Here is a 57,671-nt window from a genome sequence, read left to right as displayed (position 1 = left end):
TGCATCCGGCCGGGCATATGATAGGATCTGCCCAGGTGCGGGTAGAACAAGATGGTGAGATATGGGTAGCCAGTGGCGACTATAAATTGGAAAACGATGGTTTGTCGGCCCCGTTTGAACCACTGCGCTGCCATACATTTATCACCGAATCTACCTTTGGCTTGCCGATCTATTACTGGGAGCCGCAACAAAAAATCTTTAGCAATATCTCCCAGTGGATATACGAAAACCAGCAAGCCGGTAAGGCCAGCGTGCTACTGGCTTACAGCCTGGGCAAAGCCCAAAGGTTACTGTACCATCTCCAGCATAGCGTAAACCGTTTCTTGGTGCATGGCGCTGTATCCATTGCCCATGAAGCACTTTTAAAAGAAGGATGGCCTTTACCCCCTGTAGAACGGATTACGCCCGAAACGCCCAAGGCCGACTTTAAGAATGCAGTGATCATCGCCCCACCCTCGGCTGAAGACGCCGCCTGGATGCGGCGTTTCCACCCTTTTGCACTAGGCATATGCAGCGGATGGATGCAAGTACGTGGCAATATGCGCCGCCGTAATGCTGATGCAGGCTTTGCCCTCTCAGACCATGCCGATTGGACCGGGCTCCTCAACGCTGTTGCTGCTACCGGTGCCTCCCAGGTCTACGTTACCCATGGTTTCAGCAGCGTGTTTGCACGATACCTCACAGAAAAAGGCATCGACGCCAAAGAAGTGACTACTGCTTACGGAGAAGATGAAATAATTACTAACGCAGCCTCTTAAATCATGCAACAATTTGCGCAACTGGTAAAGCTATTAGGTAACAGCACCAAAACCAATGAAAAACTGGAGGCGTTGAGCGATTACTTTGCCACTGCTCCCGACAAGGATAAAACCTGGGTGCTGGCACTATTCTCCGGCAGACGTCCCAAGCGCACGGTTAACGGCACCCAGCTGAAAAACTGGTGTCTGCAAGCTACTGGTTTATCAGATTGGCTATTTGAAGAATGCTACCATACTGTAGGCGACCTGGCAGAAGCCATTGCCCTGTTGCTGCCACCGCATACCGCTCCTGAAGCTGCCCCACTGCACTACTGGCTGGAACAACTACAACAATTGGAAAAGGCAGAAGAAAATGTAAAACAAGCTTTCATCCTTCATGCCTGGAATGCCCTCGACAGTGGGGAAAGGTTTGTATTCAACAAACTAATTACCGGCGGTTTCCGTATAGGCGTGTCTCAAAAAATGATGGTTAACGCCCTGGCCAAAACTTACCACATCGATCCAGCTACCCTCTCCCACATGATTAGCGGCAACTGGAACCCACATAATATTACTATAGAAGAACTGTTGCACCAGCATACCACCGGCGCCGATGCGTCACGCCCTTATCCTTTTTACCTGGCCTATGCCCTGGAAGGACCTCCCGCCTCGCTAGGAGCGGAAAAAGAATGGCAAGCCGAATGGAAGTGGGATGGCATCCGCGGACAGGTGATCAAACGCAACGGAAAACTATTCGTATGGTCTAGGGGAGAAGAACTGATCACAGAAAAATTTCCGGAGTTCCAACCTCTCCAAGCCGCATTGCCAAACGGCACCGTAATAGATGGCGAAATATTAACCTTTGCCAATGGCATGCCCCTGCCTTTCCAAACCCTGCAAACAAGGATAGGACGCAAAAACGTGACCCGCAAACAATTACAGGAAGCGCCAGTGATCTTCCTCTGCTACGACCTGCTGGAGTGGGAAGGCACAGATATCCGGGAAAAACCGCTGGCAGAACGCCGCTCCCTCCTGGAACAATTAGTGCAACACACCGCATTAACCGTATTACAGCTTTCACCCGAAATTATCTTCGATACCTGGAACCAGCTAACTCCCCTGCGAGCGCAATCGCGCGATAAGGGCAGCGAAGGCCTGATGCTGAAAAAAAGAAACGCCGCCTATCAGGTAGGCCGCAAACGGGGGGATTGGTGGAAATGGAAAATAGATCCTTTTACAATAGATGCCGTGATGATATACGCCCAAAAGGGGCATGGACGCCGGTCGAACCTCTATACAGATTATACCTTTGCAGTAAAGGATGGCGATAAACTGGTACCTTTTACCAAAGCCTATTCCGGTCTTACTGATAAAGAAATAGCTGAAGTGGATAACTGGGTAAAACGGCACTCACTGGAAAAATTTGGCCCCGTAAGAACCGTAGAACCGGTATTGGTATTTGAAATTGCTTTTGAAGGCATTGCCGCATCCAACCGGCATAAGTCCGGTGTAGCCCTGCGTTTTCCCCGTATTAACCGCTGGCGGAAAGACAAGCCCCCAGCAGAAATAAATACCCTCGAAGACCTCAGGGAATTGCTCCGGTTAAATGGAAGCAATACGGCAGATTAAAGCATCGTTACTATGGTAAGAGATACTATAACATATTATCAAAATATTTAGAACAAACCACTGATTTATTACAATAAGATAGATATTTGTTCCAAATAAATGATTAATGACCAGCAAAAAAGAACCTGCTACCACAGCTCCGCTTATATTGGATGAAAAAGATATGGGCATCCTGAAACTTTTACAGAAAGATGCTAAAATGACTATACGCGATATTGCCAGTCAACTGAATCTCAGTACCACACCGGTATATGAACGCATCCGCAAAATGGAGCAGGCAGGCGTCATCAAGCAATATGCAGCTATTGTAGATCCTGGCAAAATTAATAAAGGGCTTACAGTGTTATGTTATATTACCCTGAAAGAACATAACAAAAAATGCGGTAAAAAATTTATCCAGGAAATTATCAGCTTTACAGAAGTAACGGAATGCCTCAATATTTCGGGTGAATTTGATTTTATGATAAAAGTACAGGTAAAAGACATGGATGAATACCGGGAATTTTATGTGAATAAGCTGGGCGAGTTAGATAACCTGAGCCATACACAAAGTATATTTGTGATTTCAGTGATTAAAGCTACACACCAGGTAGTATTTTAGCCGCGCAGCACAGGGTCTACCAGGTCAAATCCTACATGGAAATCCAGATAGCCTGCCACCGCGATTCATAATCTATATACGGGCAATAAAACAAGGATCATTTTGTCAAATTATGCTTATTTTAACCCTATGAACCGCAAACATTTCTTGTCTGCTTTAGTGACCGCCGGCATGGGGTTACCTTCACTTAAAACCCTTGCCGGTACCGGATTACATAAGATCGCCCACAACCCTGGCCAGCTGGTTCCTCCCTATCTTCAACCCGGAGATGTAATCGGCATCACTTGCCCCGCCGGATATATAAAACGTGAAGATATACAACCAGCCATCCGGATCATGGAAAGCTGGGGATTTAAAGTCCGTATAGGTAAAACGGTTGGCGACCGTGATTATAGTTTTGGTGGTACTGATGCCGCACGATTGGCAGACCTCCAGGCCATGCTCAACAACGATGATATCCGGGCCATTATGTGCGGGCGCGGTGGATATGGCACAGCGCGCATCATAGATCAGCTGGATTTTTCACACTTCTCCCAAAAGCCTAAATGGATCATAGGGTTCAGCGATGCTACTGTATTGCATTGCCATATCAGCCGCCACTTTGGCATTGCTTCCCTTCATAGCAAAATGTGCAACAGCTTCCCCGACGATTTTAGCAAAGCAGAACCTATTGTACAAGACACCATCATATCTATTTACCAGGCGCTCACCGGCAAAAAAATGCAGTACAGTGCCGCACCGGATATCCATAACCGGAAAGGCAAAGCCAGCGGCGTGCTCACCGGCGGCAACCTCTCTATCATCCAAAGCATAGCTGCCACCGATTCGGAAATAGCCACAAATGGAAAGATCTTATTCCTCGAAGAAGTAGGGGAATACCTATACAGCCTAGACCGCATGTTAGACGCCCTGCAACGCTCACATAAACTAGATAACCTCGCCGGCCTTATCATTGGCGGCTTCAACAAAATAAAACCCGATGATCCCGGCGAAGAATTTGGCAGAACCATCTATGATATGGTGCTGGAGAAAGTAAAGCACTTCAAATACCCGGTATGCTTTAACTTCCCCGTAGGTCATCAAAAAAATAATTATGCCCTCAAATGTGGTATGATGCACACCTTGAACGTGGCAGACGATGCCGTAACCCTGCGGGAGTAACTCCAACCATCCTTTCCGGCATTCTATTACCTTATGATAAGGTATCATAACCATCTACAGGCAATCGTTACTGTACGGGCAGTGGGGAAATTTTTTACCTGCATGCTACAATTTGTCATTTTATCCTAATTTCACTTGTATGCAACAACGTTCGGGTGGATGGAAAGTGATTAATCAGTGGTTGGGCAGTAAAGCATTAAAGCCCTTCAAATTCCAGGAAGATGCCTGGAAAGCCTACCTGCAGGGAAAATCGGGCATTGTTAATGCGCCTACGGGTTTCGGGAAAACCTTCTCCCTTTTTCTGGGAGCAGTAATAGCCTGGATAGATGCCCATCCAGATGACTATACCCAAAAAACTAAAAACGGATTACAACTGCTATGGGTCACCCCGCTGAGGGCACTAGCCAAAGACCTTGGCAGGGCAATGGAAAGCGCACTTGCAGAGCTGAACATACCGTGGCAGGTAGCCATACGCAGTGGCGATACCTCCACCGCTGCACGTGCTGCACAGAAAAAGCAGATGCCGGAAGTGCTCATCATCACGCCGGAAAGCCTCCATATTTTGCTGGCGCAAAAAGAATATCCTAAAATATTTACCCATCTCCATACAGTGGTGGTAGATGAATGGCACGAGTTGATAGGCAGCAAACGCGGCGTGCTCGTAGAACTGGGCCTTAGCCGGCTCAGAGGCCTACGCCAAAATGCATTAAAAGTATGGGGTATTTCCGCTACTATCGGTAATCTCGACGAGGCCCTGGAAGTATTGCTGGGTCCCTATCACCAGAATGGTATCATCATCCGCGCCAGGCTGAAAAAAAATATCGCCCTTAAAAGCGTGATTCCCCATGAAATAGAAACCTATCCATGGGCAGGGCACCTGGGCATCCGGATGTTACCACAGGCATTGCCCATCATTGAAGAAAGCCAAACCACCCTGATCTTTACCAATACCCGCTCACAATCAGAAATATGGTATCAAAACCTGTTAAATGCAGACCCTATGCTAGCGGGCGCCCTGGCTTTACACCATGGCTCCATCGATATGGAACTGCGTATCTGGGTGGAAGAAGCCCTGCATAATGGCATTTTAAAAGCTGTAGTATGTACAGCTAGCCTCGACCTGGGCGTCGACTTCCGGCCGGTAGACAATGTAATCCAGGTAGGAAGTCCTAAAGGAGTGGCGCGCTTTCTGCAAAGGGCCGGCCGTAGCGGACACCAGCCCGGCGCTGTAAGCAAGATATTTTTCCTGCCTACGCATGCCCTGGAACTGGTAGAAGCCGCCGCCTTAAAAGCAGCCATGGAACAAAATCTCATTGAAAGCCGGATGCCTGTGCTCCTGGCTTACGACGTGTTGTTGCAATACCTCATGACGCTGGCAGTATCTGATGGGTTTTACGCTGCTGAAATATGGGAAGAAGTACGGCATACCTTCTGCTATCAGCATATTACAACGGAAGAATGGCAATGGCTGCTCGCCTTCCTCACTACCGGTGGCGATGCCCTGGCCAGCTATGATGAGTTCAAAAAAGTAGAGCGGGAAGGCGATTTCTATATTTGCCGCAGCCGCATGATGGCGATGCGCCACCGCCTGCACATCGGCACCATTGTAAGCGATGCTATGCTGAACGTTAAATTCATGGGTGGCGGCTATGTAGGCGTTATTGAAGAAGGCTTTATCTCCCGCCTCCAGCCTGGCGACACTTTTACATTAGCCGGCCATATCCTGGAATATGTGATGATCAAAGATATGACAGCACTGGTGCGTAAATCCAAGTCCAAAAAAGCGATTGTACCCAGCTACCAGGGAGGCCGTATCCCACTATCCTCCAACCTTGGACGCATGCTGCGTGAAAAATTCAATGAGGCGCTCTCCCGTAAAACCAAAGATCCAGAGCTAATCGCCCTGCAACCATTATTTAACCTCCAAGAAGAACTGTCGCACATCCCTAAAGATAATGAGCTGCTCATCGAAAAAATACAAACAGAAGATGGTTACCATCTCTTCGTATATCCCTTCGAAGGAAGGCTGGTACATGAAGTAATGGCAGCCCTTCTCGCCTATCGCATCAGCTGTATACAACCTATCACCTTCTCCATTGCTATGAACGACTACGGCTTCGAACTGCTGTCGGACCAACCGATTCCGCTGACACAGGAAAACGCCCAATCGTTGTTTACCACCAATAACCTGCTCACAGAACTGCAAACCAGTGTAAACGCTACCGAAATGGCCCGGCGCAAATTCCGGGACATCGCTGTTATTTCCGGCTTAATTTTCCAGGGCTACCCAGGCAAACATAAGGCTAACCGGCACTTGCAATCATCCGCCTCTCTGTTGTTCAACGTATTTAAAGATTATGATCAGGATAATCTGCTGCTGAAACAAGCTTTCAACGAAGCCTTCTTTTACCAGATGGAAGAAGCCCGTTTGCGTGAAACACTGGAACGTATTGCCGTAAGCCACATCGTCATTACTACACCCCAGAAATTAACGCCTTTCTGCTTTCCGATTAAAGTAGACAGCTTACGGGATACCATGACCAGTGAAAAGCTGGAAGACCGCATCAAAAAATTGATCACGGTAAACGACTAAGAAATCGATAATTTGCATCCCATTAAAAACTGTTGATTCAGTGGGCGGGGAAATATTTCACTTTCAGGGCCAACATTGGCATTTACTGCCCGAACGGGCTATTTATTGGGAAGAAGAAAAAGCATTGATCCTTTCAGACCTCCATCTGGGAAAAGCAGCCCATTTCCGCAAGGCAGGCATTGCCGTACCAGCCGGTATTATCCAGGATGATCTTTTCCGGCTACAACAACTGATCACCTTTTACTTGCCAGAAAGAATCATTGTTGTAGGTGATATGTTCCATAGCCGGGAAAATAATGAAGTACAATACTTCCAGCTATGGAGGCAGCAGTTTTCCAACATCACCATTGATCTCGTAAAAGGCAACCACGACATACTGGCCGACGCCATATATGAGCAACTACAGATCAATGTACACCCCTCCCTTACCCTGCGCAGCATTCATTTCATCCATGAGCCCTGTGAAGACAGCAATGGTTATCAATATACCTTTTCCGGGCACCTGCATCCTGCCTTTGTGATGGCTGGCGCAGGCAAACAACGATTGCGCTTACCCTGCTTTTACTTTGGCCGCTATTGTGGCATTCTGCCTGCATTCGGGCACTTTACCGGCCATGCTAATCTGGACCCAAGTATTTCAGATACTGTTTTTGTAATAGCCGGAAAATCCATTATCAGGGCACAATGATAAAACTATAGCATGAAGATAGCCTGGCACAACATATACATCCATCCGCTTCCCGAAACGCACCGCTTCCCGATGCTCAAATACGAGCTGATACCCGACCAGCTATTGCGGGAAGGCGTTATTACCCCCGCCCAACTGTTTACGCCGGCACCGGCCAACGAAGCCGCCATCCTGCTTACCCATACCGCAGCTTATTGGCATCAGCTAAAAGCACAGGAGCTGCATCCCCGTGAGCAGCGGAAAATCGGCTTCCCACAATCGCCTGAACTTACCCTACGGGAAATAGTGATTGCACAAGGCACCATCGACATTGCCTTACATGCACTGGAACAAGGACTGGGATTTAATGTAGCCGGTGGTACCCACCATGCTTTTGCCGGTCACGGGGAAGGGTTTTGCCTGTTAAACGACTTTGCCATCGCTGCCAACTACCTATTGCAGCAACAACGTATCCGGCAAGCGCTTATCATAGACCTGGATGTGCACCAGGGCAACGGCACGGCTGCCATCTTTGCTGATAACCCAGAAGTATATACGTTTAGTATGCATGGCGCACACAATTATCCTTTCCATAAAGAGATATCCGACTGGGACGTGCCACTACCCGATGGCCTGGACACCAGCGGCTATCTCCAACTGCTGGAAGCTGCACTGCCAGTATTAATTAACCGGGTAAAGCCCGATATTGTCTTTTACCTGTCTGGAGTAGACATCTTGTCTACCGACAAATTCGGGAAACTACAGGTAACCCAACAAGGCTGCCGGGAGCGGGACGAAATGGTGTTCCATTCCCTGAAAAAGCATCATATCCCTTGTGCGGTGGCTATGGGCGGCGGTTATTCCCCGCATATCCGCGACATTGTAAATGCCCATTGCAACACCTTTAAAGCAGGCATCGACATCTACGGATATTAACACAAAAAGGCAGGCATTATCATTATGCCCGCCGCTGCTGCGATCTATTTGCTATGAAGCGCCTTACCTTAGCCCTGGATAATTTTCCCGTCTCTCATAAGTAGTTGCCGGTCGCTCATAGGCGCCAGTTCTTCGTTGTGGGTAACGATGATAAAGGTTTGCTTTAATTGGTCCCTCAGCTCCAGGAAGAGATGATGTAATTCGCGCGCATTCCGGGAATCAAGGTTACCGGTAGGTTCATCGGCCATTACTACATCCGGATCATTGATGAGTGCGCGTGCTACCGCTACCCTTTGTTGCTCTCCGCCTGAGAGGGCATTGGGTTTATGGTCCAGGCGCTCTTTCAGGCCCAGCGTTTCCAGCAGGAACTGTGCTTTTTGTTGTACTTGGCTTTTGCGGACCCCTGCAATATAACCAGGTATGCATACATTTTCAAGGGCAGTGAATTCAGGCAATAGGTGATGGAACTGGAAAATAAAGCCAATATGTCGGTTTCTGAAATCGGCCAGGGTGTTTCCTTTTAAACCGGTCAGATTGACATCATTGAGCCAGATCTCTCCGGTAGTGGGCGTATCCAACGTTCCCAGGATATGAAGTAACGTGCTTTTACCAGCACCGGAAGATCCTACTATTGTAACAATCTCTCCTTTACTGACAGTAATATCCACGCCCTTCAAAATGGGTAAATTGGAATAATTTTTGGTAACATTGCGAGCGGTTAGCATAACTCAAAGAAAAGTAATTAACCGATAAAATAGTAAAAGTTGTTTATTTCAAATTAAATAATACTTTTGCGAAAAATTAAAAAGTAAAAATTTTAATAAGATGTACTGGACATTAGAATTAGCTTCATACCTGGAGGATGCTCCATGGCCAGCTACTAAAGACGAACTTATCGACTACGCCATTCGTTCCGGTGCACCGATCGAAGTAATCGAGAACCTTCAGGAGCTGGAGGATGAGGGAGAAATTTATGAGGGGATTGAAGATATCTGGTCTGATTATCCGTCGCAGGATGACTTCTTCTTTAATGAGGATGAATATTAACCAGTGTTGCTGACAGCACTCCCGTTCACACTATGACAAATAATTTATAAGCCGCTTCTGATGAGGAAGCGGCTTTTTATTTTGTTGAAGAGGTAGTTTGATGTTATTTTTCCATCGCTTCGATCACCGGTTTGGATACGCCGGTAAAAGAGAAACCGCCATCATGGTAGAGGTTCTGCATGGTAACCATTTTGGTAAGGTCTGAGAACAGCGCCACTGCATAATTAGCACATTCATCTGACGTAGCATTACCTAATGGGCTCATATTCTCTGCGTAAGAGACAAAGCCGTCGAAACCTTTCACACCGCCACCAGCAGTTGTTTTCACTGGAGACTGGGAGATCGTGTTGATACGTACTTTCTTATGCACGCCATAGTGATAACCAAAACTGCGGGCAATAGACTCCAACAGGGCTTTGGCATCAGCCATTTCGCCATAGTCTGGGAATACCCTTTGTGCAGCGATATAGGACAAGGCAATAACAGATGCCCATTCGTTTAACGCATCCAGTTTATAAGCTGTTTGCAGTACGCGGTGCAAAGACATTGCAGAGATATCGAATGTTTTGTGATTGAAATCGTAGTCCAGGTCAGTGTAGGTTCTGCCTTTACGGATGTTCATGCCCATTGCTACGGAGTGAAGAACAAAGTCGATTTTTCCGCCAAAGTGCTCCATAGATTTGTTGAACAGGTTGGCCAAATCATCCATATTGGTAACATCAGCCGGAATTACGGGTGCCTTACAGGTTTCTGCCAGTTTGTTGATCTCACCCATACGCAGGGCAATAGGAGCATTGGTAAGCACAATTTCAGCGCCTTCTTCCACGCAACGCAGTGCTGTTCTCCATGCAATAGATCTTTCGTCTAATGCGCCGAAGATGATACCTTTTTTCCCTTTTAATAAGTTATGAGCCATTTGGTCAAAAATTAATTTCGGCAAAAATAGTCGTTATAGTTGAAAAAAAAAGATATTAACATTGAGCTTCCAGCATTTACAAAAAAGGCTGTAGATAAAAACGGGTTATCTGCAGCCAAAAATGTTTAATAAGTGCCCTGTTGAATCTGTTTATTTTACAAGCATTGCCAGCTTACGCTTCGCTTACTGCCAGCATTTCCCTCGCATTTTCCAAGGCAGCCGCGGTAGGCTTTTCTCCGCTCAGCATCTGGGCAATCTTATTCACCCTTTCCTCTTCCAAAAGTAAACGTACATTGGTTGTTACTTTATCCGCCTTTGCATCTTTATATACAAAGTAATGTGCATCCGCTTTACCTGCAATCTGCGGCTGGTGTGTGATACAGATGATCTGATGGGATTTGGCGAGATCTTTCAAAATAACTCCTACCTGGCGGGCAGCCTCTCCGGAAATACCGGTATCTATCTCATCAAAAATGAGCGTGGGCAAGGCTACTGACTGCGCCACCAATGATTTAATGCACAGCATCAGCCGGCTTAGCTCTCCTCCGGAGGCCACCTTGCCTACCGGAGCAAACTGATTGCTCTTATTGGCATCAAATAAAAATTCAATGGTATCCTGACCATAAGGATTTAACTCTCCTATGGTGATCTCTACTTTTAAACGGGCGTTAGGCATACCCACCTGTGCCAGCAAAGCATTTACATGCTTTTCGAAAGGCGTTGCCTGCTCCTGGCGCTGAACAGTTATCACCGCTGCCGCTTGCTCTAATTCACCTTTTAAGCGGGCTTGCTCTTGTTCCAATGACAACAGCTGATCATCCAGGTTCAATACATCTTCCACTTTAAGCGCCAGCGCCGCTTTAATGGCCAGTAATTCGTCGGTGGTATGCACGCCATGCTTCTTAAACAAACGGTAGCCCAGGGCCATCCTTTCGTTCACCAGCTCTATACGTTGTGCATCGTACTGCACATGGTCGTTGATCTGTTCCACTTCGCCGGCAATATCCTGTAATTCGAGATAAGCTGATAACATACGTTCTGCTACAGCAGGCATGTCTTTATGAAATGAAGATAACCCCTGCAAAGACAACTGTAGATGTTTCAATTGTTGCAATATAGGCTGCTCATCTTCTTTTAACTGGAAATAAACCTTGTTTAAAGCGTTCTTGATCTCTTCTGCATGACTCAATGTTTGCAGCTCTATTTCCAGGTCTTCTATTTCATTGGGATTAAACCCTGCTTCAGTTAGCTCTTCCAGCAGAAAACGGTTATAATCCAATTCTTTGTTAGCACTGTCGCGGTTGTCGAATAGCTGTTTGTATTGCTTTTGTACCTGAACGTATTGAGCAAATCCTTGTTGATATTGCTGCAACATAGCTAGTTTATTAACCAGCGCATCCACCACTTCCCGTTGAAAATCCGCATTGCCCAGGGCCAACGTATCAAATTGCTGGTGCAAGTCTACCAGGTAACCGCTTAATTCAGATAACTGGGAAATATTTACCGGTGTATCATTCACGAAAGCGCGGGATTTTCCGGAGGCACTTACTTCCCGGCGGATGATCAACTGATCTTCAAAGTCCAGCTCATGCGCCTCAAAGAAAGCGGCTACCTGGGATTTCTTTATTTTAAAGAATCCCTCTATCACACACTTTCCTGTTTTATCGAACAATACCCCGGGATCGGATCTTTCTCCCAGTATCAGGGAAAGCGCACCTAACAATATAGACTTACCTGCACCGGTTTCCCCGGTGATTACATTCAGGTTCCCGGAGAAGTCTACCTCCAGGTGATCGATAATTGCGTAATTTTTGATCGTTAATCGCTGTAGCATATAACAAGGAAAATTGGGGATTTTTTAATTTCACGGAATTAAAAAATGCCAAAATAACTCAGGTTCCGTTTACCCGCTGAATGCCTGCTTTGGCCCGCTGGTCAAGGGAATTTTTATAATCATGGCCTTTCATGTTCAGACAGTTCTGATAACATTCTATGGCCTTCGCTTTCTCTTTTCTTTTTTCGTAAATATAGCCCATTTGTAGGGAAGCCCTGGCAGCATAATATTCCGGCCGGTTGCTTCCTACTTTCACAGTTACCTCGTACATAGAAATGGCCTGGTCGTCTTGCCCGTTTTCATCATAAATACGGCCCAGCCGGTAGGCATATTCCAGCTTATCTTCCATCGCCGGAAAATCGGCTGCTTTTTTGGTTAGCAACATGGCCAACGCTTTATTAAAGTAGCCACCATCACTAAGCAGGCGTACTTTCAACAAAAAGGGATTAGGCCATTTACCAGTTTTGGCTTCTTTTAGTGCCTGTTTATCTGCATCTGTTTCCAATCCTCCCTTGGTAAAGATCATAGCCCGGTATTTATCTGCCGCCGCCTGGTTGCCTTCCAGGTAATACGACCAGCTTAACCGCTGCAAACACTCTTTTACATAAAATCTACCCCTGAAATTATTGATAAACCGTTCCAGGTAAATATGCGCGTCTGTATCCAGCCTGGTTAGCTTCAACAGCCCGAGCACATAATCGGCATACTCAATATCTGCATATTCCGACGTCTCCATACGATCCTCCAGTACTTTTAGCCCGGTAGACGCCTTTTGATTGTTTAAAGACAGGTTAGCCACCATCAAAGCGAAGAGATAGTTGTTCTTCGTATCCAGCTTCTTGCGTTGCAGGAACTCCCAGGTTTCTTCCGGCTTATTCACTATAAAGAGCATGAGATAGCAATAATAGTAATAAGATTCTTCCCTGAACATTTTTGCTTCCGGTGCATCACTCTCAATAAACTTGTTCACATTGGCCATCCCCTGCTTCATACTGCCTTTCAGACCCAGGATATTAGTAATCCACTTATAACCTTCCGGAATGGTACCGAATACCGTTTGCATGGCTCCTAACAAAAGGTTGTTAGGTACAAAATCGGGAAAGCGTTGCTGGTTCTCCTTCAACATCATATAAGCTTTCCGTACCTCCCAGGTAGCATCCCACTTTTCATCAAACTTCACCTTGATCATCGCCCACTGAAACTTAATAGCAGCTTGGGTATACAAAAAATAGGGAGAATCTTCCGGACCTTCCGCCATTTTATTCAAACGAAAATTCCTCAGACTCCTTTTACGGGAATATTCTGCCGGGTCTTCATTAAAAAAGAGCGGAAAGAAATCCGCGTAGTTGTCCAGGAAATAAGGCGCTAGGTTATCCGGGTGTTCTTTCTTTTCTGCTTCCAGCAATGCCTTTCCGGTACTCAACCGCAACTGCATAATGGCATCATATGCCTGCTCACACCGGGCGTTAAAATCAAATACTTTTTGCCTGGCACTCACAGTCCCACCAACACATAGCAACAACAACAATGAAAAAATAATACGCATACGGGAAAATATTCCAGGATTAAAAATCAAATCTCACATATCATCCTATAAATCCCAAATAAACAAATCATATTTTTTAAAGTTGCATGGTGCATCCAACTCCCTGCCACAAAATAAAAGAACTACTACGCAAGGTAACTGCGTAGCAATACAAAGCTAATATAATTAGTAAAACAAAACTAAATTAATTAGTATATTTTTTAATAATGTAAAGGAGAACTGCACGAATCCTACGCTATCTTTTCATTTTCAAATAGTTACACAAATTACCTCCATTCCTTTGAGGGATTCCTAGTTATCCACACAAAAAAGAGCACTCTTGCACACATGTAAGGAATCACTAAAAGCAGTTTTATCTCCATCTGCTTCGAGAGAGATATCGCCTTTAACAGCCAATAAAAAAGGGGACATCTCAATTATTTTTGAGATGCCCCCCTTCCTTTTTCTCCTAAACAATACTAGTAATAGGAAATAACTTTTTCACCCCAGGTACTCAAACAGCCTTTCAGATTCGTATATCTCATACGTACCCTGTAGGTATTATGTATAGGCATTTCATAATTGGGAAATATAAAACCATCTTCCGGTATAGGTCCATTATAGTTGTAGGTATAATTTACCGAGATACCTGTGATCTGTACTTCTATATTTGACAAGGCATACTTTTCAATGTTCCGCTCATAAAAGGCAGGATAGGCAAACCGGTGAACATTATTCAATTCACCATTGTCAGTATGCGAATAAAGATTCACATACCCCTGCAGATTACAGGTGCTAAGCGGATATAGATTGCTGATGGCGGTTATGTCTCCTGCCGAAAAATCCATCACATCTACGTAAGGACTGTTAGGATTGTAAAAACCATTGAATACAGATGCAGGATCCTGTGTGGGGGTACCAGGGATATAATTGGCTCCCCATATCGATTGCCCTTCTCCGATGGCATCCCAGTCGGTATGCCTTAATCCTACCATGTGTCCCATTTCATGCATCAGCATACGTACTAATCTGGGCCATCTCACCACAGTATTATACAATGTTGATATATACGCCTCATCAACAATGATGTTATAACCTGGCACACCGTTAGCATCCGGATAACCAGGAAAATCAGCAACAGCAAGGTTACCAGATCCTATAGGCTGGTTGATAATTTTCCAGTCGTATGGTTCTTCCCCGTTATAGGTAATGTAAAAGTTAAGATTACTGCCCGGAATCAGGTTCCATTTGCCCAGGGCATAGGTTACCTCATTATAAAGAAATGTAGGTGTTCCTTTTGGCAAATATATTACAATGTTATTCTTTGTCAACAGGGTATTGGTACTAGCATGTCTGCCGGTGGCATCTTTTGACACTTCAGGAGCAACTATATTCTCCAGCTTCAAAGTGTCTAGGAACGATTTGGCAAAAGTGTAATCACCCTGCGTAACAATATAGGCACCAGTACTTTTTACCCGGGTAGTATCAAATCCTAGTTTATACAGACGGATAAGATAACGGGATTCAATTTTTTCATCCGGTGTGGCTGATGGTTTAACTTCCGATTTTTTGCAGGAGCTAAAAATGGCTGCTGCGCACAGCGCCAGCAATAAAAAGCATTTGGTTGTTTTCATGGGTGTTTATGATATAGGGTTATAAATGCTACAGATATAATAGGACCAGGGCAACTCAATTACAAAATACCAGCTGTGAAATCATTAATGGAATAATACAGGTTAACAAATTATTACCAATTAAAATTAAAAGAGGATGCCTCAAAAGTATTTTGAGACATCCTCTTTTAATTTCTTATATTATTTTGTCCTTCGTTACTTAGATAGTAATGCTGGCCTCGAGGTCGTTATCCACCAGGATACGGCCGCAATGTTCGCAAACGATAATCTTTTTGTGCTGACGGATCTCTGCCTGACGTTGAGGAGGAATGGCATTGAAGCAACCACCGCAAGAATCGCGCTCTACGGTTACTACCGCCAAACCATTGCGATAGTTCTTACGGATTTTCTCGTAAGCTTGCAGTAAGCGGGGATCTACCTTGGTTTTTGCGTCTTCACTTTCCTTACGGTAAGATTTTTCTTCTTTATCAGTTTCTGCTATAATCTTCTCCAGTTCACCTTTCTTATGCTTCAGGTTCGCTTCTTTATCAGCAATGGCTCTTTTAGCAGTTTCCAGTACGCGACCTTTTTCTTTGATCTCTTCGTTCGCGTCTTTAATATGTTTTTCAGCCAATTTGATTTCCAACGCCTGCATCTCCATTTCCTTGGTGATCGCCTCAAACTCGCGGTTATTCTTCACATTGTCTTGCTGCTTCTCATACTTCTTGATCAGCGCTTCTGCTTCTTTGATGGCGTTCTTCTTACTGGCAACGAAATCCTGGATACCTTTCATCTCATTTTCGATATGAGACTGACGGGTGTTCAAACCTTCAATTTCATCCTCCAGGTCTTTTACCTCCATCGGCAACTCCCCTTTCAGCACCTGGATCTCATCCAGCTTGGAATCAATCTTCTGTAATCTCAATACAGACGCTAATTTTTCTTCAACGGAATATTCTTTTACGGTTGCCATGTATTATAAATAATTTACCGGGTTTGTTTTAATCGTAGATTTAAGAGGCGCAAAATTACGGAATTTTTCAGTCAATATATGATAAAATAACTCCACTGTAAACTGCTCGCTCTCAAAATGTCCTATATCTGCTATAACCAATTGATTATCAGCATCAAAAAATTCATGGTATTTGAAATCTGATGATATATACACATCTGCCCCAGCCCCTATAGCCTGTTTTAACAGGAAGCTGCCAGCCCCGCCACATAAAGCGACTTGCTTTACCAAACGGCCCCTTAATGGCGTATATTTCACACAACCTGTCTGAAACTGTGTTTTTACATATTGTAAAAACTGCATCTCGTCCATAGCCTCCGGCAATATGCCTATCAATCCCGAACCTACTTGCTGGTAGGCATTGTCCAGGCTCACTATGTCGTAAGCCACCTCTTCGTAAGGATGGTGACCTAACAAGGTCTGCACTATTTTGCCTTCCAAATATACCGGAAAAATTACTTCCAACTTTATTTCTGCCTCAAAATGTCTTTTTCCCGGTGTTCCTACATACGGATCAGTTCCCTTATCGCCCTTAAAAGTGCCTTCGCCTGCGCCATTGAAGCTGCATTCGCTATAATTGCCAATATGTCCGGCGCCCGCAGCAAACAAGGCTGCCCTCACTTTCTCTACATCTGCTTCCGGCACAAATGTGAATAACTTTTTCAATAATCCCCGTTTAGGCTGTAACACCCGGCACTGCTCCAGCCCCAGCCGGTTGGCCATAACGGCGCATACCCCGTTATGCACATTGTCTAAATTAGTATGGGCGGCATATACGGCAATATCATGCTTTATCGCTTTAATGGCTACCCGCTCTACATAGTTATTCCCATTGATCTTTTTTAACCCGCCAAACACGATAGGATGATGGGCAATCACCAGGTTACATCCCCGGGAAATAGCCTCATCAATCACTGCCTCTGTGGCGTCTAGCGTAAGCAAAACATTGGTTACCTCCTGCTCTGCCCTGCCAAAAATAAGCCCCGCATTATCATAGCTTTCCTGGTACTGTAAAGGGGCAAACTGCTCAATGGCCTGTATAATCTCTTTTATTTTCATAGCTGCAAAAATTAATGGTTCATTGCCGGCATCAACTACATTTGCAAAAAACTAATTTTTTATGTCCGGAAGCAAATCTACAGCAGAACAATATGCCGATTACAAAATAAAAATGCAAAAAATTGCAGATGTAAGAAATGCCATGGCTGTACTCGGCTGGGACCAGGAAACCTACCTACCGGAAAAAGGCGCGGAGTTCCGCGGACAGCAACTTACCACGCTCAGCACCATTGCCCATGAAATGTTTACCGCTCCGGCATTGGAAACAGTGCTGCAAACGCTAAAAGATAATACGGAACTATCACCTGTAGAAAGAAAAAACATTCTTCTCTCTGCTGAAGATGTGGAAAAAAACAAGAAATATCCCATCGCTTTTGTCGCTGAAATGTCGAAAGTAACCAATGAAAGCTACCATGCATGGATAAAAGCCCGCAAAGCCAACGACTTCCAACTTTTTGCGCCAGCCCTCTCCAAAATGGTTGAGCTCAAAAAGCAGGAAGCCGACCTCCTCGGATATGAAGACCACCCATATAACGCACTGCTCAATGAATACGAAAAAGGCGCCCACACCGGTATGCTGGATACTATTTTCGATGAAGTAAAAGTCAACCTCCCCCCCCTGTTGGCGCAGATAGCACAACAACCACCCGTTGATAAAGATTTCCTGCACCTGCACTACGATCGGGATACCCAATGGCAATTTGGACTTTCTATATTGGAAAATATGGGCTACGACCTCAAAGCCGGACGACAGGATATTTCTGAACACCCTTTTACTACCAGTTTTAATCCATTGGATGTAAGGGTAACCACCCGCATAGATGAAAATGATTTTGGCAACATGACCTGGAGTTGCATCCATGAAGGTGGTCATGCCCTCTATGAACAAGGGCTGCCTACTGCCGAATATGGCCTGCCTTGCGGAGAAGCCGCCAGCCTGGGCATCCACGAATCCCAATCCAGATTGTGGGAAAACAATGTAGGCCGCAGCCTCATTTTCTGGCAACATCATTATCCACGCCTGCAACAACTCTTTCCACAAAACCTGGGCGCCATTTCGCTGGAAAGTTTCTATAAAGCGATCAACAAAGTACACACTTCCCTTATCCGCACGGAAGCAGACGAGCTTACCTATCATTTCCATATCATGATCCGCTATGAAATTGAAAAAGGATTGATAGATGGCAGTATCTCTGTAAAAGACCTGAAACACATCTGGAACGAATACTACCGGCAATACCTATACGTAAATGTACCAGATGATGTACAGGGTGTGCTACAGGATATCCATTGGTCGCATGGCAGCTTCGGCTACTTCCCCACCTATTCCCTGGGTAGCTTCTACGCCGCGCAATTCTATGCAGCCGCCCAGCAACAGATACCGGCACTTGATGGGCAAATTGCTACAGGTAACTACCAACCTTTACTGCAATGGTTGCGTACCCATATTCATAGCTATGGCAGATATTATACATCAAATGAATTATGCGAGAAAGTAACCGGAAAGCCACTGGAATTCGGGAAATTCCTGGATTATGCCCGTGCTAAATATATCGGGTGATTTACTGTAAAATAAAACATCGGCAGAAACATAAACTAAAATGCTTAGCAGCAACCAGGCATCACCTGTCTCTGCTAAGCATTTATCTATTTATACCATCAGGCTTAAAACCACCTGATTATTTCAAGCCCATTTCTAACTCAGCCAACGCTATTACCCCTTGCTTTCTTGCTACTTCTTTTCCGTCTTTATACAAAATAAAAGTAGGTAAAACATTGGCGCTGATAGCCTTCATTACTTCCTGGTCTTTACCGCCATCTACCTGTACCTTTTTTACCTGTTTATGATCCTGGAAGAATTTTTCCAGCACAGGCTCCATTTGTTTACACGGAGGACACCAGGATGCGCCTACATCCGTCAGCACCCAACCTTTTACATTAACCGCCCTGGTGTAATCTTCCATACTTAACTGCGGTTGATTATCGGCCACACCTTCCAGAGGCTTCCCTGCCTGTTTCCAAGCATTAATACCACCTGTGAGCTCTACTACTTTGTTAAAGCCATTTTCCCTCATCCATTTGGCAGCAGCAGTACTACGGCCACCACTGAGACAATAAATATACACCGGCTTATTTTTGTCCAGGTACTGCACACGGTCTTTGAATTCGTCTCTTTTCGTAAAGTCGGCCTGTAAGGCATGAGGTAAATGCCCGGTATTGAATTCATCTGCTGTACGCACGTCAAACACCTGTATACCAGGTTGTTGGATATCCTTCTCGAAAGCTGCGGCATCTTCTGCCTGCCTGTTCTGTGCCATCAGTGAACTCCCTATCAGCATCACCCATGCTGCTAATAAAAATCTTCGCATAAAGTTTTAAGTTTCGGCATAAAGTTAATAAACAACTCATATCCTTGTCTGGCCGGATGTGAATTATAACAGCCCTGTAAGGTTTTTATATCAAAATAAGGAGTGAACAACTTCCGGTATTCTTCTTCCGTTCCGCCAAATGGTGGGCCGGCTTTGGGAAACGGACGATTGAACAATACACCTGCCAGGTGACCGCCGGGTTTTATCAACTCATACATATGCTTTACATAATCTGGCCGGCGGGAAGGATCTATAGCACAAAAAAAAGTTTGCTCCAATACCAAGTCGTAGCTACCTTGATGATTGAAAAAATCTTCCTCCAGCACTTTCACCCGGGTACGGGCAAATTTTTCCTTCAACCGCGATACCAGTATAGGGGCAATATCCAGCACTGTAACGTCACTGAACGCCTGCCCTGCCAGATAGGCCGCTTCATAACTATTGCCACCACCGGGAATGAGTATACGAAGATCCCGGTCCGTAATTTGATCTATATATGCTTTCAGGGGAGGAGACACTTCGCCCATATCCCAACCGGTTTCTCCACTGATATATCGTTCGTTCCAGAACTGACTATCCATCTTCCTTTTCTTTTATGCTAAGTTACAGCCATTCAACCACATACATAAATACATCGGTTTTCCAAACATTATTATTATTTTTATACTTTGAAAGTACACCTATGAACCGGCCTTACGGCCAACCCTTTGCCATGAAAAGCCTACGATATTATCTACAGATTGTCATAAGACAAATTTCTTATTACCTGATTCCCATTATTGCCATGGCTGCTTCAGCCAATGGGCAATCGGTTAGTATTAAAGCCGATAAAACGGCAGGATGCCCACCTTTCCTCGTTAATTTTACGGCTACGCTGGATGGCGGCTATCAAAAAATAGAATGGGATTTCGGGCTGGGAGCCAATGTTACCAACGACCTCACGCCTTCCAAAACTTTCCAGACACCAGGCATTTATCACGTAAAGCTTACAGCTACCTACAGCGCCACCAATGTAATTGTAAAACTATTGGATGTGCAGGTGTATGATAAGCCCACCGTAAAATTTACTACGCCTAACACCACGGGCTGCGCTCCTTACATGGCGGTTTTCACAGACCAATCCGTTCCTGGCGATGGCAGCATTGACAATATCACCTGGGATTTTGGCGACGGCGGCGGCGCTACCGGCGCTTACGTTACCCATACTTTCACTCAACCCGGCACCTATAATGTGATCAGCGTGGTCACCAATTCCATGAAATGTTCCAGCTCCGGCGACCCGGTACCTATTAAAGTACAAATGGCGCCTACGCCTTCATTTATAGCCGATAAAACACAAAGCTGCACGGCGCCGCTCACGGTAAATTTTTATAACACTACCGTAAATAATTCTCCAGACCCGGTTACCTATACCTGGGATTATGGCGATGGCACCACCGGGCAGGATAACCAGCATACCTACACGAAAGAAGGAAGATATACGGTAAAACTCACCGCTACAACTACTGGTAACTGCTCTGCCCCACTCACCAAAACTGATTATATCGTCATTGAAAAAGTAAAGCCGGGTTTCACTTTTTCCAGCGCTTGTGCAGGACAGAACATCATTTTCACCAATACCACGCAACCTACGCCAGAACAGGTAATATGGGCATTTCCGGATGGCAGTACGCAAAATACGCTTAATGCTGTCAAAGCATTTACAACACCAGGCGATTATATCGTTAAGATGCAGGCTGGCCTGGGCGATTGTATGGAAGAAATACAGCAAACCATACACGTAGATCCTTCCCCAGAGATTGATCCGGTAGCCGCTCCGCAAAAGAGCTGCAGCCTGCCGTTTACCACACAATTCAATGCACAATCTGTTGGCGCTGTTTCCTGGCTGTGGGATTTTGGAGATGGTACCACGTCTACACTCGAAAACCCTTCCCATACCTATACACGGGAAGGCACCTATTCCATCCGGCTTACAGCAACCAATACAGCAGGCTGTAACACCACAGTTGATAAACGGAATTATATCAACATCGCAAAACCAAATGTTACTATTTACCGCAGCATAGCGGAAGGGTGTATTCCCTTGCCAGTCGACTTTTACACCGAGCTGGATATTGCCGATCCTATTGCCAGTTATAGCTGGGACTTTGGTGACGGCAGTATTTCCACCGATGCCCGGCCTACTCATATTTTCACCCAGGAAGGCACCTTTTACGTAACAGTAACCATTACCACCACCACTGGATGTACAGCTACCGCTACCACTATTATCCGTACCGGTATACGACCCGTAGTGGACTTCATCGCCACACCGCTGAAATCATGTGCTAAAGATCCGATACAATTCACCAACTTATCTTCTCCCCGCGGTACCTCCTGGAACTGGACCTTTGTACAAGACAACAGCACCAGCCAGGAAGAAAATCCCAATCACCAGTTCAATGAAATCGGAAGTCACGATATTATTTTGGAAGTAAACAACAATGGTTGTCGTGAGCAATTGATCAAAAAGGATTACATCGAGATCATACCACCCATTGCCAGGTTTACTACCGTGCCGGATTGCGTGAACCCATACCACCGGACGTTCACTGATAATTCCACCTTTGGCCCTATCCCCACACCCGTGCAAACCTGGTTTTGGGAATTCGGTGAAAGCGGCGCTACTTCTACCGATCAAAGCCCGGATTTCACCTATACCACGTCCGGTATTAAACAAGTAAGGCTAACCATTGATAACGGTATCTGTACGTCCACTTTTACCCAATCTATTAATATTATCGATGAACTGCCGGTGATCACACCCGACAAGAAACTGTTGTGTAAAGGCGACCAGCTGCAGGTAACTCCCGGAGCAGTGAACAATGGTAACATTAACGAATATGACTGGGATTGGGGTGAAGGTGGCCCTGTACAAACAATACCCGCCTACAATTATGATCCGGCCAACGGCATCTTCCACCAATACAACCAGGCCAGTACCTATACCATCAAACTAACTATTGTAGATAAAAACGGTTGTACCCGGGAAGCGGCTCCTATCGTTATTGAGGTGAACGGACCTGATCCTGATTTTAACTATATTGGTAAAAGCTGTAAGAATGAAACATTCACATTCACTGATAGATCCACTGCCAACAGCGGTAACCAGATTTTGAACTGGGAATGGGATTTCGGGGATCAAACCAGTAAAGAAAACTATACTTCCCAACCACTGAACATCAAACATCAGTATACTAACAATAACGACTATACGGTTATACTCACCGTTACAGACAAATTTAATTGCGTAGCCAGCGCGCAAAAAACCATTCACTTCGATAAAGTAAAGGCCGACTTTATGGTGCCTTCCAATATTGCCTGTCTGGACAAAACATTTACGTTCGTAGACCAGTCAGACGGGGATGTCCAAAGCTATATCTGGGATTTTGGCGATGGAACAACCGGTAGTGGAAATAGACCAAATAAAATATACAATGCACCCGGCAAATATGATATAACGCTCAACATTGTGACCACCGCAGGCTGTACAGACCAGATCAGCAAAACAAGCATAGTAACTGTACCGGATCCTAAAGCATCTTTTACCATTCCAGACAACCTTGACCTTTGTCCGCCGGTAAAAGTACTGTTTACCAATACCTCCACAGACTATGTAAACGCTAACTGGGATTTCGGAGACAATGGCACGTCCAACAAAAACGACCCCGACGAACATATCTATGCACGCGCCAAAACCTATAACGTAGTACTCACCATATATTCGGAAGGTGGCTGTACCAGCACTTCCACATTACCTATTACTATCAATGGCCCGGATGGTACCATGACAACTACGCCTACGCAAGGTTGCGTGCCGTTAGACGTTAACCTCAGCGCCACCGCGCTTAAAACCAGCAATTACATGTGGGATTTCGACGATGGCACCGTTATCGTTACCAATACGCCTGTTTCTCCGACACATACTTATACCAAAGCCGGTATTTATTACCCCAGGGTATCCCTACAAGACGACGAGGGCTGCAGCGTAAAAGCAGAGGGAAATGATAAGATCATTGTGGATAAAGCCACTGCAGATTTTTCTTCAGATGATATAAAAGCTTGTGGCGGCGGACTGGTAAGCTTTGAAAATAAAAGTCAAACACTAACCAAAGACTCACTGGAGCTGGATTTCACCAACGCATGGGATTTTGGCGTACCTGGCAGCCCGGATAATACCGCCAACACGGCGAATGGCTCATTTAATTATCCGCAACCAGGAACAACTAATGTAAAGCTCACCGTTACCAGCGCTTATGGCTGTATAGATGAAAAAACACTGCCAGTAGTGATCCCTCCACAACCAGAACCAGTGATAGCGCCGGTATTGCCATTGTGTGCATCCGGTAAGATCCAGCTTTCAGGCAGCGATAACAATCAAGTACCATCCCCTAAATGGCTTTGGCAGGTAGATACCGACAAAACGTACGACCAGCAAACGCCGCCTGAAATTACACTCAACAAACCTGGTACTATTCCCGTTACCTTAACACTCACTAACCCCGATGGCTCCTGTCCCGCTACAGCAACAGCCAGTGTGGTGGTAAATCCAATACCGGCATTAAGTCCGTCCCCTACTAAAGCAGCTATTTGCCTTGGTGCGTCCTTGCAATTGCAAGCCAATACCACCAACAATGTAAGTGTGCAGTGGACCGACTATAATATTTCAGATGCCAGTAGCATATCGCCAGTAGTAAAGCCGGATATGGATACAGTATATAGCGTAATAGCTACTAACGAATTCGGCTGTACGAACGAAGCTGCAGTACCGGTAACGGTGGCACAACCATTTAAAATATATGCCCTCGACCAGGAGATTTGTGCCGGCGAAAGCGTACAAATGCAGGCGGGCGGAGCTTTACGTTATCAATGGATTCCTTCCCGGGGACTGAACCGCAGCGATATCTCCAACCCAATAGCTACTCCGAATGACAATATCACCTATCAGGTAGTGGGCTATAACAACAGCACCTGTTTCACTGACACAGCATTGGCTAAAATATACGTACGTGCGGCGCCGGTAGTAAATGCCGGCCCGGATATGGTTGTATCTATAGGATCGGTTATACCATTACCTGTTACCGGCAGTGAAGATATCATCGACATTACCTGGACGCCGATAACCGGTCTTAGCTGCTACGACTGTCTAACGCCAACGGCTAACCCAGCAGACGACATTACTTATCATGTGAAAGTGACCAACCGGTTTGGTTGTGAAGCGAAAGATGACATTACCATTAAACTGGTATGCGATAACGGAAATATCTTTATTCCCAATACTTTCTCCCCTAACGGAGATGGGCAGAACGATGTGTTTTATGTACGGGGGAACGGTATGCAAGCCATCCGCATGTTCCGCATCTTTAACCGTTGGGGCCAATTGGTATTTGAGCGGGCAGGCGGCAGCACTAACGACCCCGCCTCCGGTTGGGATGGGCGGTTCAAAGGCGTACCGGTGAATCCGGATGTATTTGTATACTATGTAGAAGTAATTTGTGATAAAGGCGGAGCAAACTTGCTGAAAGGAAACGTTACGCTGATCCGGTAATTGCAGATGGGTGAGTGGTCTGCTAAACAGCTGACGATAGCAAGCCCACTAACCCATCTTACAGCAGCGCACGCTATAACATAAAAACAGCCGTAAGCACTGGCAATATTCACGCAAAACCGGTCATCTTCAATCACATATATTAAATTCAAAAAATCAAAAAATTATATATGTTATTTTTGGTAATTTGCGAAATTATTTAGATAATGGAAAACCTGTGTACCTATGAAATACCTAGAAGCAAAATGCTTAAAACCATGGCTGCTCCTAATATTCCTGCTGCAAGCGAATAGTTTATTGGCGCAAAAAGCAGACTTCACCTATACAGCCAATCCGGGTAGTTTGTGTACACCTGTTACCATTATTTTAAAAAACACCAGCACAGGCAATCCTATTTCGTACAGCTGGGATTTGGGCGATGGCAGAACCTCCCATGAATCCGACCCACAGGTAACCTATACAGGCGGTGGCCCTGTTAAAATCACTTTAACTGCGCAATACCGGGTAAGCGGCGGCGTAACCACCAGCACTTACTGGCGTGATTTGGTAATAGGCGCCACACCGCAGATTGCCTTTTCCGCAGATGTCACCAAAAGCTGTAAAGTGTTCACAGCCAACTTTACAGACGCCACGCCCGGGGCGGCCACCCGTACCTGGGATTTCGGCGATGGTACAGTGGTAACTACCAGCAACGCCTATATATCACACAGCTACACCAAAGCAGGCAAATACGATGTTACCCTTACCGTTACCAACGTAAATGGCTGTACGGCTACCTTAAAAAAAGCGGCTTATATAGATCTTTCCTTACCGGAAATCACACTACCGGAAGCCTTATCCGGTTGCGTACCCTTTAATGCAGCTTTGTCTGCCACCGCTACCAACGATGTTAATGATCCAGTAGTATCCTGGGCCTGGGATTTCGGCGATGGCAATACCCAAACCACCAGCAATGGCAATGTAAACCATACCTATCCGCAAACAGGTACTTACAATGTAGGTGTTACTATTACCACACGCAGCCAATGTGTGATCACCCAATCGTTCGATAAATATATTCATACCGGTAATCCACCCTCCAGTGTAAGTTTTACCGTAACACCCGACAATACCTGTGTAGGCGATCCCGTTAGATTACTGGCCAACGCCAACCACGCAGATACCTATAGCTGGGACTTTGGAGACGGAACTACGCAAACAGGCAGTAGCAACGATATCAGACATGGATTTAACGCCAACGGCACCCTCACCATACAGATGAAAGCCGGTAGCAATGGCTGTTTCACCCAAGCGCCTCCGGCCACAATATTGGTAACCGGGCCTGTTTCCCGCTTCAGCGTATTAAGGGATTGCACGGATAAAAGTAAATTCACCTTCACCAACAATTCCATTGGTATTACCTCCAACACTACTTTTGAATGGGATTTCGGAGATAACTCACCACTAGTATACACACAGGATGCTGTACATAATTACACCACGCCAGGTAACTATACCGTACGCCTTACTATTGGAGAAAACGGCAACAATTGCCACCATAGCAGCTTCCAGACAATATATTATTTCAAGGCAGATTTCACTACCGGCGTTAGCTCCATCTGCCGCGGTACTACAGCTACCTATCAGGTACTGAATGTGCCACTAAACCTGGTAAGCAGTTATACCTGGCTACTGGGCGATGGCACTCAATACACCACCACCAACCAGAGCTTTGTAAAAACCTGGGCTACCGCCGGCAGTTTCGATGACCAGTTGACCATTCATTATAATGATCCGGCCTACTGTGATGATATTGTATTTAAAAGCGCTAATATCAACATCCTGGCTCCCAAAGCCGATTTCAGCGTAGGGCCGCTCACTTGCGCCGGCCAGTCGGTAAGCCTGATCAATAATACCATTACATCACCGAATATCCCGATCACCAACTGGAACTGGAACTTTGGCAATGGCCAAGTTTCCACTGCCCAAACTCCGCCAGGTATCGAGTATACCACTTCCGGCAACCAATCCGTAAAACTGGTAATAAAAGATGCACGCAATTGCATGGACTCTGTAGTACATACCATCAACATACATCCTACCCCTTATGTGAAAGCTTCGGCACAACAACCGAAAATATGTGAGGGCAATAGTGTAACACTCAATGCCCTATCAGACGGCACAGTGCAATGGCTATCCGCTCCCGGCCTTAGCTGTATATTCTGTAATGATCCCGTGGCTACTCCGCAAATCAATACACGCTATCTGGTACAGGCAACTAACGTTTATGGTTGTACGGTATTAGATTCTACCGACGTTACCGTAGTCCCTAAAGTAAATCTTACTGTCAGTAAAGACACTATTGCCTGTTACGGCAGCTCTATCCAGTTAAGGGCCTCTGGCGCCACCCTTTACAACTGGACACCAGTAACCGGTTTAACAAACAACACGATTGCAGATCCGCTAACTACGCCTATCGAAGACATTACCTACCAGGTAACCGGCACCAACGATGCCATGTGCCCTATGAGTGCACCATTATCCGTAAAAGTGTCTGTAAAACAAGCGCCACAAGTATATGCAGGTAAAGATCAAACCGTTACCGTAGGCGATGTGGTAAGGCTAATGGCAAGTGGTAGTGCAGACATCATCAGATGGCAATGGAAACCATCCGATTACCTGGACAATCCTGCTTCTCCCTATGTAACCGCAACAGTACGTAAACCTATTACCTATAGCATTACCGGTACTAACGAATACGGCTGCTCAAAAACAGATATTGTAAACGTTGATCTGATCTGTAACACCAACGTGGTTTTTGTACCTAACACCTTTACGCCCAATGGCGACGGACAAAATGATATTTTTTATCCACGGGGTAAAGGCGTAAGTATGATCAAGTCGTTCCGCGTATTTAACCGTTGGGGACAGGAAGTACACCACCGGGAACGCATCAACATAGATGATATTAACACTGGCTGGAACGGCAATTTCAACGGCAAACCACAGCCGGCAGACGTATACATCTACTTTATCGAAGCATATTGCGATACCAACGAATTTTTCCAGCTGAAAGGCAACGTAACATTACTCAGATAAATATTTAACCTGGCTAACATGAAAACCATATACCGCATATTACTGACAACGGTTCTCTGCATGACGGCTGCAGTACAGCTGTACGCACAGGATATACACCTCTCTCAGTTCTATGAAACGCCCATTCTGCGCAACCCCGCTCTGATCGGCATCTTTAATGGGGATGTACGCGTACAGGCTGTTTACCGTAACCAGTGGAACAGCGTTACCATTCCCTATCAAACCGGTACCTTAAGCGGAGAGATCAAGTTTCCGGTAGGACGCAGCAATGACTACGTTACCACCGGCCTGCAACTTACTTACGACCGGGCAGGTACTTCTAAACTGCAATCCACGCAGATATTCCCCGCTATCAACTACCATAAATCACTCAGTGAATATAAAACCAGCTTTTTATCGCTGGGATTTACAGGCGGATTAACACAAAGACAGTTTGATCTTGCCAACATGACATTCAATAACCAGTATACCAGCGGCCGCTTCGACCCTACAGCACCCACCGGTGAAGAAGGCAAACTGGCGTATAAAGGGTACAGTTACCTGGATGCTGGTGTAGGCCTCAGCTACAATAGCGTAATCGGAGAAGATGTGAACTATTATTTTGGCGTAGGCTATTATCATTTCAACCGGGCAAAAATTTCGTTCTATAACAACCAGAACATCGAAATGGACCCTAAATTAACTATTAACGCAGGGATCACCATACCGGTAGAAGAACGGGTAAAAGTAATTGCCCAGTACAACCAATTACACCAGGGCACTTATTCCGAATACATTGGCGGCGCCATGATCGGATACGGGCTGATGGACCAGGGGCTGGAATCTACCCGGGCTATTTATGGCGGTCTTTTTCTCAGATGGAACGATGCGGTGATTCCGACCATCAAAATTGATATGGACAAGTACGAAATAGGCATGAGCTATGATACCAATATTTCCCAGTTGAGAACTGCCAGTAAGAGCTTTGGCGGCTTCGAAATCTCATTGGTATTCAAAGGGTTCCTGAACAGTAGGAACTCTACATTGGAAAGCGTTAATTGCCCTAGGTTCTAAAAATCTATAAATCAAGGCTTTATACGTAAGCTTTTCAAGCGTTAAAATTTACATAAAAAAAAGGAGACTGCTAACAAAATGGCCTATGGTTTGTTATTTTTATATAGGCATTGTGGCTTAGATGCACTGAATTTATCAAACAATAATTAGGAAATATTTGAAAAAAATTTTATTTTTATAATACTATGTGGAAAACCTCTACCCTTATTCTTATAACAGCTTTTAGCCTTTTGTCCTTAATTGGCAAGGCACAGAGCGAGAAAACCCAACCCAATCCTGACGGGGGTAGCAAAATTGTGAAATTATATCCCAATCCTGCTACTACCATTATCAATTTTGTGATAGATCAGCATAATAACGACCACTTATACGATCTTATTGTATATAATTTCCTGGGAAAGAAAATTGATCAATTAAAAGGAGTGGGTAACCGTACCAGTGTAAACCTGGATAATTATTACAACGGTTTATATATTTTTCAATTACGGGATCAGCGGGGAAACTTAATAGAATCGGGGAAATTTAACGTAGTCAAGTAACAGATCATATCTGGCATCAAATAAAAAAGGAAAAAGTCACGATTTACATCGTGACTTTTTCCTTTTTTATACCTTAAACTACTTCTACGATCAAAAATTTCAGGTAGGTAGTATTTTCTATATTTCTGAGGATAGGATGGTCTTGGGCTTGGGTTTGGAAGGTTACCTGCCGTAACCGCTTTTTAGCATCCTTTGCCGCCGCATCCACCGTTTGCAGGAAGAGGTCGGGCGCCACCAGGTTAGTGCAGGAAGCAGTTACCAGGAAACCACCTGGCTTTAATAACTTCATGCCCCGCAGGTTGATCTCTTTATAACCGGTAACAGCTTTCTGGATATTTTCCCGGCTTTTGGTAAAAGCAGGAGGGTCCAGTATTACCACGTCAAATTTCTTTTCTTCCCGGGTCCATTGTTTCAGCTGGTCGAAAGCATTTACTGCCTGGAAGCTACAAACGTCCTGCAGGTTGTTTAGCTCCGCATTTCTACGGGCAGTGTTTACAGCGGTTTCGGAAATATCCAGTCCTAATACACTTTTGGCGCCGTAAAAACCAGCATGGCAAGAGAAAGTACCCGTATAGCAGAAAGCTTCCAGTACGTCGGCGCCTTTCACTATGTGCCTGATTTCCCGGCGGTTATCCTGTTGATCCAGGAAATAGCCCGTTTTCTGGCCATTCACAATATCTACGTGGAAACGAAGGCCATTTTCATTAATAATGATATTAGTATCGAAAGGGGCGCTCAGGAATCCCTTTTGCTGGGCCATTCCTTCCAGTTCACGTACCGGTACATCGTTCCTTTCGTAAATGCCTTTAGGAGAAAAGATACGGTTTAAGGCATCCACAATAGCGCCTTTCCACTTTTCCATACCCAGGGCCAACGTTTGCAATACAAAGTAATCATTGAACTTATCAATAACCAGGGCAGGCAAATCGTCTGCTTCTCCGAAAACCAGGCGGCAATTTTCTACATAGCCGATCTTTTGCCGGTATTCCCAGCATTTGAGCAGCCGTTGATAAAAGAATTCTGCATTGATTTCCTCATTTTTATCACGGGTAAGCAGGCGTACCAGGATCTGCGACTGCGGATTGATGTATCCGCGTCCCAGAAAGAACCCTTTATGTGTATAAACATCTACAATATCGCCGGGATTTACGTCGCCTTTTATTTCTCCCACTTCATTTCCAAAAATCCATGGATGACCTTGTAAAACCCGGTTCTGTATCTGCTTCTTTAAAAAAACTTTTGTCATTTATTATATTTCGAGGGGCAAAGGTAAGATTTAGCGGCTAGCTTTCAGCCTTTCCCTTTCAACGGAGGATTTTCCTGCCTTTTTGACGCAAAACCGCTATTGGCAAAGAAATTGACTGCTTACCCGAGCAGACAATTATTACTTATTATGACAGAAAACGAAAAAGACATGCAGACAAACGGACAGGCTAATCCTGGTAACGAAAACGAACAAAGCATGCCAGCCGAAAATATAAGCGATAGTGTGAATACAGAGAGTGAGGCAAGCGAAACATCAGAATTGGAGAAGAAAGACAGGGAAATTAGCGAAATACGTGATAAGTACCTCCGGTTACAGGCCGAATTTGACAACTACCGTAAACGTACCGCCAAAGAACGCATTGAACTTATGCAAACGGCTAATAAAGAAGTTATCATATCTTTGCTGGACGTACTGGACGATACAGAAAGGGCAATTAAACAATTGGAGAGCACCACAGATATTGATGCTGTTAAAGATGGCGTAATGCTGGTGTTCAATAAATTGAGAAGTACCCTGCAAGCCAAAGGGCTGAAGCCAATGGAGAGTATACACACCTCATTTGATCCGGACCTGCATGATGCTATTACTGAGATACCCGCTCCTTCGCCGGAACTGGTAGGAAAAGTAGTAGATGTGCTGCAACCTGGCTACTACTTGAATGACAAATTGATACGTCATGCAAAGGTAATAGTAGGCAAGTAAGATGACGATGTGGCATAATCTCTAATAATTGCCTATGCTGATTGCTGAATAAATATTATTTACCGAAACAAAATCCAGTGCCTTGCACTGGTGATAAGTGATTTTTATAATGTCTACCAAGAGAGATTATTACGAAATACTGGTTGTTGCCAAAACTTCCTCCCAGGATGAAATAAAGAAAGCTTACCGCAAGGTGGCGATGCAATATCACCCTGACCGCAACCCAAATAATAAAGAGGCGGAAGAAAAATTCAAAGAAGCAGCTGAAGCTTATGAAGTACTGAGCGATCCTGATAAGAGAGCGCAATACGACCGCTTTGGCCATGCTGGCATGAATGGCAATCGTGGTGGTGGTGGATATGGTGGCGGTGGTATGAACATGGACGACATCTTCTCCAACTTCGGTGACATTTTCGGTAACGATGATATTTTCGGCAGCTTCTTTGGCGGCGGCGGTGCGCGCAGCGGCGGTGGAAACCGTCGTGGACGCGGTACCCGGGGCTCTAACCTGCGGGTAAAGATCCGTCTCACCTATGAAGAAATAGCAAAGGGCGCCAACAAAAAGATCAAAGTAAAGAAATACGTTCCCTGCCAGCATTGCGGCGGATTGGGTGCAAAAGATAAAAATGCGTTCCAATCCTGTAATACTTGCGGCGGTTCCGGCCAGGTAAGAAAAGTTACCCAAACTTTTCTCGGACAAATGCAAACCGTTACTACTTGCCCTACCTGTCATGGTGAAGGCCAGATCATCACCAGCAAATGCGGCCACTGTAAAGGTGAAGGCCGTATGTATGGCGAAGAAATGGTAAGTATCGACATCCCGGCAGGTGTACAGGAAGGCATGCAACTGAGCATGAGCGGTAAAGGAAATGCCGGCGAAAGAGGCGGCGCTCCCGGCGATCTGCTCATCCTGATCGAAGAAGAACCACATCCAGAACTGCAACGCGATGGACTCAATGTAGCTTATGACCTGCATATTTCCTTCCCAGACGCTGTATATGGCACCTCCCTGGAAGTACCTACCATCGACGGTAAAGCCAAAATTAAAATCCCTGCCGGTACGCAAAGCGGTAAAATATTCCGACTCAAAGGCAAAGGATTCCCTTCTGTGAACTCCTATGAAAAAGGAGATCAGCTGATACATGTAAATGTATGGACACCGCAAACAGTGACCTCAGAAGAAAAAGCCATGCTCGATAAATTACAGGCTTCCGATAACTTTAAACCCAATCCCGAAAAATCAGAAAAAGGATTTTTTGAAAAAGTAAGGGATATTTTTAGTTGATCAGATAACACTTGAAAGTATCATACAAAAGCTATTGTAGCGGATTATCGCAACCCTGCTACAATAGCTTTTTAATTGCTACCCTGTAAAAGATTGTACCATGGAGGATAAACTGCAGATGTTCGAAAACCGGCTCACCAAAGTATTCCGGCATATTTCCAAACTCGCCCGGCGGCAACACATCACCTGCTACCGGATATATGATGACGATATTCCTGAATTTCCCTTCAGTATAGAAATGTATGAAGACCATGTATACATTGCGGAATATAACCGCAAACATGGCATGGACGAGGAAACCCACGAAACCTGGCTGGATACCTGCCTGGAGCTAATCAGCAAAGTACTGGAAGTACCCCCCGAAAAAGTATGGGTAAAACAACGGCAACGTAAAGAAAACAGGAAAAGCCAATATGAAAAACTGAGTGGAGAAAGTCATGTGATGACCGCCCACGAAGCCGGCCTACAATTTAAAGTAAACCTCTCCGACTATCTGGATACAGGCCTGTTCCTCGACCACCGCATTACCCGCAGCATGGTAAGGGAAGAAGCGAAAAACAAAAAAGTATTAAATCTTTTCTGCTATACCGGCTCCTTCTCAGTATATGCTGCCGCAGGCGGCGCCGCGGCTATTACGTCTGTAGACCTTTCCAAAACTTATTTATCCTGGGCGGAAGAGAATATGCAACTCAATGGCTTCCATAATCCCAACTATACTTTTGTACATGCAGATGTACTCCAATACCTGGATACCCTGAAACTGAACACCTACGACCTGGTGATCATAGACCCTCCCACTTTCTCCAACAGCAAGCGGATGAAGGATTTCCTGGATATACAACGCGACCATGTGGCATTGCTGAATAAAGTACTGCTGACCACCAAAAAAGATGGTGTAGTATACTTTAGTAACAATTACCGGAGGTTTGCCCTGGATGCCGATCAAATTGAGGCATCGAGCATCAAGGATATCACCAACCAAACTTTGCCTTTTGATTTTCAACAGAAGATGATCCGGAAATGTTACCGGCTGATTAAATAATAAACACTAACGTTTATTTTTCTTCACCATTTTCACCAACTTCAACAACTCCTGGCGGTAGCTGTCTTTTTCCGGGCCTATCGCTTTACCAGCAATATGCAATACCATATCTGTATTGCCATCGCCACAATATGCCGATTTACGCAGCACCATGCCAAACAGGGCTACTGCAGCAGCAAAGCGGTAATCATTTGAGGCATCGTTAAAAGGAATAACAGTGCCTGGCACTGTACCCGTAATATATTGCACCACCGTATCCTGGGGAGCGCGATAAGTGACCCTCACAGTAGCCAATAATGTATCTGATACCGATTCCGCTACGGGAGTTATTTCATAGATGGCCACCGCACAATGCCCACTGCCAATAATCCCTCCGCCATATTCATTTTTAATGGTGGTGTCTACCGGCAGCACCTTGTTCTCATAACCTATTAGCCTATACGATTTTACCAGCGCCGGGTTAAACCATACTTCTGATTGTACGTCGCGGGCCAGGGTAAACAAGGTACTACCAAATTCCCGGGCAAATATTTTATTGGCTTCTTCCAGGTTATCTATATAGGCAAAATTGCCATTACCCTTACTAGACAAGGATTGTAGCTTAGAATCTTTATAATTCTTCATTCCTACTCCCAAACAGGTAAGCAGTATACCACTTTTTTTCTGTTGCAGGATTAGTTGCTCCATTTCTTCATCACTGCTAAGGCCTACATTAAAGTCACCGTCTGTAGCCAGTATCACGCGGTTATTTCCCCGGGGGATAAATTGTGCAGCTGCAATCTGGTAAGCCATTTTAATGGCGGCTTCTCCGGCAGTGGTACCACCTGCATTAAGGTGGTCGATGGCATTAAGGATCTTCGCTTTCTGATCGCCGGAAGTGGCCGGCAATATGATGCCAGGCTCTCCTGCATAAGCCACTATGGCTACTTTATCTACCGGGCGAAGATTATCTACCAGGATATGGAAAGCGGCTTGCAATAAAGGCAATTTGTTAGGCGCCCCCATAGAACCAGAAACATCTATCAGAAATACCAGGTTACTTGGCGGCAAACTGTCTGTTGCCAGAGAGCGGGCCCTGATGGCAATTTCCAACAGTTGATGCCCAGCCTTCCATGGACAGGTGGTATACTGGCTGTACAATGCCATGATCTTCTCTCCAGCCGGTGGTGGATAATCGTAGTGGAAATAATTGATCATTTCTTCTATCCGCACGGCTTCCACTGGCACTACCTCCTTTTGCCGTAAAAAGCGACGGATGTTACTATAGGCAGCACGGTCTACATCCATAGCAAAAGTAGACAACGGATGCGCGTCTGCATGCACAAAGTTGTTTTCATAGGTAGCGCCGTATGTTTCATTGTAAAAGGCATGAGTGCCCATACCGGTATTACTGTAATTGGGATTACTACTGTGCAACATTTTGGCGCGGGCCTTGGCTAATGCCACCGGATCTATATCTTTTCGTATAGACGATAGCGTTATCAACAACTGGTTGGTGGTATGTACCGCTATCTGCCGGGGGAGATAAGCGTTATGTGTAAACGTTAAAACGGCTGATGCCGAAGGGATGATAATTTTAAAAAGACCGAAAGCGTTTGTGACCACAGTAGCTGTGTCATCCATCACCTTCACTACCACGCCGGAGAGGGGACGGTGGGAAATACTGTCTTCTACCGCTCCCGATACCCAGCTGGTTTGCGCTTGCAGTCCTCCTCCCCATAACAGTATGAGTACAAGGAACCTAGGCATGTATTAAGTTAAGGAATTTTTTCCGGCGTGCGTGCTTTTTCTTGTAGAAAGGGGCGAATTTATTAAGCCATAAAGGCACAAGATCCATCTTAGTGATGGATCTTGTGCCTTTATACATATTTATTTGTACTGAAATGCCTACTCTACCAGCTGATAGATCTCCGGCAGGTTTCTACCCAGTCCATCATAGTCGAGCCCATAACCCAGCAGGAACTTATTGGGGACGGAAAAGCCCAAATAATCAATTTTTATGGGATGCACCATTGCATCCGGCTTGGTGAGCAGAGAGGCTACCAACAATTTTTTAGGCTGCTGATGCTCCAGCTGTGGCAGGAACTGGCTCAGTGTTTTGCCGGTATCCACAATATCTTCCAGGATTACCACTGTACGGCCAAACAAGTCCTCATCCAGGCCAATAGCAGTAACTACGTTACCGGTTGATTTAGTGCCTTTATAGGAGGCCAGTTTGATAAAGGAAATCTCTGCTTCAATGTTCACATATTTGAACATATCTGCCGCAAACATAAAAGATCCGTTCAAAATAGCAATAAACAAAGGGCGCTCTCCCTTCAGATCTTTATTGATTTGCTCCGCCATTTCCTTGATGCGCTGTTGCAACTCCGCAGCGGGAATATATGGTTGGAACTGTTTATCGTGCACCTTGATTACTGACATAATACTTCTAATATTTCCTTGTTTAACAATTATCAACGTAAGAAAGATCACTGGTTATTTATCTACCAGCAAACGTTGTCCGATCTTGATATCAAAACCCTCCAGGTTATTCCATTCCTGCAATTGCGTAATAGATTTATTGTACATTTTCGCAATGCCATACAAAGTTTCTTTGGGCTGTACATCATGATACCGGAGCGTACCTAGCTTCTGCGGCACAGGCACAGGCTTAGGAGCAGCAGGAGATGGGGCTGGCTGGGTAGCAGCAGGCTGCGGCATGGCTGCTTTAGGACCAGAGGCGCCGCCGGAAGTGGTAACCGTACCTGCTTTTTTAAGATCTTCTATCATTTCTGCCGGAATACCGCTCTGTGAAGAGGTAGCTGGTTTGGTATCGGGAACCGCAGGTTTCTTTACCCCTTCTTTTTTATCGTCCATTGCAACATTACGCGAAGGAAAGTCCAGGAACTCCTGCTCTTTATTTTGAGCCAATTTAGGGGCATTGCCGGCAAACCCATCGAGCGTTAAACGCTGGCCAGCGGCTGGTTCTTCCCCTTCATTCATTTTATTGCGGCGACGCAGCCACCGGAGCTGTATACCTTCTGCCTGTGCTACATCGTGCATGGTTTCTCCATTGGCTACGGGATGGAATTCTTTACTGCCCCGCTTGCTTTTCTTCTGGAGGAAGATGATCATATCTTTTGCCGGCGGATTATCATTTTCCAGGTCATTGAAGCGCACCAGTTTGCGTAAACGCTTATTATACTGATCCGCTACCTGTATCAGGGAGGTACCGGCTTTTACATACACGGCCTTACGACCGTTGATTTCAATAATGCCTTTCGGCACACCGCCGGCAGACGGTTTGGTAGTATGGTGGCTATTCTTTCCGGAACCATTGCTTTCCCCTTTGGCATCCACTTCTGCGTACAAAGTCTTGTCTGTAGCAGCACCAGACGCATCCGGGGCCTTACCCATAGCAATCAGCGTGTATTGCTGCAGGTTATTGTCCTCAATGATCTTGATCAACTGTTGGGGGTAAGTAGGATTAGTAGCATATCCCGCCTGTTTTAACCCAAATGCCCATGATTTATAGTCATCTCCATCAAATTGGAAAAGAAAAGCATACCGTGGGTTGCTACGCAAAAAATCGGAATGGTCGCGGTAAGAATCGCGGGACGTTTCATATACCCGGAAGCATTCCTGTGCGGCATCGTCATCGTACCTGACCGTTTTGCCGGTCCAGTTATTCTTACATTTGATACCGAAGTGGTTGTTAGACTGTAAACACAGCGTACCGTTGCCGGACTGGCTTTCTACTACTCCCTGTGCCAGGGTAATGGCAGCAGGCACGCCGGAACGGCGCATTTCCTCTATGGCTATGTTTTTATAGGTAATAATATACTGCTGCGTAGTCATTTTCTGCGCATGCAGTACTGTAACAAAGCCAATAAGAAAACTGACTGACAAAAAGGATTTTCTTACTTGCATGTATGATAGGATTTAATGGGCGCTTTATTTCTTTCTGATCATCAGTAAACCATCCCGGATAGTTAATAATACTTGTTCTGCGCGGTCATCTGCCAATACTTTCTCACAAAATCTGATCATCGCCTTAGCCTGGCGGCCTTGTTCCGCTTCAGGCGCCAGCACCTGACCGTGGTACAATACATTATCTGCAAGGATAAATCCGCCCGGACGGAGTTTATCCCAAACCAGGTCGTAATAATGTTCATAACCCGCTTTATCTGCGTCAATGAACACAAGATCAAATACTTCGTCCAATTGTATGATAATATCGGCAGCCTTACCAATGTGCATTTTTATCCGGTGGGCATTCCCGCTTGCCTCAAAGTACTGCTGACAAAGGGTTTCCAGTTCTTCGTTGATATCTACAGTATGGAGTAGGCCGCCGGCAGTAAGGCCCGCAGCCAAACAGATTGCGGAATATCCGGTATAAGTGCCTAATTCCAGGATGCGTGTTGGCCGTATCATATGGCTTACCATACTTAGGAACTGCCCTTGTACCTGACCGCTCAACATATGCGGCAGCTCCACTTTCAGATGCGTTTCCCGGTTCAGTTGATGCATCAATGCACTTTCCTGGGTGGTATATTTTTCTGAAAAGGCTTCCACTGCTGCCGGTATGAGCTCCATATATATATTATAATTTCTGCAAAGCTAAGGAAAAAGAGATTCCAGCGTAGCTTTTAGCGATGAGCAAAAAAGCTATTCATGACAAAGAAATATATTCTTAAACGTTATTCTACCGCTTTTATTCTGCGTAGGAAGGAACAAGGTACTGGCTTTCAGCTACTGGCAACCAATAGCTAAAAGCCAGGAAACTATTAGAAATTGGGTCTTAATTTATTGGTAGTATAAAATACGCGGAAATACTCTACCACTTCCTCTGCAGTATCAAAGAGCTGCAACAGGTCGAGGTCTGCGGGGTTAATATTGCTTTCCTTCTCCATCATAACGGTGCGTATCCATTCCAGCAGGCCACTCCAATATTCACGCCCTACCAGCACCATGGGGGTTTCCTCCATCTTCCGGGTTTGGATCAGCGTGGCCACTTCGAAAAATTCATCCATGGTACCAAAACCGCCGGGCATCATAACAAAGCCCTGCGAATATTTAGTGAACATTACTTTTCTCACAAAAAAGTAGTCGAAATTCAGGCTATTTTCAGGATCAATATATTCGTTAGGGTGCTGTTCATGTGGCAACGAGATATTGGCGCCAACCGACTTCCCGCGTGCCGATTGCGCTCCTTTGTTGGCGGCTTCCATTACTCCGGGGCCTCCGCCCGTGATGATGCCAAAGCCTTCCTCTGCCAACTTGGTGGCTATTTCCAGGGCAATATCGTAATAGCGGTTGCCAGGCTTTGTTCTGGCAGAACCGAATATAGAAATACAGGGACCTATTTTTGCCAGTTTCTCAAAACCCTCAACAAACTCAGCCATAATTTTGAATATCTGCCAGCTGGAATGCGCCCTTGTTTCCGTCCAGTCTCTATCTTTAAAATTCTTAATACTGCTGTTCATGCGATTGCTGTTTTATAATGCCATGAAACACTTTCCTCATGCAAGCACTCGGAACGATGTAAGGTGTAATTTATATAATAATTGGTTTAACAGGACTGCACCACCCAATAAAAAAGCGGGTAACTGTATAGCAACCCGCTTTACACTTAACACGTTATAAACATGCAGCGATGTCTGTTAACACTTCGCCCCAGAAAACGTTGCTAATGCTGGCATTTAAAACAAGCAATATTTATTGAAAACTATTCCAACCATTCACCACCGCTTCGGCCAAGCCGAAAGAGTGCGTCATTCCTACACTACCCAAACCGTTTACTACCGTCACATTTACTGCCGGAAAAAACGATTTCTGTTTTCCCGTTAGTTAGTTTCGGATAATAGCTTATACGCTTCGCAGGCTTAGAACCCCAATCCGGCGCCCACCCGGTAAATCAGGCTGTTACGATAAGGGGAACGGTCATCCTGTAATACATCGTACAAAATAGAAAAACCAAGACCTACGCGGCCACCTACACTTTGTGAATAACCAGCGCCCAACAATAAACTGGGAACAGCATAATCGGTTTTATAGATTTGCTTGTTGCCACTATTGTCGTACAAAGTACTGGACTGGCTGATAAAATTATATTCCGGTTGCACATGTACAAACAACATCGGCAACGGATATACACGTCCCCATACGCCGCCACCAAAAATGGTGTACTTATCCCTTTGCAGGGTATTACCAAAATAATCCCGTGATCTGAACTGTCCGTATTGTGCGTTAATATTTATACCGGCAGCAATATATTGCGAAAAACGGTAACCTACCAGTGGGGAAACATCTACATTAGTATAATCGCCGAATACCATTCCCAGGGAACCTCCCACTACCAGGCGGGAAGGGTCCCAACCTTTATGAGACATCGTATCCGTTTTATAAAATTGAGCATGCGCCAGTTGCACGGTTACCAAAAAGAAAAAACATACCAGAATACGTTTCATGTTCAGATTTATTAAGTTTAACTGTTTCCCGGAACAAAGGTTTAACAATCAAAAATTTTACCCCGGTTCAAAATATTTTTCGGATCAAATATCTGTTTTATTTGCTTCATGAGCTGCATAGATGTTTGATCAAAAATGATATCCATATAGCTTTTCTGCACCAACCCGATGCCATGTTCTCCAGAGATAGTTCCTCCCAGGGATTTCACCAATTCAAATATTTCGCGGATACCTTGTACCAGTGTACCCGTCCACTGTTCTTCCGTAAGTGTACCACGGATAATGTTTACATGCAGATTTCCATCCCCTGCATGACCATAACAAACAGAATGAAATCCATATTTCCGGCCGATCTCTTTTACGCCTTTCAATAATACAGGCAATTCTGCCCGGGGCACTACCGTATCTTCTTCCTTATATATAGAATTGGCTTTCACTGCTTCGGCTACACGGCGACGCAATTTCCAGAGCTCTTCTTTTTGCTGGGCATCTTCTGCAAACAATATTTCCCCAATATCAAAGCCCTCCACTATACCGGCAATACCTTCCATTTCCTGCATCAGCATTTCCGGATAATTACCGTCTACTTCTATGAGCAGATGGGCCTGTATGTCGTCTGCTATTTTAACAGCGCTGCTTTGCACATAACGGGTTACCCACTCTAGCGCATCTCTTTCCATAAATTCCATAGCGGAAGGTGTATACCCGGCCCGGAATATAGCGCTTACTGCTGCGCAGGCGCTTTCCGCAGAACGGAAAGGTACCAGCATTAGTAAATCGGTTTTGGGAAGCGGGATAAGCCGCAATACTATTTTAGTAACAATACCTAAGGTACCTTCACTACCTACTACCAGCTGGGTAAGATTATAGCCAGTAGCATTTTTTAATACGTTGGCGCCGGTCCAGATCACTTCCCCATTGGGCAGCACCATTTCCAGATTCAATACATAATCCTTTACTACACCGTACTTTACCGCCTTGGGACCGCCGGCATTCTCTGCAATATTACCGCCAATAAAACAAGTTCCCCGACTGCTGGGGTCTGGAGGGTAGAACAAGCCCTTCTCTTTCACAGCGTTCTGCAATTCTTCCGTGATTACACCCGGCTCCGTAACCACCTGGAGGTTCCGTTCATCGATGAGCGGAATACGGTTAAAACGTTCCATAGAAATGAGTACGCCGCCATATTGCGCCAATGCACCTCCGCTAAGACCGGTACCTCCGCCGCGCGGGGTTACCGGTAACACTTCCTGGTTACATAGCTGCATGATACGGCTTACCTGTTCAGTGGTATCCGGTTTCACTACCACTTCTGGTAAATAGTGCAGATCTTCTGTTTCATCCTGTGCATAACGGGCCAAACCTTCTTCATCGGCCAATACATAGGAAGCTCCGGCTATTTCGCGTAATGCCGCTATATGAGCGGCAGTTACTTTATTAAACGTTGTCATACAACAAAAATAATCATAAAGCCGGTTAGGTGTTCATGTCCAGTATGTTAAAAAGAGGGGCAGATAGTGGCCCTTTTGGCATTGGAAAAAGCACGGTTCGTATATAAGCCGGTGTATACAACTCCTATTTCATATGCACCCCTGCGGTTGTTGGCTGCAGATAATCCGGAAGTAGTAATATCGTAGTTAAACATCATCTTGATATTATTGAGCTGATAGCCCACCAGGAAAATCGCCGCATCATTGCCACGGTAGTAAATACCACCATACAACTGCTGAGCGCCATCGCCCGAAAGATTATAGGCAACATTGGCGCCTAGCATAAATTCGTGGGCGCCTACCTGCGTAGCATAATAGGCCGCCGGGTTCAGGATCACCTTATCGCTGGCTTTAAGACTGGCGTTCAGGAAGCCGATATACCGGCGTGGTACTTCGTTGTTGCCTGCATAAAAGGTTTCCCTAGGCGTATTAATATGTTGTACAGAAAAGCCTGCATTAACGTAGATGTTATCAGTAGGAAAATAAGCATAGTTCATCCCTGCCTGCAGGTCGAAATAATTCACGCTGCTCTGGGTGATCGGTTCGCCAGTAGGTATGTGCGAATCAAAGAACTTTCCATTCCACTGATCGCCGAAAGTAAGCTTGGTAATATCCACCCTTTTCCCAGCAGAACCGGCATTGAACCCAAGCGATAACAAACTGCTTTCCCCCAGCAGCTGATGATAAGCGATAGATGCATATCCTTTGGTAGAAATGAGATTACCGCTACCTGCTGCATCCCGCAATAATACACCGCCAACGCCTACCCATCCGTATACCAGCTGTTCACGGAACAATTGGAAATCACCAAATGCCGACATTGTGCGGTAAGGCACCGGAATACTGGCCCACTGATCACGGTAGTTAACACCAATACGGTAATTTCCATCCGGAATAAAGCCCGTATTGGCCGGATTAGTCGTTAAAGGCGAATTGAAAAACTGTGAAAAATGAAGGTCTTGCGCAAAGCCTCCCAAAGCAACTATCAATATAATTGCCAGACATGTTGAAAATTTAACGATCTGATTCATGACTCATCATCTTAATAGGGTTACACTACCTGATCTGCTGGCTTTTGTGCCATCTGTAAACTGGATGTTTACCACATAGGCGTAAGCATCCATGGGTTGAATATTTCCCTTATACCTTCCGTCCCAACCAATGTTAGGATCAGAGCTTTCAAAAACCAATTGTCCCCAGCGATTATATATTTTAAGATTGAATTTGGTGGCGCCAAAAGATTTCACCAGAAACATATTATTCTTTCCATTAGGCGCAAATGCATTGGGTATGTCAAATAACGGTACTACGATAGCGCTTACCTCTTTACAGGCGGTGGCAGTACAACCTTCGATGTTACCGGAAGTAAGACACACATTATAGCTACCTGATTTCAGGTATTGATGTGTTGGATTTACCGCGGAAGTAGTATCTCCATCGCCGAAGTTCCAAAGATAATGATCTGCGCCTACAGACATATTTACGAATTGCACCGGTGTGTTTTCTATCGGCTTCAGAGGCGAAAAATCAAAATCAGCGGAAGGTGGCGGCGCCACCAGTACATTCTTCGTAGTGGAATCTTCCTTGTTACAGGTATTCGGATCATCTACCCGCAATGAAACAGCCCAACTTCCCGATTGCTTGAAAGTATGCAGCGGATAAGGGTCTGTGGAAGTAGTACCATCATCCTGGAAGGTCCAGGTAAAAGTTTCCCCACCCAGGGAGGAATTATCCAGCTGTATTTCTGTACCTACACACACGGTATCTGGCAGTGTAAAAGCAGCTACCACATTAATGGCTACACGCAACGACTTAGTAAGGGTTTGCGGTGCATTGCAGAAGTTGGAATCTACCAGGGTTAGGGTGGCGTTATAGGTGCCGGCAGCCTTGTAATAGTGGTACAATGGGAAAGTATCTATCCCTACATAGAATGGCGGTGTGCCATCCCCATAGTCCAGGATAAAGGAACTATCTCCAAACTGACCTGCTGCTGCCACAGAGCTATTGGTAAACTGATATTTCAGGCTGTCGCAGGGATCTTGTCTTTTTGCATCAAAATCCAGGGTAGCGGCATTAGAGCCCAGCTTCACTTCCACATAAGCAGTATCGGAGCCATTACAGCTGCTGGGATCGAATTTAACCATCCGGACAGTGTAGGTACCTACGTTCTGGAAAGTATGCGTTACCGTGTCCAGTTCCGGGCCACCGGTCAGCAAAGGCGAACCATCGCCAAACGACCATTCATAGGTTTTACCCGGACGCAGCGTAGTATCTACAAAAGTAATATCTCCGGGCGCGCAGTAGTTCTTACGGCGGTCGATGGTTTTAATACCGGCCTTTACACCGTCGAGGTTAAAAGCGATCTTCAGGGCGCCGAAGTTACAGGAAGCAGGCGGCGTACTGGAATAAGCTCCGGGCGTAGTCGGATAACGGGGTTTGGAACCATTGTTGCTCACATTACACCAGGCGCAAATGCCCTGGTAAATAATACCATTTTTATCAAACCGGCTGGTGCCGCCATCTACGTGTTCATACAAACCAGAGCCGCCAAAATAGCTGCCATAGAGCGGCGCTACACCATCGCGCTGTAATACAAAGAAGTAGAAGTCCATCCCGTCGGTACTGCGCTGCAATGCATCGGAAGAGGTGTACAATCCGGATGTACCTGAATTAGGGTACTTAAGAGAAGTATTGATACCTCCTCCCCACCCTGATACATACACGTTCTCACAACGGTCTACCAGGAAGGCGGTGGTGGAAATATTGGGAGTGCTCACCAGGTTCCTGTTCTTTCCAAACGTGGTAGAATATACGAAAGCGGAGAGATCAGGTTGTAATTTAGAGATAAACTGTAAACCGTTAGCATTGTAGTAACTGGGGTCCAACAATTTAATGGGCCAAGCACCTTCTGTGGTACCGGTTACATATACAAAACCGTTTTTGTCTAACTGGATACCATATACCTGGTCGGCAGCAGGATTATCGGCGCCAATGAAAGTACTTTGCAGGATCGTTTTACCATCGTTGGAAATATGAGCAATAAAACCATCGCACACGCCGCCGCGGTAAGCAGGATAGAGTGGCGTTCCTTTGATCGGGAAATCGGAGCTGGCAGTACCACCGGCTACATACAGGGTATTTAGCCCGTTCAATGCAATTACATAGGCAGCGTCTTCTTTAGCGCCTCCTATATAACTGGCCCACACAAGACCTTTACAGAGCGGATTTATTTTCATGATCACCCCATCCTGTAAACCGTTGTTCTTTTCCTGGAAAACGCCCGGGGTAATAGGAAAATCGGTAGAGCGGGTACAACTGGCTACGTATATATAGCCGGCATCATCCACCACTACCTCGCTACGGGCATCATCGCCATAGTTACGCAATAGTATCCAATCACCTCCTTCACGGTCTTCCCGCATATTTACGCCATCGTCTGCAGAACCAGCAATGATCAGCGAACCGATCATACCTGTACCGGTAGCATTCAATTTGGTGATGGCAATATCCCATCCTCCCCTGGCGGTACCTACCACAGAATCGGCCGGATAGTCGGAGGAAGTGGTTCTACCGGAAATGATCAGGTTACCTTGAGCATCCACAAATAAGCTATGTGGCTGTTCGGAGCCATTGCCCCCTATATAGGTGGCATAAATCAATTTAGTACCTGTGGGATTAAATTTTGAAATGCCGATATCAAATTTACCCCCACGGAATACGCTGCCTACCGCACCTGGCGTAACCGGGTAACCAGCGCCAAATACAATACCTCCGCCATAAAAATTGCCGGCGTCGTCATAAGTAGCCGTAAAGCCCCAGTTGTCTGAGCGGGAGCCGGATACAGTGGAAAACACGTATACAGGATCAATGATCAGTGTATAGCTACGGTTATATTCTCCTGAAATCTTAAAACCCAGCTTATTACCATCCAACTTATAGGATACCTTTACGGGTACACGCTGATTGTTGATATACTGATAAGCAAAAGGCAGTTGTTCGATCACATCCCCTACGGAAGTATGCACATACAGCTGTCCTTTTTTCACCTCCATCCCTGTAGCCCCTTCATACAGCAACTGTATATTATCCGGGTTAGCCCCCGGATGGATAATCATATCGTATTTCAATTGGGATGCATCAGAATAAATATGTGCATCGATCCCCGGATATACGGAATTGTAATTGATACCCTGGTAAGATTTTACATTAGCAGCCCATTTGGAACGATCGTTACCAATAAAGTAATTGGTAACCGTTTCTTGTTCTTTTTCGGGGACTATCTGTGTGTTCGTACTGGCGTTCAGGAAAGTAACGTTGTACGCATGCCCTTTTACATCCGGCATTTTATCGGGTCTGGTAGGCAACTGGCCACCGGAACCGGGGCCTGTAGGACTACTCCCTACGTTATCATCCTTTCTTACATATTTCGGAATGGTGATAGAATCACCGCGATGCGCATGTCCGTGCACATATTCGTTTAGTGCATACAGATCGTCCTGACTGTACATCAAAAAAGTAAATCCCGTTTTTTTCAGGAAGATAGCAGCGCCATCAAGTTCTGTTTTGTAAATGATTTCCTTATTCCACTGTCCTTTATTCTCAATAAAATTCAAAGGCGAGTAGTTCACATACTGCTGTTGTGCCTGGGCAAAATACCCGGTAAACAAAAAGCAAATCATCCATCCAATAAGGCCTGTCGGAAAGGTAAATTTCAACGGGATAAGATTTATTTTAAACGTAATAACTAAATATAACACTATAAACGCAGAAGCCTGTCAAATTGTTACGGTCCTTGGAAAAGCAGCCAACTTCTGAAGCGGAGAAAAAATAGGTTAAATGGGAAACAAAGGATATATCTCGTTCAAAGGTTTATTGCTTTTTTATTTGTCTTCCATCTATTATTATAAACGTTAAAAACGTCAGGAAATTTTGCTCCATGCGGATTTACTTCGCTGAGCGGCTAAAAATTCTTTCAAGGCCTGATTTTCAGGTAATAGCAGATCTGTATCTTCTGATAATATTTTTTCAGCGCTGGCTCTTGCTGCATCCAGAATTGGCTTATCGGCAATAATATCCGCCAGTTTAAAATCCAGTATGCCGCTTTGCCGGGTGCCTTCAATATCTCCGGGGCCTCTCAATTCCATGTCTTTTTCAGAGATCAGGAAACCATCGTTCGTTTGTACCATCACGTTAATACGCTCTTTGGAGTCCTGGCTTAACTTATTGCCTGTCATGAGAATACAAAAAGATTGCTCGGCGCCCCTGCCTACCCTACCACGAAGCTGATGTAATTGCGACAACCCAAATCGCTCAGTGCTTTCAATCACCATCACGGAAGCATTGGGCACGTTTACGCCTACTTCAATAACAGTGGTAGCCACCATAATATGGGTGTCGCCGGCCACAAAACGCTGCATATTGGTCTGGCGTTGGTCTGCCGGCTGCCGGCCATGAACCATGCTGATATAGTATTGCGGTTCCGGGAAAAAGGCTTTCACTTCCTCATATCCTTTCATCAGGTTTTCATAGTCGAGTTTTTCGGAATCTTCTATCAAAGGATACACGATATACGCCTGCCTGCCCTTTTTCACTTCTTCCTTGATAAAATCCATTACCTGTGGACGTTGATATTCGTTGCGGTGCACAGTGGTAATAGGTTTACGGCCAGGAGGCATTTCATCAATAACGGATACATCCAGATCGCCATAGATGGTCATCGCCAGGGTTCTGGGTATAGGCGTAGCTGTCATTACCAGGATATGTGGCGGAATAGCATTCTTTTCCCATAGTCTTGCCCGTTGCGCCACACCGAAGCGATGTTGTTCGTCTACGATGGCCATGCCCAGGTTCTTGAACTGCACTTCTTTTTCCAACAGGGCATGGGTACCCACCAGGATATCGATGCTACCGTCTAAAGCCCCTTCCAGTATTTGCCGGCGGGCCTTTCCTTTGATGCTGCCTGTAAGCAGGGCTACTTTTACTTCCATCTTTTCCAGCAGCCCGGCGATACCTTTAAAGTGTTGCTGGGAAAGGATTTCCGTGGGCGCCATCAAACATGCCTGGAAACCATTGTCTTTTGCCAGTAGCATAGACAGCAGTGCCACCATGGTTTTACCGCTGCCCACATCTCCCTGTAATAACCGGTTCATTTGCCGGCCATGTATAGTGTCTGTACGTATTTCTTTTAGCACTCTCTTTTGTGCGCCAGTTAAAGAAAACGGAAGGTGGTGATTGTAGAATTCATTAAAAGATTGTCCTACGGCGCCAAACACGTAGCCATGCGATAATTTATGCCTTTTTAGCTTCAGGCGGCAAATGCGTATTTGCGCGATGAACAGCTCTTCGAATTTAAGGCGGCGTTGCGCCTGGCGGGCATCTTCTTCACTACCGGGTAAGTGTATGCGGAAGTAGGCCATCGACCGGGGCATCAACCGATATTGCTGTAATACCTCTACCGGTATATTTTCCCTGATCTCTTGCGGAGCCAGTTGCTCCAACAAATTTTTGGTCAGTTTCCCTATAGCCTTTGCCGTTAGTCCGCGGGCCTTTAGTTTTTCAGTAGTATAATATACTGGTTCCAGGAACTGTTTGCCGGTGGCTATTTCTTCTGTGAGCAGATCCATTTCGGGATGTGCCAGTTGGGCCACACCGTTGAATATAGAGATACGGCCAAATACCAGATAAGCCACATTTTCCCGCAAAGATTTCTCCATCCACTGCCAGCCCTGAAACCAAACCAGGTCGATGGTCCCCGTTTCGTCTTTAAAAGTGGCTACCAACCGTTTAGAGCGGTTTTCACCCATCACCGTCATCCGGATGATCTTTCCCCGTATCTGAACAAAATCTTCATATCCACTTAGGGAAGCGATCTTATCAATCCGAGTACGGTCTACATACCGGAAAGGAAAGTAGTTCAACAGATCGCCAAAGGTGTGCACTTTTATTTCCTTGCGCAACAGTTCTCCTTTCTGCGGTCCTACACCTTTCAGGTACTCTATCGGATTAGATAATATGGCGGTAAATGTTGAAATGTTATTTCTTTTTAATGAGGAACAAAAATAAAAAAGGCAAATGGTAAAAATCACCACTTGCCTTTTTTAATAAAAAACAATTATAACTATTCGGCTATTGCATCCACTTTACCTTCCACGAACTGTTTCATCCATTCGGTAGTAACAGATTTTGGTCTTTCCAGGGAAAGGCCGAGCGCTCTGTCCCAGCAGAGGGAAGCCAGTACGCCTAATGCACGGGATACACCAAACAATACGGTATAGAATTCATATTCTACCAATCCGTAATGTACCAGCAGCGCACCTGAATGAGCATCTACATTAGGCCATGGGTTTTTCACCTTGCCCAGTTCCTGCAAAATGCCAGGAACAGTGTCGTACACAGTCCATACAATCTTCACCAGTTCATCGTTAGGCAGATGTTTCTTAGCAAACTCCATCTGAGCAGTGAAACGGGGATCTGTTTTACGCAATACAGCATGACCATATCCTGGCACTACTTTACCTTCAGATAAAGTTTTGCGTACATAAGCATCAACCTGTTCTTTGGTTGGCATGCCGCCACCCAGTTCTTCGCGCATTTGCAGAATCCATTTGATCACCTCCTGGTTAGCAAGACCGTGCAACGGACCTGCGAGACCGTTCATACCAGCGGAGAAAGAGAGGTAGGCATCGCTCAGGGCAGAGCCTACCAGATGGGTAGTGTGAGCACTTACGTTACCACCTTCGTGATCTGCGTGGATCACCATATATAAACGCATCAGTTCTTTGAATCCTTCATCGGAATAACCCAGCATATGCGCAAAGTTACCCGCCCAGTCGAGCATGCCGTTAGGCTGGATATGCTGACCTCCTTTATATTTGCGGCGGTAGATATAAGCAGCGATCCGGGGCAAACGTGCAATGAGGTTCATTGTATCCTCATAAGTATAGTTCCAGTAATCTTTCTTATTAATACCTTCTGAATAAGCCTGCGCAAAAGAAGATTCTGTTTGAAGCGCCATAATACCTACGGTGAACATAGTCATCGGGTGAGTGGTAATAGGCAGCGCTTCAATAGCGTCGAAAACGTGGTTAGGTACATGAGAACGGCGCCCCCACATGCTGGAAAGATATTGTACATCTGCTTCTCCCGGCAATTCTCCTATTAACATCAGGTAAAACAATCCCTCCGGTAACGGTTCAGCACCGCCCGGCGCTTTAGGTAAATGGTCCCTTAATTCCGGAATGGAATAACCACGGAAACGAATTCCTTCATTGGCATCCAGTAAGGAAGTTTCTGTTACCAGACCGGTAATACCGCGCATTCCCTGATATACCTGAGCTAATGTTACATCCTCAATCTTCTTAGTGCCATGATTCTTTACCAGATCTTTTACTTCAACGTTAAGTTCATCTGCTTTAACCTTGAATTTCTCTTTTATGTACCCCATTTTACAGCTATTGTTATGTAATAAAAACTAAATCGATCAATAGTCAAAAGTAATGATTTGTTAACGAAGTTACCATCATTTAGTGGTATTTAATGCCAAATTAACAACGTTCCCCGTGCGCTTAAAATAAGCAATTAAGCTACAATGAAGTGCTTTTTTAATCTTAAAATCAAACAATTATACATTATATATATTTATAGCATAAATGGACGTTAAAGAAATGTAAATTTTTCAGAATGAATTGAAAATATTGAAAGAAAAATTTCGAGAACCAGTGAAATGTTCATTGTCTTTGACAATTTTTCCGGTTCAGGTAAATAATAAAAAAATTATGCTAATAAGTAAATAGAGAGGGTGGAATTTATAAAAGCATCCGGCTATAAAACTACCTGGAATTTATAAAGACAATTACTAACGGGGCCATTCCACGAGGAATTTATAAGGGCAACTCTGTTGGAATTTATAAAGGCAAGATGACCTTTGTGGAATTTATAAAAACAATACCCCTATGCGGAGTTCATAAAGATAACCCTTCCATTTGAATAAATGAAAACAATTTTAACAAAATAATAATTCTTTTGAAATTTAATGAAAGCATCCGGAAGTAAATAACCTACCACCAGGTCATTTAGGTGCTCTTCTGTACAGGTAAAAAGCCAAACCGCCGAAAATCATATTAGGTATCCACACTGCCAGTAACGGGTTCAGGTCTGCCTTCACAGAAAACACAGTGGCAAATTGCAGGAATATAATATAGCTGGCGCTGATCACAATACCCAAAGCCAGGTGCAAACCACTTCCTCCCCTTACTTTTTTAGCGGCGATAATGCCTCCGATCATCGTAAGCACTACTACGGCGAAAGCGGCAGCCGTTCTTCTATAATACTCTACCCAAAAGGTATTCAACCCTTCCGAGCCGCGGATAGTTTCTCGCTGTATAAATTTCCGCAGGTTTGGCGTAGTCATAGCTTCCTGGATATTCTTAGTTTCTACCAGGTCTTTCGGGTGCAGGGCCAGCTTGATCAGGGTATCCTGCCGGCTGCTCCAATGCTCTTTCATCCCACTAATGGTACGCATAGTAACGTAATCCAGACGCCACTTCTCGGAAGTGGAGTCCCACGTAATACGGTCTGCTTTCAGCTTGAAGATAATGTTCTGTTTATCAACGGTAGTTAGCACAAAGTTGCTACCGCTTTTATAGTTGGGGTCGTAGGTGCCAAAAGTTACGTAATTAAAGCTGTCGATACGGGTACTACGGTCGTATTGCGACTTCTCATCATCGTGACTATGGAGGTATTTATTTTCGAAAGAAGTACGGATACGGTTGGCATTGGGCACTACCCAGTAGTTTGCCAGCCAGAGGATGCCGCCAAAGAGGAAAGCCCCCATCCAATAAGGCCGCAGGAAACGGCGGAAGCTTACTCCAGACGCCAGGATGGCGATGATCTCTGAACGGTATGCCATCTTGGACGTAAAAAATATCACCGACAAAAATATGAACAGTGGGAATAATAAAGCCAGGATATGCGGAATAAAGCCGAAGTAATAATCTACTACAATTTCGTGCAGTGACAGATGGTGTTTCATAAAGTCATCCACCTTTTCTGTGATATCTATCACTACAGAAATCAATAGGAATATCATTAGGGAATAAATGAAAGTACCTATCAGCTTTCGTAAAATGTACCAATCAATCTTAGTAATCATATCCCCAAAGATATTAGTTTATTTTATAGTCCGAACTTTTTACAGGCGTGTTTTCAATTGGTTAACCATACTGGTTTTCCAGGTAGCAAAGGTACCAGCCAGTATTTGTTTGCGGGCTTCCTGCACCAGCTCCAGGTAAAATGCCAGGTTATGGATACTGGCCAACGTCATTCCCAGGATTTCTCCGGAAACAAACAAATGCCGCAGATAGGCCCTGGAATAATTGTTAGTAGCAAAACAAGGGCTGTTTTCATCAATCGGATTGAAATCGGTGGCCCATTTCTTATTGCGGATATTCATAACACCATTCCAGGTAAACAACATACCATTACGGCCGTTGCGGGTAGGCATTACGCAATCGAACATGTCTACACCCAAGGCTATGTTTTCCAGGATGTTCCACGGTGTGCCCACTCCCATCAGGTAACGGGGCTTATCTACAGGCAGTACTTCACATACCAGCCCGCACATTTCGTACATTTCGTTTTCCGGCTCCCCTACACTGAGGCCGCCAATGGCATTGCCGGCTGCATTGCGGGAGGCAATGAATTCGGCAGAAGCCTTACGCAAGTCTTTATAGGTGCTGCCCTGTACAATAGGAAACAACGTTTGTTCATGCCCGTAAGCAGGCTGCGTGTCGCTTAAACGCTGGATACAGCGGTCGAGCCAACGATGCGTGAGCTCCATCGATTTCCGCGCATAACGGTATTCAGAGGGATAAGGCGGACATTCATCGAAGGCCATTATAATATCGGCCCCGATGGTGCGCTGGATATCCATCACATTTTCAGGCGTGAACAGGTGGCGGGAGCCATCGATATGCGACTGGAACACCACGCCTTCTTCCTTGATTTTGCGGTTGGCTGCCAGGGAAAATACCTGGTAACCGCCACTGTCTGTAAGAATAGGGCGGTCCCAACCATTGAACTTGTGCAGTCCGCCGGCGAGCGATAATACTTCCAATCCGGGCCTCAGGTACAAATGATAGGTGTTGCCCAGGATAATTTGCGCATGTACATCATGACGCAATTGCTCCTGTGTTACTGCTTTTACGCTGCCTACCGTACCCACCGGCATAAAAATGGGTGTTTCTATAACGCCGTGCGCAGTAGTAATCTTTCCTGCCCTGGCTTTACTGCCGTTGTCTGTATGTATCAGTTCAAAATTCACTCAACAAAAAATTTCAGGCCGCAAAGATATTGAATGATTCGGGGAATTCCGGTTTCTGGCATTATCAGACCGCTTTTTAACACGAATTTCAGGAGCTGCAATCCTGTAGCCGGGAAACGATCCAGCTGGCAACAATAAAAATCAGGCCGGGAAACGGAAAAAGATTATTATTTTACAGATAATAAAAATATTATATTTTTGCGACCATTATGCTAGACTATCTAGGTGAAATTGCCTTATACTTTTTTGCTGCCGTTGCAGGGATACAGATATTTTATTACCTGTTTATCTTTTCCAGGGTGGCTTTCTATCGCCGTAAATTTAACCTGGACCGTACACCGGACGGGGCATTTTCGGTGATCATCTGTGCAAAAGATGAAGAATTAAACCTGCAGAAAAATCTGCCGGGTGTACTGCAACAACGCTATCATCATCACATGAAACCAGGATATGAGGTGATTGTAGTGAACGACAACTCTGAAGACGACACTAAATATTACCTGCGCTCCATAGAGCCTGGTTATCCTCATTACAGGCATATAGAGATCAAGCAACCCGCCAAATTTATCCCCGGCAAAAAATATCCTTTATCTATAGGGCTGAAAGGCGCGCAGTACGACAATGTATTGCTTACAGACGCCGATTGTAAGCCTAGCAGCACCTACTGGCTGTCGATTATGAGCCAGGGGTTTGAAGGCGATAAAGAGATTGTATTAGGATATGGCGCTTACCATAAAAAACCTGGTTTTCTGAACAAGGTGATCCGTTATGAAACTTTCTTCGGCGCGCTGCAATACCTGTCTTTTGCCATGAGCGGAATGCCTTATATGGGTGTTGGCCGCAACCTGGCCTATAAAACTGCTTTGTTCTTCAAACAAAAGGGCTTTACCAGCCATCAGCACCTGGCCAGCGGCGATGATGATCTGTTTGTAAATGCAGCGGCCACCCGCAAAAACGTAGGCGTGGTGATTGATAAACAAGCCTTTACCTATTCAGAGCCCAAACAGAGCTGGAAAAGCTGGTTTCGCCAGAAAACCCGGCATATGTCTACCGGCAAGCATTACCGTTTTGGGCATAAGTTTGTATTGGGTCTGTTTTCCCTGACACATTTCCTTTTCTATCCCGCCTTTATTATCGGCCTCTTATTCCCGCCTCCTCTTCTTTGGTATGTGCTGGGCATTTTTGGTCTGAAAGTGCTGATACAATCTGTGATCACTTATTCAGCCATGCGTAAACTGGATGAAAGCGATCTCTTCAAACTCAGCTGGCTGATGGATATCTTCATGGTATTGTACTATATTATCTTTACGCCAGCATTGCTGTTTAAGTCTAAAAACAGGTGGTAAAAATCAGTATTTTGTAACAGCTGAGTGCTGAAAGCTAGCAGCGAAAAGCTATTTTTGCGGCATGGAAATTATTTTAAAGTATTTCAGTGACTTTACACCCAAGCAGTTATCTCAACTGGAGGCTTTACAAGGGCTATACCAGGAGTGGAATGAAAAGATCAATGTAATATCACGTAAAGATATAGACTCCCTATACGAAAAGCATGTATTGCATTCTCTCAGCATAGCGGCTATTGCCGACTTCCAATCTGGCACCCAGATACTGGATCTCGGCACTGGTGGTGGCTTCCCGGGTATTCCCCTGGCCATCTTCTTTCCTGAAGTGGAGTTCCTATTGGTAGATTCCATCGGTAAAAAGATCAAAGTAGTGCAGGGAGTAGCAGAAGCCTTGCAGTTGAAAAATGTAACGGCTACGCACAGCCGTGTGGAAGACATCAAAAACAGAAAATTTGACATCGTAGTTTCCCGGGCAGTAGCTCCACTGGCCGATCTATGGCGCTGGAGCAAACCCGTGCTCAAAAAGTCTGCCGTTCCGGGCAAGCAGTTCGAAAAAGGGCTGATCTGCCTGAAAGGAGGCGACCTTGCACAGGAAATATCCGACAGCGGCTTAAAGCCCAGATTGGTAAAGATTTATGATATCTTCCCAGAAGAAAGTTTCCAGGAAAAATTTATTGTAATGGCGAAAAGCTGATGCTCATGTGCTGGCTGCTAATAGTAGCTTACCCATGTGCTAGCTACTATTAGCAGCCAGCACATGGGTAACAAAACACTGGATAGCTAAATTTACCTGGATACCGGAATTGTGGGCTAACTACTCAACAAAGCAATAGTTCCTAACTATTAATCTCCAGCGTAGTATGCCGTATACCCAGGTGCTCCAATTCATGCCGAAGTGCTTTTTTTACAGCTTCGGTTGCTGTAACATTCAGTTGGGGATCTACTTTTACCTGGGCGGTGAGGGCATTTTCTGTGGTACTGATCGCCCATACGTGGATATGGTAAATATCTTTTACCCCATTCACTGTTAGCGCTACTTTCCGTACCTCCTGCAAATCTATACCGGGAGGAATACCATCCATAGATAAACGTAAACTATCACGCAGCAGGCCCCAGGTACCTATAATAATCACCACCATTACAATGATACAGAGCAAAGGGTCTAGCCAATACCATTGGGTATAAACGATAACAATACCGGCCCCTACCGTGGCCAGGGACACTAGAGCATCTGCAGCCAGATGCAGGTAGGCGCCTTTAACGTTGAGGTCTTTTTCCTTATCCTTGAAAAACAACCAGGCCGTAAAAGCATTGATAAAAATACCGATACCGGCCACAATGGCAATAGGCTTCCCAGGCACTGCATAAGGCTGGGAAAAGCGCTGTACAGCCTCATAACCAATTACCCCTACCACCACTAATAAAAGCATAGCGTTAAAGAGGGAAATAAGAATTGTACTTTTGCGGTATCCGTAGGTATATCCTGGATTGGAAGTAATTTTAGCAAGACGGAAGCCCAGGAGCGACAAGGCCAGGCTGGCCACATCACTGAGGTTATGCCCCGCATCGGCCATAAGCGCCAGTGAATGGGTTAAAAGGCCTGCCAGAAACTCCGTTCCAACAAAGGCCAGATTCAATGAAATGCCCCATATGAAAGCCCGGTTTACCTGGGCATTATTAATAACAGGCGTATGGGCGTGAGCGTGATCATGCATACGGTATAGTTTCCAGATATGTAATTTAAGAAGTTTTTTTCCCAGACAATAAAATATCCCAATAGCTGCTTCGTCTTCCTTTATAAGATGAAACAGCTGGTCCTCACAAATAACATTATGGCCTTAGAGCAGAATGAACGCATACAGGCAACCGTAAAGCAAGAACGCAAGCGATTGTTGCACTTTATCCGGCAACGGGTAAATAATGCGTCTGATGCAGAAGATATTTTGCAGGATGTTTTTTATCAATTTACCGAATACCTTCGGCTGGGCAGCCAGATAGATTCTATCACAGGATGGCTGTTTGCTGTAACGCGCAATAAAATTACCGACTGGTTCCGAAAGAAGAAAGAAACTCCCTTTGCCGATTTTACGCGTGAAATAGAGGGCGAAGAAGTATTATTGCTTCCCGAATTGTTGTCGGATAAAAACCTGGAAGCAGATGCCCCCATGGTAAAGAAAATGTTGTCTGAAGCCATACTGGAAGCCATCGACGAGTTGCCCACCGACCAGAAACGGGTGTTTATACAACACGAACTGGAAGGCAAATCGTTCAAAGAAATGAGTGAAGAAACGGGGACCAGCATCAATACCTTATTATCCCGCAAGCGCTACGCAATATTATATTTGCGCGAACGTCTGTCTGAATTGTACAGCGAATTATTAAACGACTGATCAAATTATTAAAAATATGAACAACGAATATGGCCGCAGAAAAGGCCTGCACGTAATTAAATTCCTGCTACTGGGAGCTTTGTTTATTGCTGTGATAGGATTTGTAACGATGCAACTGTGGAATTGCCTTATCCCAGACCTGTTCCATGGTCCGCAAATTTCCTTCTGGCAGGCTTTAGGCCTCCTGTTACTGGGTAAGCTACTTTTTGGCTGGAACCACCATCAACGCTCCTGGGGCGATAAATGGAACCGCGGCCGGGAATGGAAAGCCCGCTTTAAAGAAAAAATGGCCACTATGACACCGGAAGAACGGGAGAAAATGAGAGAACAACTCAGCAACCGCTGCAGATCTGGTTTTGGTAGATGGCAAAAAGAAGAATGGGACGATTTCAAAAAAGAAGAAAAAGAAACCCACTAAATCATA

The 57,671-nt window shown here is 45.2% G+C and carries 44 protein-coding genes (1 of these 44 running past the window's edge); 20 read left to right on the top strand and 24 right to left on the bottom strand.

Annotated elements, in window-relative coordinates:
• The 7 genes from ACDQ55_RS12245 to ACDQ55_RS12215 form a co-directional block, all read left to right on the top strand.
• Positions 1-758, top strand: the 3' portion of a protein-coding gene (locus ACDQ55_RS12245) for a ligase-associated DNA damage response exonuclease (RefSeq protein ID WP_420981684.1). The gene continues 256 nt to the left of window position 1, outside the view; only the last 758 of its 1,014 coding nucleotides appear in the window; its start codon lies off the left edge, out of view; its stop codon occupies positions 756-758.
• Positions 759-761: 3 nt separating this feature from the next.
• On the top strand, positions 762-2,366 hold the full coding sequence (locus ACDQ55_RS12240) for an ATP-dependent DNA ligase (RefSeq protein WP_420981683.1): 1,605 nt from the start codon (positions 762-764) through the stop codon (positions 2,364-2,366).
• A gap of 106 nt (positions 2,367-2,472) precedes the next feature.
• The gene (locus tag ACDQ55_RS12235; RefSeq protein WP_420981682.1) at positions 2,473-2,967 is read left to right on the top strand and encodes an Lrp/AsnC family transcriptional regulator; all 495 of its coding nucleotides are present in this window, start codon (positions 2,473-2,475) and stop codon (positions 2,965-2,967) included.
• Positions 2,968-3,096: 129 nt separating this feature from the next.
• Positions 3,097-4,128 (top strand): S66 peptidase family protein, encoded by a 1,032-nt coding sequence (locus ACDQ55_RS12230; protein WP_420981681.1) that lies wholly within the window; start codon positions 3,097-3,099, stop codon positions 4,126-4,128.
• A gap of 139 nt (positions 4,129-4,267) precedes the next feature.
• Positions 4,268-6,721, top strand: a complete 2,454-nt coding sequence (locus ACDQ55_RS12225) for a ligase-associated DNA damage response DEXH box helicase (RefSeq protein ID WP_420981680.1) — start codon at positions 4,268-4,270, stop codon at positions 6,719-6,721.
• Positions 6,722-6,761: 40 nt separating this feature from the next.
• Positions 6,762-7,409 carry a ligase-associated DNA damage response endonuclease PdeM gene (gene pdeM, locus ACDQ55_RS12220; RefSeq protein ID WP_420981679.1) on the top strand — a complete coding sequence of 216 codons (648 nt, stop codon included), beginning with the start codon at positions 6,762-6,764 and terminating at the stop codon, positions 7,407-7,409.
• Positions 7,410-7,421: 12 nt separating this feature from the next.
• Positions 7,422-8,324: a histone deacetylase gene (locus tag ACDQ55_RS12215; protein ID WP_420981678.1), complete on the top strand. Its 903-nt coding sequence runs from the start codon at positions 7,422-7,424 to the stop codon at positions 8,322-8,324.
• 68 nt (positions 8,325-8,392) lie between these two features.
• Here the strand turns inward: ACDQ55_RS12215 and ACDQ55_RS12210 are convergent, their stop codons facing one another.
• Positions 8,393-9,049: an ABC transporter ATP-binding protein gene (locus tag ACDQ55_RS12210; protein ID WP_420981677.1), complete on the bottom strand. Its 657-nt coding sequence runs from the start codon at positions 9,047-9,049 to the stop codon at positions 8,393-8,395.
• 100 nt (positions 9,050-9,149) lie between these two features.
• On the opposite strand from ACDQ55_RS12210, the gene ACDQ55_RS12205 reads away from it, so the two are divergent.
• Positions 9,150-9,371, top strand: a complete 222-nt coding sequence (locus tag ACDQ55_RS12205) for a DUF2795 domain-containing protein (protein WP_012794455.1) — start codon at positions 9,150-9,152, stop codon at positions 9,369-9,371.
• A gap of 103 nt (positions 9,372-9,474) precedes the next feature.
• Here the strand turns inward: ACDQ55_RS12205 and ACDQ55_RS12200 are convergent, their stop codons facing one another.
• The 6 genes from ACDQ55_RS12200 to ACDQ55_RS12175 form a co-directional block, all read right to left on the bottom strand.
• Positions 9,475-10,287 (bottom strand): enoyl-ACP reductase FabI, encoded by an 813-nt coding sequence (locus ACDQ55_RS12200; RefSeq protein ID WP_420981676.1) that lies wholly within the window; start codon positions 10,285-10,287, stop codon positions 9,475-9,477.
• Between the two features lie 172 nt (positions 10,288-10,459).
• Positions 10,460-12,121 carry a DNA repair protein RecN gene (gene recN / locus ACDQ55_RS12195; RefSeq protein ID WP_420981675.1) on the bottom strand — a complete coding sequence of 554 codons (1,662 nt, stop codon included), beginning with the start codon at positions 12,119-12,121 and terminating at the stop codon, positions 10,460-10,462.
• Positions 12,122-12,179: 58 nt separating this feature from the next.
• Positions 12,180-13,667, bottom strand: a complete 1,488-nt coding sequence (locus tag ACDQ55_RS12190; protein ID WP_420981674.1) for a tetratricopeptide repeat protein — start codon at positions 13,665-13,667, stop codon at positions 12,180-12,182.
• 458 nt (positions 13,668-14,125) lie between these two features.
• Positions 14,126-15,280 carry a M57 family metalloprotease gene (locus ACDQ55_RS12185; protein WP_420981673.1) on the bottom strand — a complete coding sequence of 385 codons (1,155 nt, stop codon included), beginning with the start codon at positions 15,278-15,280 and terminating at the stop codon, positions 14,126-14,128.
• A gap of 199 nt (positions 15,281-15,479) precedes the next feature.
• Positions 15,480-16,232: a zinc ribbon domain-containing protein gene (locus ACDQ55_RS12180; protein ID WP_420981672.1), complete on the bottom strand. Its 753-nt coding sequence runs from the start codon at positions 16,230-16,232 to the stop codon at positions 15,480-15,482.
• 3 nt (positions 16,233-16,235) lie between these two features.
• Entirely contained in the window at positions 16,236-17,330 is a 1,095-nt protein-coding gene (locus ACDQ55_RS12175; RefSeq protein ID WP_420981671.1) for a Nif3-like dinuclear metal center hexameric protein, read from the bottom strand.
• A gap of 61 nt (positions 17,331-17,391) precedes the next feature.
• Between ACDQ55_RS12175 and ACDQ55_RS12170 the strand changes: the two genes are divergently transcribed.
• Positions 17,392-18,891, top strand: coding sequence for a carboxypeptidase M32 (locus ACDQ55_RS12170; protein ID WP_420981670.1), 1,500 nt, complete (start codon positions 17,392-17,394; stop codon positions 18,889-18,891).
• 118 nt (positions 18,892-19,009) lie between these two features.
• On the opposite strand, the gene ACDQ55_RS12165 is transcribed toward ACDQ55_RS12170, so the two are convergent.
• Together ACDQ55_RS12165 and ACDQ55_RS12160 are read right to left on the bottom strand one after the other, a co-directional pair.
• Positions 19,010-19,699 (bottom strand): rhodanese-like domain-containing protein, encoded by a 690-nt coding sequence (locus tag ACDQ55_RS12165; RefSeq protein WP_420981669.1) that lies wholly within the window; start codon positions 19,697-19,699, stop codon positions 19,010-19,012.
• On the bottom strand, positions 19,681-20,280 hold the full coding sequence (locus ACDQ55_RS12160; RefSeq protein WP_420981668.1) for a methyltransferase: 600 nt from the start codon (positions 20,278-20,280) through the stop codon (positions 19,681-19,683). The genes ACDQ55_RS12165 and ACDQ55_RS12160 overlap by 19 nt, the downstream gene beginning before the upstream one ends.
• Positions 20,281-20,411: 131 nt before the next feature.
• Between ACDQ55_RS12160 and ACDQ55_RS12155 the strand changes: the two genes are divergently transcribed.
• The 4 genes from ACDQ55_RS12155 (at position 20,412) to ACDQ55_RS12140 (ending at position 29,956) form a co-directional block, all read left to right on the top strand.
• Complete coding sequence (locus tag ACDQ55_RS12155; protein ID WP_420981667.1) at positions 20,412-25,286, top strand: PKD domain-containing protein; 4,875 nt, start codon at positions 20,412-20,414, stop codon at positions 25,284-25,286.
• Positions 25,287-25,511: 225 nt separating this feature from the next.
• Positions 25,512-28,364, top strand: a complete 2,853-nt coding sequence (locus ACDQ55_RS12150) for a PKD domain-containing protein (RefSeq protein WP_420981666.1) — start codon at positions 25,512-25,514, stop codon at positions 28,362-28,364.
• A gap of 18 nt (positions 28,365-28,382) precedes the next feature.
• The gene (locus ACDQ55_RS12145) at positions 28,383-29,417 is read left to right on the top strand and encodes a PorP/SprF family type IX secretion system membrane protein (protein WP_420981665.1); all 1,035 of its coding nucleotides are present in this window, start codon (positions 28,383-28,385) and stop codon (positions 29,415-29,417) included.
• A 230-nt stretch (positions 29,418-29,647) separates the two neighbouring features.
• Complete coding sequence (locus ACDQ55_RS12140) at positions 29,648-29,956, top strand: T9SS type A sorting domain-containing protein (RefSeq protein WP_420981664.1); 309 nt, start codon at positions 29,648-29,650, stop codon at positions 29,954-29,956.
• A 73-nt stretch (positions 29,957-30,029) separates the two neighbouring features.
• Here the strand turns inward: ACDQ55_RS12140 and ACDQ55_RS12135 are convergent, their stop codons facing one another.
• Positions 30,030-31,202: a class I SAM-dependent rRNA methyltransferase gene (locus ACDQ55_RS12135; protein WP_420981663.1), complete on the bottom strand. Its 1,173-nt coding sequence runs from the start codon at positions 31,200-31,202 to the stop codon at positions 30,030-30,032.
• 147 nt (positions 31,203-31,349) lie between these two features.
• On the opposite strand from ACDQ55_RS12135, the gene ACDQ55_RS12130 reads away from it, so the two are divergent.
• The 3 genes from ACDQ55_RS12130 (at position 31,350) to ACDQ55_RS12120 (ending at position 34,252) form a co-directional block, all read left to right on the top strand.
• Entirely contained in the window at positions 31,350-31,925 is a 576-nt protein-coding gene (locus ACDQ55_RS12130) for a nucleotide exchange factor GrpE (RefSeq protein ID WP_420981662.1), read from the top strand.
• Between the two features lie 109 nt (positions 31,926-32,034).
• Positions 32,035-33,210, top strand: coding sequence for a molecular chaperone DnaJ (gene dnaJ / locus ACDQ55_RS12125; protein WP_420981661.1), 1,176 nt, complete (start codon positions 32,035-32,037; stop codon positions 33,208-33,210).
• Between the two features lie 100 nt (positions 33,211-33,310).
• Positions 33,311-34,252 (top strand): class I SAM-dependent methyltransferase, encoded by a 942-nt coding sequence (locus tag ACDQ55_RS12120; RefSeq protein WP_420981660.1) that lies wholly within the window; start codon positions 33,311-33,313, stop codon positions 34,250-34,252.
• A 6-nt stretch (positions 34,253-34,258) separates the two neighbouring features.
• On the opposite strand, the gene ACDQ55_RS12115 is transcribed toward ACDQ55_RS12120, so the two are convergent.
• From ACDQ55_RS12115 to tgt, 13 genes are all read right to left on the bottom strand, one after another.
• Positions 34,259-36,001 carry a YfbK domain-containing protein gene (locus tag ACDQ55_RS12115; RefSeq protein WP_420981659.1) on the bottom strand — a complete coding sequence of 581 codons (1,743 nt, stop codon included), beginning with the start codon at positions 35,999-36,001 and terminating at the stop codon, positions 34,259-34,261.
• Positions 36,002-36,139: 138 nt separating this feature from the next.
• Positions 36,140-36,676, bottom strand: coding sequence for a hypoxanthine phosphoribosyltransferase (gene hpt, locus ACDQ55_RS12110; RefSeq protein ID WP_420981658.1), 537 nt, complete (start codon positions 36,674-36,676; stop codon positions 36,140-36,142).
• A 54-nt stretch (positions 36,677-36,730) separates the two neighbouring features.
• Positions 36,731-38,164, bottom strand: coding sequence for a glucosaminidase domain-containing protein (locus ACDQ55_RS12105; RefSeq protein WP_420981657.1), 1,434 nt, complete (start codon positions 38,162-38,164; stop codon positions 36,731-36,733).
• A 24-nt stretch (positions 38,165-38,188) separates the two neighbouring features.
• The gene (locus ACDQ55_RS12100; protein WP_420981656.1) at positions 38,189-38,830 is read right to left on the bottom strand and encodes an O-methyltransferase; all 642 of its coding nucleotides are present in this window, start codon (positions 38,828-38,830) and stop codon (positions 38,189-38,191) included.
• 191 nt (positions 38,831-39,021) lie between these two features.
• Positions 39,022-39,720, bottom strand: a complete 699-nt coding sequence (locus ACDQ55_RS12095; protein ID WP_420981655.1) for a TIGR00730 family Rossman fold protein — start codon at positions 39,718-39,720, stop codon at positions 39,022-39,024.
• 399 nt (positions 39,721-40,119) lie between these two features.
• Complete coding sequence (locus ACDQ55_RS12090) at positions 40,120-40,704, bottom strand: hypothetical protein (RefSeq protein ID WP_420981654.1); 585 nt, start codon at positions 40,702-40,704, stop codon at positions 40,120-40,122.
• A gap of 41 nt (positions 40,705-40,745) precedes the next feature.
• Positions 40,746-42,155, bottom strand: coding sequence for an FAD-binding oxidoreductase (locus ACDQ55_RS12085; protein WP_420981653.1), 1,410 nt, complete (start codon positions 42,153-42,155; stop codon positions 40,746-40,748).
• A 47-nt stretch (positions 42,156-42,202) separates the two neighbouring features.
• Positions 42,203-43,225 (bottom strand): PorP/SprF family type IX secretion system membrane protein, encoded by a 1,023-nt coding sequence (locus tag ACDQ55_RS12080; protein ID WP_420981652.1) that lies wholly within the window; start codon positions 43,223-43,225, stop codon positions 42,203-42,205.
• A 6-nt stretch (positions 43,226-43,231) separates the two neighbouring features.
• Positions 43,232-46,909, bottom strand: coding sequence for a PKD domain-containing protein (locus ACDQ55_RS12075; RefSeq protein WP_420981651.1), 3,678 nt, complete (start codon positions 46,907-46,909; stop codon positions 43,232-43,234).
• 204 nt (positions 46,910-47,113) lie between these two features.
• Entirely contained in the window at positions 47,114-49,279 is a 2,166-nt protein-coding gene (gene recG, locus ACDQ55_RS12070; protein WP_420981650.1) for an ATP-dependent DNA helicase RecG, read from the bottom strand.
• Between the two features lie 32 nt (positions 49,280-49,311).
• Positions 49,312-50,637: a citrate (Si)-synthase, eukaryotic gene (locus ACDQ55_RS12065; protein WP_420981649.1), complete on the bottom strand. Its 1,326-nt coding sequence runs from the start codon at positions 50,635-50,637 to the stop codon at positions 49,312-49,314.
• 624 nt (positions 50,638-51,261) lie between these two features.
• The gene (locus ACDQ55_RS12060) at positions 51,262-52,344 is read right to left on the bottom strand and encodes an LptF/LptG family permease (protein ID WP_420981648.1); all 1,083 of its coding nucleotides are present in this window, start codon (positions 52,342-52,344) and stop codon (positions 51,262-51,264) included.
• 39 nt (positions 52,345-52,383) lie between these two features.
• Entirely contained in the window at positions 52,384-53,514 is a 1,131-nt protein-coding gene (tgt, locus tag ACDQ55_RS12055) for a tRNA guanosine(34) transglycosylase Tgt (RefSeq protein ID WP_420981647.1), read from the bottom strand.
• 209 nt (positions 53,515-53,723) lie between these two features.
• Between tgt and ACDQ55_RS12050 the strand changes: the two genes are divergently transcribed.
• Together ACDQ55_RS12050 and rsmG are read left to right on the top strand one after the other, a co-directional pair.
• Positions 53,724-54,860: a glycosyltransferase gene (locus ACDQ55_RS12050; protein WP_420981646.1), complete on the top strand. Its 1,137-nt coding sequence runs from the start codon at positions 53,724-53,726 to the stop codon at positions 54,858-54,860.
• A gap of 61 nt (positions 54,861-54,921) precedes the next feature.
• A complete protein-coding gene (gene rsmG / locus ACDQ55_RS12045) occupies positions 54,922-55,551 on the top strand; it encodes a 16S rRNA (guanine(527)-N(7))-methyltransferase RsmG (RefSeq protein ID WP_420981645.1) in 630 nt (209 codons plus the stop codon).
• Between the two features lie 142 nt (positions 55,552-55,693).
• On the opposite strand, the gene ACDQ55_RS12040 is transcribed toward rsmG, so the two are convergent.
• Positions 55,694-56,572, bottom strand: coding sequence for a cation diffusion facilitator family transporter (locus ACDQ55_RS12040; protein WP_420981644.1), 879 nt, complete (start codon positions 56,570-56,572; stop codon positions 55,694-55,696).
• Between the two features lie 87 nt (positions 56,573-56,659).
• Here ACDQ55_RS12040 and ACDQ55_RS12035 point away from each other — a divergent pair, with 87 nt between their 5' ends.
• Together ACDQ55_RS12035 and ACDQ55_RS12030 are read left to right on the top strand one after the other, a co-directional pair.
• Entirely contained in the window at positions 56,660-57,247 is a 588-nt protein-coding gene (locus tag ACDQ55_RS12035; protein WP_420981643.1) for an RNA polymerase sigma factor, read from the top strand.
• A gap of 16 nt (positions 57,248-57,263) precedes the next feature.
• The gene (locus ACDQ55_RS12030; protein WP_420981642.1) at positions 57,264-57,665 is read left to right on the top strand and encodes a hypothetical protein; all 402 of its coding nucleotides are present in this window, start codon (positions 57,264-57,266) and stop codon (positions 57,663-57,665) included.
• Positions 57,666-57,671 lie beyond the last annotated feature (6 nt).

It is taken from the genome of Chitinophaga sp. 30R24, from assembly GCF_049056765.1.
Taxonomy (GTDB): Bacteria; Bacteroidota; Bacteroidia; order Chitinophagales; family Chitinophagaceae; genus Chitinophaga.
The sequence above is the reverse complement of the archived record's forward strand: the minus strand, read 5'-3'. Positions and strand labels throughout refer to the sequence as shown.

Bases quoted from the DNA above. Each gene is read 5' to 3' on its own strand.
- ACDQ55_RS12190 (WP_420981674.1), bottom strand. From the start codon at position 13,667: ATGCGTATTATTTTTTCATTGTTGTTGTTGCTATGTGTTGGTGGGACT.
- ACDQ55_RS12035 (WP_420981643.1), top strand. From the start codon at position 56,660: ATGAAACAGCTGGTCCTCACAAATAACATTATGGCCTTAGAGCAGAAT.
- ACDQ55_RS12240 (WP_420981683.1), top strand. From the start codon at position 762: ATGCAACAATTTGCGCAACTGGTAAAGCTATTAGGTAACAGCACCAAA.
- ACDQ55_RS12105 (WP_420981657.1), bottom strand. From the start codon at position 38,164: ATGCAAGTAAGAAAATCCTTTTTGTCAGTCAGTTTTCTTATTGGCTTT.
- ACDQ55_RS12065 (WP_420981649.1), bottom strand. From the start codon at position 50,637: ATGGGGTACATAAAAGAGAAATTCAAGGTTAAAGCAGATGAACTTAAC.
- ACDQ55_RS12180 (WP_420981672.1), bottom strand. From the start codon at position 16,232: ATGGCAACCGTAAAAGAATATTCCGTTGAAGAAAAATTAGCGTCTGTA.
- recN (WP_420981675.1), bottom strand. From the start codon at position 12,121: ATGCTACAGCGATTAACGATCAAAAATTACGCAATTATCGATCACCTG.
- rsmG (WP_420981645.1), top strand. From the start codon at position 54,922: ATGGAAATTATTTTAAAGTATTTCAGTGACTTTACACCCAAGCAGTTA.
- ACDQ55_RS12100 (WP_420981656.1), bottom strand. From the start codon at position 38,830: ATGGAGCTCATACCGGCAGCAGTGGAAGCCTTTTCAGAAAAATATACC.
- ACDQ55_RS12230 (WP_420981681.1), top strand. From the start codon at position 3,097: ATGAACCGCAAACATTTCTTGTCTGCTTTAGTGACCGCCGGCATGGGG.
- hpt (WP_420981658.1), bottom strand. From the start codon at position 36,676: ATGTCAGTAATCAAGGTGCACGATAAACAGTTCCAACCATATATTCCC.
- ACDQ55_RS12150 (WP_420981666.1), top strand. From the start codon at position 25,512: ATGAAATACCTAGAAGCAAAATGCTTAAAACCATGGCTGCTCCTAATA.
- ACDQ55_RS12120 (WP_420981660.1), top strand. From the start codon at position 33,311: ATGGAGGATAAACTGCAGATGTTCGAAAACCGGCTCACCAAAGTATTC.
- ACDQ55_RS12080 (WP_420981652.1), bottom strand. From the start codon at position 43,225: ATGAATCAGATCGTTAAATTTTCAACATGTCTGGCAATTATATTGATA.
- ACDQ55_RS12090 (WP_420981654.1), bottom strand. From the start codon at position 40,704: ATGAAACGTATTCTGGTATGTTTTTTCTTTTTGGTAACCGTGCAACTG.
- ACDQ55_RS12095 (WP_420981655.1), bottom strand. From the start codon at position 39,720: ATGAACAGCAGTATTAAGAATTTTAAAGATAGAGACTGGACGGAAACA.
- ACDQ55_RS12235 (WP_420981682.1), top strand. From the start codon at position 2,473: ATGACCAGCAAAAAAGAACCTGCTACCACAGCTCCGCTTATATTGGAT.
- ACDQ55_RS12160 (WP_420981668.1), bottom strand. From the start codon at position 20,280: ATGGATAGTCAGTTCTGGAACGAACGATATATCAGTGGAGAAACCGGT.
- ACDQ55_RS12175 (WP_420981671.1), bottom strand. From the start codon at position 17,330: ATGAAAATAAAAGAGATTATACAGGCCATTGAGCAGTTTGCCCCTTTA.
- ACDQ55_RS12085 (WP_420981653.1), bottom strand. From the start codon at position 42,155: ATGACAACGTTTAATAAAGTAACTGCCGCTCATATAGCGGCATTACGC.
- ACDQ55_RS12165 (WP_420981669.1), bottom strand. From the start codon at position 19,699: ATGCGAAGATTTTTATTAGCAGCATGGGTGATGCTGATAGGGAGTTCA.
- ACDQ55_RS12135 (WP_420981663.1), bottom strand. From the start codon at position 31,202: ATGACAAAAGTTTTTTTAAAGAAGCAGATACAGAACCGGGTTTTACAA.
- ACDQ55_RS12130 (WP_420981662.1), top strand. From the start codon at position 31,350: ATGACAGAAAACGAAAAAGACATGCAGACAAACGGACAGGCTAATCCT.
- ACDQ55_RS12060 (WP_420981648.1), bottom strand. From the start codon at position 52,344: ATGATTACTAAGATTGATTGGTACATTTTACGAAAGCTGATAGGTACT.
- ACDQ55_RS12205 (WP_012794455.1), top strand. From the start codon at position 9,150: ATGTACTGGACATTAGAATTAGCTTCATACCTGGAGGATGCTCCATGG.
- ACDQ55_RS12145 (WP_420981665.1), top strand. From the start codon at position 28,383: ATGAAAACCATATACCGCATATTACTGACAACGGTTCTCTGCATGACG.
- ACDQ55_RS12210 (WP_420981677.1), bottom strand. From the start codon at position 9,049: ATGCTAACCGCTCGCAATGTTACCAAAAATTATTCCAATTTACCCATT.
- ACDQ55_RS12225 (WP_420981680.1), top strand. From the start codon at position 4,268: ATGCAACAACGTTCGGGTGGATGGAAAGTGATTAATCAGTGGTTGGGC.
- ACDQ55_RS12115 (WP_420981659.1), bottom strand. From the start codon at position 36,001: ATGCCTAGGTTCCTTGTACTCATACTGTTATGGGGAGGAGGACTGCAA.
- ACDQ55_RS12200 (WP_420981676.1), bottom strand. From the start codon at position 10,287: ATGGCTCATAACTTATTAAAAGGGAAAAAAGGTATCATCTTCGGCGCA.
- ACDQ55_RS12215 (WP_420981678.1), top strand. From the start codon at position 7,422: ATGAAGATAGCCTGGCACAACATATACATCCATCCGCTTCCCGAAACG.
- ACDQ55_RS12030 (WP_420981642.1), top strand. From the start codon at position 57,264: ATGAACAACGAATATGGCCGCAGAAAAGGCCTGCACGTAATTAAATTC.
- ACDQ55_RS12185 (WP_420981673.1), bottom strand. From the start codon at position 15,280: ATGAAAACAACCAAATGCTTTTTATTGCTGGCGCTGTGCGCAGCAGCC.
- ACDQ55_RS12040 (WP_420981644.1), bottom strand. From the start codon at position 56,572: ATGCATGATCACGCTCACGCCCATACGCCTGTTATTAATAATGCCCAG.
- ACDQ55_RS12155 (WP_420981667.1), top strand. From the start codon at position 20,412: ATGAAAAGCCTACGATATTATCTACAGATTGTCATAAGACAAATTTCT.
- dnaJ (WP_420981661.1), top strand. From the start codon at position 32,035: ATGTCTACCAAGAGAGATTATTACGAAATACTGGTTGTTGCCAAAACT.
- ACDQ55_RS12170 (WP_420981670.1), top strand. From the start codon at position 17,392: ATGTCCGGAAGCAAATCTACAGCAGAACAATATGCCGATTACAAAATA.
- ACDQ55_RS12050 (WP_420981646.1), top strand. From the start codon at position 53,724: ATGCTAGACTATCTAGGTGAAATTGCCTTATACTTTTTTGCTGCCGTT.